Source organism: Streptomyces sp. LaBMicrA B280, from assembly GCF_049222185.1.
Taxonomy (GTDB): domain Bacteria; phylum Actinomycetota; class Actinomycetes; order Streptomycetales; family Streptomycetaceae; genus Streptomyces; species Streptomyces murinus.
This window is the reverse complement of sequence record NZ_JBMJCT010000010.1, coordinates 1-57,671: the sequence shown is the minus strand read 5'-3', so window position 1 is coordinate 57,671 and position 57,671 is coordinate 1. Positions and strand designations below refer to the sequence as shown.

40 protein-coding genes and 1 pseudogene (1 of these 41 running past the window's edge) are annotated in these 57,671 nt (G+C 72.9%); 8 read left to right on the top strand and 33 right to left on the bottom strand.

Annotated elements, in window-relative coordinates; genetic code table 11:
- Nucleotides 1-80, bottom strand: the 5' portion of a protein-coding gene (locus tag ACLF5H_RS09760; protein ID WP_421675761.1) for a hypothetical protein. It extends 289 nt beyond the left edge of the window; 80 of the gene's 369 nt are visible here — the first part of the coding sequence; the start codon lies at nucleotides 78-80; its stop codon lies beyond the left edge, outside the window.
- Between the two features lie 108 nt (nucleotides 81-188).
- Nucleotides 189-920 carry a DUF998 domain-containing protein gene (locus ACLF5H_RS09755; protein WP_421675660.1) on the bottom strand — a complete coding sequence of 244 codons (732 nt, stop codon included), beginning with the start codon at nucleotides 918-920 and terminating at the stop codon, nucleotides 189-191.
- A 53-nt stretch (nucleotides 921-973) separates the two neighbouring features.
- Between ACLF5H_RS09755 and ACLF5H_RS09750 the strand changes: the two genes are divergently transcribed.
- A complete protein-coding gene (locus ACLF5H_RS09750; protein ID WP_421675659.1) occupies nucleotides 974-1,558 on the top strand; it encodes a TetR/AcrR family transcriptional regulator in 585 nt (194 codons plus the stop codon).
- 109 nt (nucleotides 1,559-1,667) lie between these two features.
- Here ACLF5H_RS09750 and ACLF5H_RS09745 read toward each other — a convergent pair whose 3' ends face one another.
- From ACLF5H_RS09745 to ACLF5H_RS09700, 10 genes are all read right to left on the bottom strand, one after another.
- Nucleotides 1,668-2,528, bottom strand: a complete 861-nt coding sequence (locus tag ACLF5H_RS09745; RefSeq protein WP_421675658.1) for an alpha/beta fold hydrolase — start codon at nucleotides 2,526-2,528, stop codon at nucleotides 1,668-1,670.
- A gap of 126 nt (nucleotides 2,529-2,654) precedes the next feature.
- A complete protein-coding gene (locus tag ACLF5H_RS09740; RefSeq protein ID WP_421675657.1) occupies nucleotides 2,655-3,431 on the bottom strand; it encodes an SDR family NAD(P)-dependent oxidoreductase in 777 nt (258 codons plus the stop codon).
- A gap of 174 nt (nucleotides 3,432-3,605) precedes the next feature.
- A complete protein-coding gene (locus ACLF5H_RS09735; protein WP_421675656.1) occupies nucleotides 3,606-4,325 on the bottom strand; it encodes an alpha/beta fold hydrolase in 720 nt (239 codons plus the stop codon).
- An 87-nt stretch (nucleotides 4,326-4,412) separates the two neighbouring features.
- Nucleotides 4,413-7,220 carry an ATP-binding protein gene (locus ACLF5H_RS09730; RefSeq protein ID WP_421675655.1) on the bottom strand — a complete coding sequence of 936 codons (2,808 nt, stop codon included), beginning with the start codon at nucleotides 7,218-7,220 and terminating at the stop codon, nucleotides 4,413-4,415.
- Nucleotides 7,221-7,255: 35 nt separating this feature from the next.
- The gene (locus ACLF5H_RS09725; protein WP_421675654.1) at nucleotides 7,256-7,843 is read right to left on the bottom strand and encodes a sugar kinase; all 588 of its coding nucleotides are present in this window, start codon (nucleotides 7,841-7,843) and stop codon (nucleotides 7,256-7,258) included.
- Complete coding sequence (locus ACLF5H_RS09720) at nucleotides 7,840-8,985, bottom strand: ROK family glucokinase (protein WP_085567314.1); 1,146 nt, start codon at nucleotides 8,983-8,985, stop codon at nucleotides 7,840-7,842. Before ACLF5H_RS09720 ends, ACLF5H_RS09725 begins: the two co-directional genes overlap by 4 nt.
- A 107-nt stretch (nucleotides 8,986-9,092) precedes the next feature.
- Nucleotides 9,093-9,893: an ATP-binding cassette domain-containing protein gene (locus ACLF5H_RS09715; RefSeq protein ID WP_421675758.1), complete on the bottom strand. Its 801-nt coding sequence runs from the start codon at nucleotides 9,891-9,893 to the stop codon at nucleotides 9,093-9,095.
- 59 nt (nucleotides 9,894-9,952) lie between these two features.
- Complete coding sequence (locus ACLF5H_RS09710; RefSeq protein ID WP_421675653.1) at nucleotides 9,953-11,029, bottom strand: ABC transporter permease; 1,077 nt, start codon at nucleotides 11,027-11,029, stop codon at nucleotides 9,953-9,955.
- Entirely contained in the window at nucleotides 11,026-12,030 is a 1,005-nt protein-coding gene (locus ACLF5H_RS09705) for a sugar ABC transporter substrate-binding protein (RefSeq protein ID WP_421675652.1), read from the bottom strand. The genes ACLF5H_RS09710 and ACLF5H_RS09705 overlap by 4 nt, the downstream gene beginning before the upstream one ends.
- A gap of 235 nt (nucleotides 12,031-12,265) precedes the next feature.
- Complete coding sequence (locus ACLF5H_RS09700; RefSeq protein WP_421675757.1) at nucleotides 12,266-13,015, bottom strand: GntR family transcriptional regulator; 750 nt, start codon at nucleotides 13,013-13,015, stop codon at nucleotides 12,266-12,268.
- A 118-nt stretch (nucleotides 13,016-13,133) separates the two neighbouring features.
- Here ACLF5H_RS09700 and ACLF5H_RS09695 point away from each other — a divergent pair, with 118 nt between their 5' ends.
- A complete protein-coding gene (locus ACLF5H_RS09695) occupies nucleotides 13,134-14,156 on the top strand; it encodes a Gfo/Idh/MocA family protein (protein ID WP_421675651.1) in 1,023 nt (340 codons plus the stop codon).
- A gap of 12 nt (nucleotides 14,157-14,168) precedes the next feature.
- Here ACLF5H_RS09695 and ACLF5H_RS09690 read toward each other — a convergent pair whose 3' ends face one another.
- The 3 genes from ACLF5H_RS09690 to ACLF5H_RS09680 form a co-directional block, all read right to left on the bottom strand.
- On the bottom strand, nucleotides 14,169-15,368 hold the full coding sequence (locus ACLF5H_RS09690; RefSeq protein ID WP_421675650.1) for a cytochrome P450 family protein: 1,200 nt from the start codon (nucleotides 15,366-15,368) through the stop codon (nucleotides 14,169-14,171).
- Between the two features lie 245 nt (nucleotides 15,369-15,613).
- A complete protein-coding gene (locus ACLF5H_RS09685) occupies nucleotides 15,614-16,036 on the bottom strand; it encodes a ribonuclease domain-containing protein (protein WP_421675649.1) in 423 nt (140 codons plus the stop codon).
- A gap of 145 nt (nucleotides 16,037-16,181) precedes the next feature.
- A complete protein-coding gene (locus ACLF5H_RS09680) occupies nucleotides 16,182-16,760 on the bottom strand; it encodes a TetR/AcrR family transcriptional regulator (RefSeq protein ID WP_421675648.1) in 579 nt (192 codons plus the stop codon).
- Between the two features lie 50 nt (nucleotides 16,761-16,810).
- Here ACLF5H_RS09680 and ACLF5H_RS09675 point away from each other — a divergent pair, with 50 nt between their 5' ends.
- The gene (locus ACLF5H_RS09675) at nucleotides 16,811-17,308 is read left to right on the top strand and encodes a GNAT family N-acetyltransferase (protein ID WP_421675647.1); all 498 of its coding nucleotides are present in this window, start codon (nucleotides 16,811-16,813) and stop codon (nucleotides 17,306-17,308) included.
- A 63-nt stretch (nucleotides 17,309-17,371) separates the two neighbouring features.
- Here ACLF5H_RS09675 and ACLF5H_RS09670 read toward each other — a convergent pair whose 3' ends face one another.
- The 4 genes from ACLF5H_RS09670 to allB all read right to left on the bottom strand — a co-directional run bounded on the left by ACLF5H_RS09670 (nucleotide 17,372) and on the right by allB (nucleotide 22,492).
- Nucleotides 17,372-18,184 carry an AIM24 family protein gene (locus ACLF5H_RS09670; protein WP_421675646.1) on the bottom strand — a complete coding sequence of 271 codons (813 nt, stop codon included), beginning with the start codon at nucleotides 18,182-18,184 and terminating at the stop codon, nucleotides 17,372-17,374.
- A 58-nt stretch (nucleotides 18,185-18,242) separates the two neighbouring features.
- A complete protein-coding gene (locus tag ACLF5H_RS09665) occupies nucleotides 18,243-19,565 on the bottom strand; it encodes a globin domain-containing protein (protein WP_421675645.1) in 1,323 nt (440 codons plus the stop codon).
- Nucleotides 19,566-19,969: 404 nt separating this feature from the next.
- On the bottom strand, nucleotides 19,970-21,085 hold the full coding sequence (alc, locus tag ACLF5H_RS09660) for an allantoicase (RefSeq protein ID WP_421675644.1): 1,116 nt from the start codon (nucleotides 21,083-21,085) through the stop codon (nucleotides 19,970-19,972).
- 69 nt (nucleotides 21,086-21,154) lie between these two features.
- Nucleotides 21,155-22,492 (bottom strand): allantoinase AllB, encoded by a 1,338-nt coding sequence (gene allB, locus ACLF5H_RS09655; protein ID WP_421675643.1) that lies wholly within the window; start codon nucleotides 22,490-22,492, stop codon nucleotides 21,155-21,157.
- Nucleotides 22,493-22,773: 281 nt separating this feature from the next.
- Here allB and ACLF5H_RS09650 point away from each other — a divergent pair, with 281 nt between their 5' ends.
- Together ACLF5H_RS09650 and ACLF5H_RS09645 are read left to right on the top strand one after the other, a co-directional pair.
- A complete protein-coding gene (locus tag ACLF5H_RS09650) occupies nucleotides 22,774-23,568 on the top strand; it encodes an IclR family transcriptional regulator (RefSeq protein ID WP_421675642.1) in 795 nt (264 codons plus the stop codon).
- 41 nt (nucleotides 23,569-23,609) lie between these two features.
- Nucleotides 23,610-24,209, top strand: a complete 600-nt coding sequence (locus ACLF5H_RS09645; RefSeq protein WP_421675641.1) for an HD domain-containing protein — start codon at nucleotides 23,610-23,612, stop codon at nucleotides 24,207-24,209.
- Between the two features lie 29 nt (nucleotides 24,210-24,238).
- On the opposite strand, the pseudogene ACLF5H_RS09640 reads toward ACLF5H_RS09645, so the two are convergent.
- A pseudogene (locus tag ACLF5H_RS09640) lies at nucleotides 24,239-24,535 on the bottom strand (DUF5955 family protein); the annotation flags it as partial.
- Between the two features lie 166 nt (nucleotides 24,536-24,701).
- On the opposite strand from ACLF5H_RS09640, the gene ACLF5H_RS09635 reads away from it, so the two are divergent.
- A complete protein-coding gene (locus tag ACLF5H_RS09635) occupies nucleotides 24,702-25,310 on the top strand; it encodes a nucleotidyltransferase family protein (protein ID WP_421675640.1) in 609 nt (202 codons plus the stop codon).
- Between the two features lie 202 nt (nucleotides 25,311-25,512).
- Nucleotides 25,513-27,138, top strand: a complete 1,626-nt coding sequence (gene aceB / locus ACLF5H_RS09630; RefSeq protein ID WP_421675639.1) for a malate synthase A — start codon at nucleotides 25,513-25,515, stop codon at nucleotides 27,136-27,138.
- Nucleotides 27,139-27,194: 56 nt separating this feature from the next.
- On the opposite strand, the gene ACLF5H_RS09625 is transcribed toward aceB, so the two are convergent.
- The 13 genes from ACLF5H_RS09625 to ACLF5H_RS09565 all read right to left on the bottom strand — a co-directional run bounded on the left by ACLF5H_RS09625 (nucleotide 27,195) and on the right by ACLF5H_RS09565 (nucleotide 55,935).
- Nucleotides 27,195-28,109, bottom strand: coding sequence for a HipA family kinase (locus ACLF5H_RS09625; RefSeq protein ID WP_421675638.1), 915 nt, complete (start codon nucleotides 28,107-28,109; stop codon nucleotides 27,195-27,197).
- 77 nt (nucleotides 28,110-28,186) lie between these two features.
- Nucleotides 28,187-28,939: a 4'-phosphopantetheinyl transferase family protein gene (locus ACLF5H_RS09620; protein ID WP_421675637.1), complete on the bottom strand. Its 753-nt coding sequence runs from the start codon at nucleotides 28,937-28,939 to the stop codon at nucleotides 28,187-28,189.
- Between the two features lie 55 nt (nucleotides 28,940-28,994).
- Nucleotides 28,995-30,404 carry an MFS transporter gene (locus tag ACLF5H_RS09615; RefSeq protein WP_421675636.1) on the bottom strand — a complete coding sequence of 470 codons (1,410 nt, stop codon included), beginning with the start codon at nucleotides 30,402-30,404 and terminating at the stop codon, nucleotides 28,995-28,997.
- Nucleotides 30,401-31,963, bottom strand: a complete 1,563-nt coding sequence (gene argH / locus ACLF5H_RS09610; RefSeq protein ID WP_421675635.1) for an argininosuccinate lyase — start codon at nucleotides 31,961-31,963, stop codon at nucleotides 30,401-30,403. Before argH ends, ACLF5H_RS09615 begins: the two co-directional genes overlap by 4 nt.
- The gene (locus tag ACLF5H_RS09605; RefSeq protein WP_421675634.1) at nucleotides 31,960-33,315 is read right to left on the bottom strand and encodes an ATP-grasp domain-containing protein; all 1,356 of its coding nucleotides are present in this window, start codon (nucleotides 33,313-33,315) and stop codon (nucleotides 31,960-31,962) included. Before ACLF5H_RS09605 ends, argH begins: the two co-directional genes overlap by 4 nt.
- Nucleotides 33,312-34,370: a PLP-dependent cysteine synthase family protein gene (locus ACLF5H_RS09600; protein WP_421675633.1), complete on the bottom strand. Its 1,059-nt coding sequence runs from the start codon at nucleotides 34,368-34,370 to the stop codon at nucleotides 33,312-33,314. Before ACLF5H_RS09600 ends, ACLF5H_RS09605 begins: the two co-directional genes overlap by 4 nt.
- Before the next feature lies 1 nt (nucleotide 34,371).
- The gene (locus tag ACLF5H_RS09595) at nucleotides 34,372-35,289 is read right to left on the bottom strand and encodes a kinase (RefSeq protein WP_421675632.1); all 918 of its coding nucleotides are present in this window, start codon (nucleotides 35,287-35,289) and stop codon (nucleotides 34,372-34,374) included.
- A 1,079-nt stretch (nucleotides 35,290-36,368) separates the two neighbouring features.
- Entirely contained in the window at nucleotides 36,369-43,475 is a 7,107-nt protein-coding gene (locus ACLF5H_RS09590) for an amino acid adenylation domain-containing protein (RefSeq protein WP_421675631.1), read from the bottom strand.
- The gene (locus tag ACLF5H_RS09585) at nucleotides 43,472-51,736 is read right to left on the bottom strand and encodes an amino acid adenylation domain-containing protein (RefSeq protein ID WP_421675630.1); all 8,265 of its coding nucleotides are present in this window, start codon (nucleotides 51,734-51,736) and stop codon (nucleotides 43,472-43,474) included. Before ACLF5H_RS09585 ends, ACLF5H_RS09590 begins: the two co-directional genes overlap by 4 nt.
- Nucleotides 51,737-51,861: 125 nt before the next feature.
- Nucleotides 51,862-53,145, bottom strand: a complete 1,284-nt coding sequence (locus ACLF5H_RS09580) for a glutamate synthase-related protein (protein ID WP_421675629.1) — start codon at nucleotides 53,143-53,145, stop codon at nucleotides 51,862-51,864.
- Nucleotides 53,142-54,170, bottom strand: coding sequence for an asparagine synthetase A (locus ACLF5H_RS09575; RefSeq protein ID WP_421675628.1), 1,029 nt, complete (start codon nucleotides 54,168-54,170; stop codon nucleotides 53,142-53,144). Before ACLF5H_RS09575 ends, ACLF5H_RS09580 begins: the two co-directional genes overlap by 4 nt.
- A 5-nt stretch (nucleotides 54,171-54,175) precedes the next feature.
- On the bottom strand, nucleotides 54,176-55,546 hold the full coding sequence (locus tag ACLF5H_RS09570) for a methylaspartate mutase (RefSeq protein WP_421675627.1): 1,371 nt from the start codon (nucleotides 55,544-55,546) through the stop codon (nucleotides 54,176-54,178).
- Nucleotides 55,543-55,935: a cobalamin B12-binding domain-containing protein gene (locus ACLF5H_RS09565; protein ID WP_421675626.1), complete on the bottom strand. Its 393-nt coding sequence runs from the start codon at nucleotides 55,933-55,935 to the stop codon at nucleotides 55,543-55,545. Before ACLF5H_RS09565 ends, ACLF5H_RS09570 begins: the two co-directional genes overlap by 4 nt.
- Before the next feature lie 306 nt (nucleotides 55,936-56,241).
- On the opposite strand from ACLF5H_RS09565, the gene ACLF5H_RS09560 reads away from it, so the two are divergent.
- Nucleotides 56,242-57,651 (top strand): helix-turn-helix domain-containing protein, encoded by a 1,410-nt coding sequence (locus tag ACLF5H_RS09560; protein WP_421675625.1) that lies wholly within the window; start codon nucleotides 56,242-56,244, stop codon nucleotides 57,649-57,651.
- Nucleotides 57,652-57,671 lie beyond the last annotated feature (20 nt).

Here is a 57,671-nt window from a genome sequence, read left to right as displayed (position 1 = left end):
AGCCGCACCGGCACCGGTTCCTCGCCGGACGCCGTCCGGGAACCCGCCGTCCGCTCGGCCGCCATCGCCACACCGCTCATACGCTCCGCCACCTCCCGCCGCACATCGGATCCGACGCCTCCGACTCTACGGGCGGGGTCTGACAACCGGCCCCGACGGCCGCCCGGGGCCCCGCCGTGACGGCTCGCTCACCCGGTCCGCGACGCGCGTTCCTCGAAGACACCGAGGACCGGGGGGTCGAGCGGTGGCCGCGGGCGTCGAGCGAGCAGCCAGCCGCCCACCAGCACCTCGAACGCCAGGATCGTGTAGACCGCGATGCGCTCGGGGACGCCGCCGGCCGTGTCGTAGAGGGGCCGGTCGAGCTGCAACAACGCGAACGCGGCCAGGCCGAGGATCCCGAGGGCCGTCGCGGCTCTTCGGAGCGGGCGTGGTGCGCCCACGCGGGGCCCGTCGGCGCCCGCCATGAGCGCGATCACGTTCCCCGCGAGGATCGTGACGGCCGCCCCGATGCTGTGTCCCACGATCACGCCGTTGTGCAGTGCGGCGGCCGACTCGTGGAAGAGGCCGACGAGGATCACCCCGACGCCGTGCGCGATCGCCAGGCCGAACAGCCACCGCCCCCGCCGGGCGGCCGCGGTGCCGAGAAGGAGCGCGGCGGCCGTGATGAAGAGCGTTCCCTGGGTGATGAACGCCGCGTCCATCACCAGGTGCAGCGGCGAGTCGATGCGCCGCCCGGCGAATACGTCGCCCGCGACGGGGTTGCCGAGGTCGCTGATGAAGTTGACGGCGTAGCTGTAGGAGGGGCGGTGCCACGCCGAGGCGGTGAGGTACTCCAGTACGACGTACTGGACGCCCGCCAGGATCAGCAGGGCACCGGCCCAACGGGAGCGCCTGGATATTTTCTGGACTCTCGCGTCCATGACCATCCGATCTCATTTATGGACTTCAAAGTCCACATTGCTAGGATCGCTTCATGCCCACACCCAAGGGAGAAGCGACCAAGGCGCGGATCCTGGAGGCTGCCGCCGATCTCCTGGTCACCGGGAACGGCATCAACCTCGACGACGTCATGCGCGTGACCCGCACCAGCAAGGGACAGCTGTTCCACTACTTCCCGGGCGGGCGGGACGAGCTGCGCCGGGAGGCCGCCGCGCGCCACCTCGCCCGGCTCGCGGAGGCCGAGGCCCCGGCGGCACTGGCGACCTGGCAGGACTGGGAGGACTGGATCGCGCAGATCCTGCGGCTGCACGAGCGGCAGTCCCAGGACGACGCCTGCGAGGTGGCCGCGCTGGCGGGCCGCGCCCTGGACACGGACAAGCTCACCCGCGATCTCGTCGGCCGTACATACGAGTTGTGGGCCGAGACGCTCTGCGATCAGCTGCGGGCCATGCGGGACGCCGGTCTGCTGCGAGCGAACGCCCCGGTCCCCGAGCTCGCCTCCACCGTGCTCGCCGCGCTTCAGGGCGGCGCGGTCATCGACAAGGCGACCGGCTCCCACCGGCATCTCGGTTCCGCCCTGCGCCAGACGCTCGTCCTGCTGCGGGCGTACGCGGCGTAGCCGAAGCGGGATCCCCGGGCCGCCGCGCCGTCGGCCACCGGTACGCCCCCCGCGTGCACGGCAATCCGGCCTCCGGAGCGCGGCCCCTCGCGGGTGACCGGCGGGCGGATCAGCGCGCGGTCGCGGTCGCCGTCCGCTCGATGAGGGCGGTCACGGGCCTGGGGTTGGTGAACATGATCAGGTGGGGGCCGTTCACCTCGACGGTGTGCGCGTGGGCCCGGGCGGCCATGAAGCGCTCGAGGTCGGGTGCGATGGCGTGGTCCTGCTTGGCCACCATGTACCAGGACGGGACGGACGCCCAGGCCGGAGTGCCGGACCGCTCGTTGACGGAGTCGAGGCTGAGGGGCCGCTGCTCCGCCGCGAGCGCCTGTGCCTCGGACGCCGGGAGTTCGTTGTCGAGGAACACGTCGCCGTACTTGGCGGGGTCGATGGTCAGTTCCGTGCCCGTGCCGCCGTCCGGCTTCGGGTAGGTCGAGGGCTGGGCCGGGACCGGGGGGATGGGGTGGGCCACCGGCTTGCTGTTCAGCCCGGCCAGGGAGTCGCCCTCGGCGGGCGCGAACGCGGCTATGTAGACAAGTGCCTTGACGTTCGGGTTGCCGACGGCGGCGTCGGTGATGACGGCGCCGCCGTAGGAGTGGCCGACCAGGATGATCGGACCCTGGATCTGCTTGAGGTAGGCGGCGATGTACTGCGCGTCCGAGGTGAGGCCCCGCAGCGGGTTCGGGGGCGCCTTGACGGTGTAGCCGTCCTTCTGCAGTTTCTCGGCGACCGGGGTCCAGCCGGAGGCGTCGGCCCAGGCGCCGTGCACCAGGACGACGGTGGGTTTCTGCGAGACCGCGGCGCTCGCGAGCGCCACCGGATGCGGGTGAGCCGCGGGGTCGGCGCTCGCGCCGGGTCCGACGGCCAGGGCCGCCCCCGTCACGGCGGCCGCCGCACCGAGAAGGCTGACGAACCGGGTGGTGCGCTTCATGGTCGTACTCCGATCTCACGGGTGATCATGCGGGGACTCCGCCCCGCCGCTCGCGGACCGCGGGAGCCTTCGAGCGGCGGGCGGAAGAACAAGGTGCGTGTCGTATGCGTACGCGGAAGCGACAGCTCAGCGGGCCGCGAGCAGGCCGCCGTCGACGGGCAGTACGGCGCCGTGGATGTGGGCGGCCTGGTCGCCGAGCAGGAAGACCACGGCCGCGGCGACCTCCTCGCCGGTACCCGGGCGCCGGTCCGGGACGGCCGCTGTCAACTGGCGCAGGTTCTCGTGGTAGGGCGCGTTGGCGGGCGTCATCGTGGGTCCCGGGGCGACCGCGTTGACCCGGATGCCCCGCGCGGCGAGTTCGGCGGCCCAGGAGGCGGTGAGGGAGTGCAGGGCCGCCTTCGTCGCGCCGTAGAGGGCGGCCACCGGCATGCCGACCACGCCGTTGACCGAGCCCATGTTGACTATGGCACCGCCGCCGGACGCGAGCATGCCGGGGACGACGGCCCTGGTCAGCAGGGCCGGCGCTTTGACGTTCACGGCCAGCGCCCGGTCGGCGAGTGACTCGTCGACATCGAGGAGCGACTGCGCGGGGATCAGCTGGGCCGCGTTGTTGACGAGCAGGTCGATCGCTCCGCCGGCGGCATCGGTCGCACCTGCCACGAGGCTCTCGACGGCACTCGCGCCTTCGGCGAGGTCGGCGGCGACGAAGTGCGCGGCCCCGCCCTCCGCCCTGATGCCCGCGAGGACGGCCTCGCCCTGGAGGGCGTCACGGCCGGAGACAACCACGGTGGCGCCTTCGCGCGCGAGCGCCTCCGCGACGGCGCGACCGATCCCGGAGGTGGATCCGGTGACCAGGGCACGGTGCCCGGTGAGCCGCTTCGGGGTGGGGATGTTCTGGGTCATGGGCCCTCTTCGACGTAGGTGGTGGAGGCGGTGCCGCGGCCGAGCGCGAAAGAACCTTTTGGACTCGGACACCCAGAACTGTGCTCCCTATTTTTTGGACTTTCAAGTCCAGAAACTACTCCGGCGGACGGTCGGAGGACGGCACCCCGCAGCACGGCGAAAAGGGGCGGACGCTCAGAGCTGGGAGAGCGCCGTGGTGATGAGCGCAGCGGCGCGTACCGGCTGGGCGATGAACGCGGCGTGGGAGCCGTCGACCTCCTGGACCGTCGCCTTCATCCGCTGGGCCATGAACTCCTGCGCCTGCGGCGGGATCGCGTTGTCCCGGCGGGCGAGCTGGTACCAGGTGGGCAGGTCCCGCCAGCTCGCCGCGGTGGCGTTCTCGCTGAACGCGGCCGCCGCGAGGGGGCGTTGGGCGGCGCACATGGCCCGGGCCACGTCGACGGGGACATCGGCGCAGAACGTCTCGCGGAAGCGGTCACGCCGGATGTACAGGTCGGGTCCCCCGGCGGCGCCGGGGGCGTCGTAGGGGGTGGGCTCGACGGTGGCGGCCAGCAACGACGGCGGGAACGGCGCCTGGACGCCCGCGCAGCTCTCCCCGGCCGCCGGGCCGAACGCGGCCAGGTAGACCAGCCCGAGGACGTTGTCGAGACCGGCCGCGGCCTGTCCGATCACCGCACCGCCGTAGGAGTGGCCGACCAGCAGGACCGGCCCTTCGACGGCCGAGAGCACGGCACGCAGCGCGGTGGCGTCGTGGGCGAGGCCCCGCAGCGGGTTGGCGGGAGCGACCACCTGGTGGCCGAAGGCGGTGAGTTCCGCGGTGAGCCCGGCGAAGCCGGAGGCGTCGGCGAAGGCGCCGTGGACCAAGACGATCGTGGGTGAGTCGGTTCCCGTCATGAGGCGTCTCCTGATCGAGGGGGCGGCGGCGCGGACGCGCCGCCTGCTCGGCCCTTGCATGATCGGAAATCGCGGGAACGGCGCGCATCAGGGAGTCCCTGGTCCAGCTCCCCGGTCGGCGACGGGAACGACTGGGCACCGCGGACGACCGGACGGCGGACCCGGGGCAGGCTGGGGCAGCACCCGGTCGAGCTGGGTGCGGGAGGTGATGCCCAGCTTGGTGAAGACCTTGCTCAGGTGGTACTCGACCGTCCGGGCGCTGATGAACAGCCGGGTGCCGATCTCGGGGTTGGTCAGGCCGTCCCGCGCCAGCTTCGCCACCTGGGTCTCCTGGGCCGTCAGCTCGCCCGCGCGGTCGCCGCCGGGCCGCCGCGGCGTCTGCCCGGTGGCCCACAGCTCACGGCCGGCGCGCTCGGCGAACGCCGCCATGCCCATCGCGTCGAACAGCTCGTGGGCCGCCCGCAGCTGGGTGCGGGCATCGGCGCGTCGGCGTTCCCGGCGCAGCCACTCCCCGTAGAGCAGATGCGCGCGGGCGAGTTCCGCGCGGACCCGGGTCCGGCCCAGCCGGGCGATCGACTCCCGGTACAGGTCATCGGCCCGGCCACCCGAAGCGAGCAGCGCTCCGCACCGCGCCTGGACGCCCAGCGCCCAGTCGGTACCGCTTCCCCGGGTCGTCTCGGCCAGCAGGCGGCAGGCGGTCGTCGCGGCCCGGAGGTCGCCGCTGCGCACCGCGGCCTCGACCGTCTCCGCCAGTGCCCAGTTGCGCAGCCCGAGATCCTCATGCGGGTACGCGACGGCCCGCCGGCCCGCCGCCAGGGCCCGTTGGTAGTGGCCCAGTCCGTTGCCGAGCACCGCCCCGGCCCATTCCGCGACGGTGACCGCCAGCCCTTCGCCGCGCCGCTCGGCGTCCTCGACCGCCGTCTCGATCAGAGCGGACGCCGTCGCCTCGTGGCCGCGGAACGCGGCCGACGCCACGGCGCCGTAGGGCGCCAGGGTGCCGCCGGTGGCGGCGACGGCCGCCCGCAGCTCCTCCACCGCCGAGTCCGCGGCGACCAGTTCCCCCGCGACCAGGAGCTGGATCGAACGGGCGGTCAGGGCGAGGCGGAGCTCGGTCAGCGCACCGTGTCGTCGGCACAGGTCGACGTAACGGCCGATCAGCATCTCCCAGCGGTCGTAGTCCCACACGCCGGAGGCGGCGAAGGCGGTCATCGACAGCCGGCGCGCCTCGCCTTCGAGGGTCCCTCCCGGGTCCCCGAGGCCGCGCAGCGCCGTGATGAACCGCGGCACCGGCAGGCCCGCGCGGGGAAAGCCGGCGGCGAGGGCGTCCAGCAGGCGATCGGCCTCGCCGGAGCCGTCCGGCGCGAGAGCGGCCGATTCCACGGCGTCGGCCACCGACGGGAGGTCGGCACCGGGACCGGCGAAACGACCCACGTACACCGCCGCGCGTATCGCGTCCAGGTACGTCATGCGGGCCAGAGCGGCGTCGACCGGCTCAAGCCGCCGGGCGGCCCGCAGGAGCAGGGGCGGCACCTCGCTGCCCCTGCTCGTGGCGAACGCGAGCCGGGCCCGCACGAGGGCGACCCGCGCCCGCTCGCTCTCACCGAGGGGACCGGCCTCGGCGAGGGCCAGCACCTCCTGCGCCGTGTCGAAGTCGCCCGCCGAGAGCTTGGCCTGGGCAGCGGCCAGCGCCCGCCGGGTCCGGCGCCCGGGGTCGGGTGTCAGCAGCGCCGCTCGCTGGAGGAACGAGATCGGAAGAGCGTCGGACCGCTCCAGGTCCTCGGCGACGGCCTCGTCGGCGTGCTCCGCCGCCTGGGCCCGGTGCCAGGCCCGCCGGTCGGGGTCCGCGGCCGGGTCCGTCACCGCCGCCAGAGCGCCGTGTGCCAGCCGCCGCCGCGCGGCTGTCGCCGTCCGGTAGACGGCCGAACGCACCAGCGGGTGCCGGAACCGTACCCGGGCCCGCAGCTCGATCAGGCCCGCGTCGACCGCCGGCCCGGCGGCCAGGGCGGAGAGTCCGAGCCGTTCCGCGCCACGCCACAGCAGCACCGGATCACCGGTCGGCTCGGCCGCGGCCACCAGCAGCAGGGTCCGGCTGTCCACCGGCAGCGCCTCGATCCGGCGACGGAACATGTCCTCCGCGCTCTTCGGGACGGCCATGGCGGCCACGAGCCCGAATCCCCCCGCAAGGTGCGCGGCCGCCAGATCGCGGGGGATCTCCACCAGTGCCAGCGGGTTGCCGTGGGTCTCGGCGACGATCTGGTCCCGTACCCGCTGATCCACCGTGACGGTCAGTGCCGAGTCCAGCAGCGCGCACGCCTCCTCGGTGCCCAGGCCCTCGACGGTCAGCCGCGGCAGCCGCTGGAGCTCATCGCTCACGGCCCTGGTGCCGAACACCAGGCCCACCGACTCCGCGCCCAGCCTGCGGGCCACGAACCCCAGGGCCTGGGCGGAGGCGCGGTCGAGCCACTGCTCGTCATCGACCAGGCACAGCAGCGGCCGGTCGGCCGCCGCCTCCGCCAGCAGGCTCAGCACTCCGAGGCCGACCAGCAGCTGGTCCGGGACCGGACCGGCGCTCAGCCCGAACGTCGTCCGCAGCGCGGCCGCCTGCGGCGGGGGGATCGCCTCCAGCAGGTCCAGCAGCGGCGCGCACAACTGGTGCAGCCCGGCGAACGCCAGCTCCATCTCCGACTGGACGCCCGACGCCCGCAGCACCCGGCAGTCCGGCACCCGCTCGGCCAGATCCTCCAGCAGCGCCGTCTTGCCGGTGCCCGGCTCCCCGGCCACCACCAGCGCCCTGCTCCCGCCACCGCGCAGGCCGTCGGCCAGCCGTCCGAGCGCCGCACGCTCCGACCCGCGACCGACCAGACCCACCGGGCGCCCGCCCCCCGACACCGACATGCCCGCAGACTAGCCGGACACCTCCCGTACGACGGCTACGGCACCGTCCTCGACACCACGTACACCGTCGGAATGTTCGGGTCGGCCATGTTCACGACCACGTCCTGGGTGGGTGCCGGGTTCTTCTGGGTGTGGGTGAGGCCGTACCAGGAGCCGGAGCCGCCGAAGGTCCAGCCGCTGACCTTGCGGTCGCGGGCGCTGACGGCGATGTCGCCCTTCCTCAGCTCGTCGCGGCGCGCGCCCATGGACTGGAGGAAGGTGTCGAGACCGGCCGGGTTGGTGCGGAACTGCACGTACAGGCGGCTGGTCTTCCAGTTGTTGGTCTCGTACGACGCGATGCGGTCGGCGGGGCGCGGGACGTTCACCTGGTAGAGGCGGCGCTGCACCTTCGACGGCCAGCCCGAGGTGAGGCCGGTCGCGGAGTACTTGTGCTCCTTGTCCTTGCCGCTGTTGCGGCTCTGGTTCGCCGAGATCACCAGATAACCGGCCGGCACCCCGATGAGCAGCACGATGATCAGCAGGGTCAGCGCCCGGCGCCTGGCCTTGTGGCGGGGGTCCTCGCCAGGCCTCCGCGCCGGTTGCGGCGGGGCGGTCTGGCGGGGCAGGGAGGTGGAGGCGGTCATGCGGTGTCCCGTTCGCGGCGGGCCTGGGCGTACCGCTCGTAGCGCTCGTACCGCTCGACCCGGCGGCGCTTGGCGCGCCGGAACCGGCGGGCGACCAGGCGGGCCAGGTCGGCCGCGCCCACCATGCCGGCCTCGGGGCCGAGCTGGGCGCGGGTGATACGGGCCTCGGGGCGGTAGCCGCGGCCGGTGAGATGGCGCTTGAAGGCGTCCCTGGCGGGTCCGATGAGCAGATCGTCGGCGGCCGAGACGCCGCCGCCGATGACGAAGCAGGAGGGGTCGAGGGCGGCGGCCAGGTTGGCGATGCCGACGCCGAGCCACTGGCCGATGTCCTGGAGCAGCTCCACGCACATCGCGTCGCCCTCGCGGGCCAGCTCGGTGATCATCGGCCCGGTGATGTCGCCGATGTTGCCCTTGACGTGTTCGATGATCCCGTAGGCGACCGGCGAATCGGCCTGGGCCAGCTCGCGCGCCTCGCGGACCAGGGCGTTCCCGGAGCTGTACTGCTCCCAGCAGCCGCGGTTGCCGCACGGGCAGCGGTGGCCGCCGGGCACGACCTGCATATGGCCGAACTCGCCCGCGACGCCGAACTTGCCCCGCTTGACCTGGCCGTCCTCCAGGATCGCGCCGCCGATACCGGTACCCAGTGTGATCATCACCAGGTGGTCCTCGCCGCGCCCGGCGCCGAAGCGCCACTCGGCCCAGGCGGCGGTGTTGGCGTCGTTGTCCACGAGCACCGGCACGGAGAGGCGGCCGCTGAGCCGGTCGCGCAGCGGTTCGTTGCGCCAGGACAGGTGGGGGGCGAACAGGACGCGGTTGCGGTCCGCGTCGACCCAGCCCGCGGCGCCGATGCCGACCGCGTGCACGTCGTGCCGGTCGGAGAGGTCCAGGACCAGCTCGACGATGGTGTCCTCGACGACCTTGGGGCTCTTCGACTTGTCCGGGGTCTCCGTGCGGAGCTTCTCCAGGATGTTGCCGTCGGCGTCCACGACGCCCGCCATCACCTTGGTGCCACCGATGTCGATGCCGACGGTGGGGACACGGGGGGCCGTCAGGTGGGACCGGCGCTCCCGGGTGCCGACCGTCCGCAGGACGGGGGCGCGGCGGGAGCCGATGGGGGCCGTGAGGTCGCGATAGGTGCTCATCGTTGGTCGATTGTGCCTCAACGACGGTAAGGGTGCCGTACAGGGCGAGGGCGAGGGGCGGGCGATCCCGGTGGTGTCCCGGTTGACCGCGGCGCCCCTCGGGGCCCTCAGTCGCGCTGGAGTTCGTGGCGCAGGACGTCCAGGTCGGAGCCGCCGGCCATCTGCGCGGTCAGCTCGTCCAGGGTGATCTCGTCCCGTGTGTGATTGCCCACCATCGTGCCGCGGCGCAGCAGCACGAACCGGTCGCCCACCAGGTACGCGTGGTGCGGGTTGTGGGTGATCAGGACGACGCCCAGGCCCTCGTCCCGGGCCGCGGCGACGTACTTGAGGACCACGCCGGACTGCTTGACGCCGAGGGCCGCGGTCGGCTCGTCCAGGACGAGGACCTTGGCGCCGAAGTGGACGGCGCGGGCGATGGCCACGCACTGGCGTTCGCCGCCGGACAGGGTGCCGATGGGCTGGTCGACGTCGCGCAGGTCGATGCCCATGCGCAGCAGCGCCTCGCGGGTGGTGCGGCGCATCAGGGCGGTGTCCAGGCGCTTGAAGGGGCCGGTGCCCCTGCGGGGCTCGGAGCCGAGGAAGAAGTTGCGCCAGACCGGCATCAGGGGCACGACGGCCAGGTCCTGGTAGACCGTGGCGATGCCCCGGTCCAGGGCGTCGCGCGGGGAGGCGAGACGGGTCTCCTCGCCCTCGATGCCCAGGGTGCCGCCGTCGTGCTGGTGCAGTCCGGCGATGATCTTGATCAGGGTGGACTTGCCCGCCCCGTTGTCGCCGAGGACGCAGGTGATCTCGCCCGCGTGCACCTGGAGGGACACGCCGTCCAGGGCGCGTACGTTGCCGTAGTGCTTGCCGACGCCGGACAGCTCGACCAGGGCGGGCGCGGCCGTCGTCGCAGCCGCCGTCGCCATCGCCGTCGGGGTGGTCTCGTCCGTGGTCCCGGCCGTCATGTCGTCCTGCATGTCGTCCGTCATGTCGTCGCCTCCGCGCGCTTGCGGACCCAGGCGTTGAGCAGGGTCGCGAGGAGCAGCATCGCTCCGAGGAAGAACTTGAACCAGTCGGGGTTCCACTCGGCGAAGACGATGCCCTTGCTGGTCATGCCGAAGATCAGGGCGCCCACCGCGGAGCCGACCGCGCTGCCGTAGCCGCCGGTGATCAGGCAGCCGCCGATGACGGCCGCGATGATGTAGATCAGCTCATTGCCGACGCCCTCGCCGGACTGGACGGCGTCGAAGGAGAAGAGCAGGTGCTGGCCGGAGATCCAGGCGCCGAACGCGACGCCCATGTAGAGGCCGATCTTCGTCTTGGCCACCGGCACGCCGACCGCGCGGGCCGCGTCCTCGTGGCCGCCGACCGCGAAGATCCAGTTGCCGACGCGGGTGCGCAGCAGGATCCAGGAGCCGAGGGCGACCAGGGCGAGCCACCACAGGATGGTGATCTTGAAGTCGACGCCGCCGACGGTGACCGTGGAGGCGAAGACGGCGCGGGCGCTGGAGAAGCCCTGCATGTCGGCGATGGTCTTGGTGGAGACCGTGCCGTCGATCAGCTTGGTGAAGCCGAGGTTCATGCCGCACAGCATCAGGAAGGTGCCCAGCGTGATGATGAAGCTGGGCAGCTTGGTGCGGGTGAGCATGAAGCCGTTGAAGGCGCCGATGGCGAGGCTGACCAGCAGGGACACGCCGACGCCGACCCAGGTGTTCGCCGTCATCTGGTAGCTGAACATGGAGGAGATCAGCGCCGAGGACGTCACGAGGACACCGGCCGACAGATCGAACTCGCCGCCGATCATCAGCAGCGCGACCGGTACGGCCATGATCCCGATGGTCGAGGAGGCGTACAGGACGGTGCTGAGGCTGGCGGCGCGCAGGAAGCCGTCGGCGATGAGGGCGAAGAAGACGAAGACGGCGAGGGCGCCGACGACCGAGCCAAGCTCCGGGCGGCCGAGGAGCTTCTTCAGCGGGGAGGTCCGCAGGATCCGCTCGTCGGCCACCGGCGCCCCGGCCTGCTGTTCGACCGCGTTCCGCCCGGTGGTCCGCTCGGCGGTCATCGGGTGCCCCGCTCGGTGTACGCGGCCAGCGTGGCCGCCTGGTCCTTGGTGATGATCTGCGGGCCGGTCAGCACCGGCTTGCCGCCGCCGAGGACGTCGCCGTTGTACTTGTAGGCCCACAGCAGGTCGACCGCCTCGTACCCCTGGAGGTACGGCTGCTGGTCCACCGCGAAGCCCAGGGTGCCGTGCTGGAGCGAAGCCGCGACCTGCGCGTTGAGGTCGAAGGTGTCCACCTCGGCCTTGCTGCCCGCGTCGTTCTTCGCCTTCACGGCGGTGTCGGCGTAGGGCGCGCCGAGGGTGACGACGCTGTCCAGGGACTTGTCGGCCTGGAGCTTGGCCTCGATGGCGGACTGCACGTCGGGCATGTTCGTGCCGTTGACGTAGAGCTTCTGGAGCTTGCCCTTGAAGGTCTTGGCGACGCCGTCGCAGCGCTGCTCGTGGCCCACGTTGCCCTGCTCGTGCAGCACGCACAGGGCCTTCTTCCTGCCCCGCTTGTTCAGCTCGTCGCCGACCGCCTCACCGGCGATGGTCTCGTCCTGGCCGATGTGGGTGAGCGCGCCGAACGCCTTGGACTCCTCCGAGCCGGAGTTGACCGTGATCACCGGGATGCCGGCCTTCTCGGCGCGCTGCACGGCGGCCTTCATGGCGTCCGGCTTCGCCAGGGTGACGATGATGCCGTCGACCTTCTTGTCGACCGCCGCGTCCACCAGCTGCGCCTGCTGCTGGGCGTCGTCGTCGTGCGAGTACAGGAAGTTGATGTTGTCCTTGACGGCGGCCTGCTTGGCGCCGCTCTGCACGATGTCCCAGAAGGTGTCGCCGTCTCCCGAGTGCGTGATCATCGCGAAGGTCCAGCGGGGGGTGTTCACCGCCGCCCTGCCCTGGGCGACGGCGGCCTTGCGGGCGTCCTCGGCCCGCTTCCCGCCGGTGCTGCTGCAGCCCGCCAGGCACACCGAGAGTGCCCCTGCGAGCGCCATGACTGCCCAGGTCCGAAACCGTGCCACGAGGCCGTGCCCTTCTCGCTGTCTCCAGCTGACTCTCAGCTGTCCTTGCTCCGATGTGCGGATGGGGCGGGCGACCTCACCGTCGGTGTGTCCCGGCGGCGACCTCACCAGCCCCAAACACTTCAGTATCGGTCACCGGGGTGGGCGGGCGGACGGCCGGGGAGGAGATTCCGGTCACCTTGTCCGGACAATGCGACGAACGCCGACCGGACGATACGACGAACGATGGGTGCGGTCAGGGCCGTACGAGCAGCTGGAACTCGAAGGCGTAGCGGCTCGGGCGGTAGGTGTGGTCGCCGTACTCGACCGCGCGCCCTGTGTCGTCGTAGGTGGTGCGGCACATGGTGAGCAGCGGGGCGCCGTCGGCCTCGCCGAGCCGCTCGGCCTCCATGGCGGTGGCGCCGCGGGCGCCGATCGACTGGCGGGCGCTGTGCAGGGTGATCCCGGCGGCGCGCAGCAGCCGGTACAGGCCGGTCGCCTCCAGCCGGGCGGTGTCCAGGTCGAGCAGTCCGGGGGGCAGATGGTTGATCAGGTACGCCATCGGCTCGCCGTGCGCGAGCCGGATCCGTTCGACGCGGTGGACCTCGCCGCCCTCGGTGACGCCGAGCGCGGCGGCGATCTCGGCGGTGGCCGGGACGACCGTGTTGACCAGGACCTTCGTCGTGGGGCGCTGGCCCGCCGCCGCCAGGTCGTCGTAGAGGCTGCTCAGCTCCAGCGGGCGCTTGACCCTGCTGTGCACGACCTGGGTGCCGACGCCCCGGCGGCGCACCAGCAGCCCCTTGTCGACCAGGGACTGGATGGCCTGGCGGACGGTGGGCCGGGACAGGCCGAGCCGCGCGGCCAGCTCGATCTCGTTGCCCAGCAGGCTCCCGGGGGTCAGACTTCCGTGCTCGATCGCGGCCTCCAGCTGCTGGGACAGCTGGAAGTACAGCGGCACCGGGGAACCGCGGTCCACGCGGAGTTCGAGCGGGACGGTCGGGTCCACATCTGGTTTCGGCACGGGCCCGAGCGTAGCCGTGTGCGCAGTTGACGGGAAGTCGTGAAGTCCGGTTGTCCTGACATACGAATTGACAGGGGCCGGGAGGCGCCGTCACTTTGTTTCCATGCGCATCGGGGTCATCGGTACGGGCCGCATCGGCACCCTTCACGCGAACACGCTCAGCCGCCATCGCGAGGTCGGCTCGCTGATCCTGACGGACGCCGATCCGGTGCGGGCGCAGCGGCTCGCGCACCGGCTGGGCGAGACGGCGGCGCCGGGGGTGGACGAGATCTTCCGCTGGGGTGTGGACGCGGTGGTGATCACCACGGTGACCGCGGCCCACGCCGAGCTGATCGGCCGGGCGGCGCGCTCGGGCCTGCCGGTCTTCTGCGAGAAGCCGGTCGCCCTGGACCTGCCGGGCACGCTCCAGGCGCTCGCCGAGGTGGCGGCGGCCGGCACGGTGCTCCAGCTGGGCTTCCAGCGCCGCTTCGACGCGGGGTACGCCGGGGCGCGCGCGGCGGTGCGCGCCGGGCGGCTCGGCCGGCTGCACACCGTACGGGCCCTGACCTGCGACCAGTCCCCTCCCCCCGCCGACTGGCTGCGGCCGTCCGGCGGGCTGTTCCGGGACACGCTCATCCATGACTTCGACATCCTGCGCTGGGTGACGGGCCGGGAGGTGAGCGACGTCTACGCGGCCGGTTCGGACGCGGGCCCCGCGATGTTCCGCGAGGCCGGTGACGCCTGTACGGGCGCGGCGCTGCTCACCCTGGACGACGGCACCCTGGCCACCGCGACCGCGACCCGCACCAACGGCGCGGGCTACGACGTCCGCATGGAGCTGGCCGGGGAGCGCGACACGGTGGTGGTCGGCCTGGACGACCGCACCCCGCTCGCCTCCACCGAACCGACCGGACCACCGCCCGCGGACAAGCCCTGGACCGGCTTCCTGGAACGCTTCGCGCCCGCGTACGAGGCCGAGCTGTGCGCCTTCGTGGAGGTGCTGCACGGCACCCGCGCCAACCCCTGCGACGGCCAGGAGGCCCTTGAGGCCCTGCGGATCGCCGAGGCGTGCGAGATCTCGCGGCGGGAGCGGCGGGCGGTGGCGATGACGGAGATTCCGTCGGCCCCGGAGGCCGGGGCCGACTGAGCCCCGGCGGCGCTACCAGCGCACCGGCAGGGTCCGCAGCCCGCGCATCAGCAGGCCCGGCAGCCATTCGTCGCGCGGGCCGTCCAGGGCGAGGCCGGGGGCGCGTTCCAGCAGGGTGGAGACGGCGATGCGGCCCTCCAGCCGGGCCAGGGGCGCGCCCAGGCAGTAGTGGAGGCCGTGCCCGAAGGCGAGGTGGCCGCGGGTGTCGCGGCGGATGTCGAAGCGGTCGGGGGCCGGGAAGCGGGCGCCGTCGCGCTGGGCGGCGGTGAGCCCGATCATCACGTGTTCGCCCTTCTCGACGCGGGCGCCCCCGAGTTCCAGCGGCTCGGCCGCGTACCGGAACGTGGCGTTCTCCACCGGGCCCTCCCAGCGCAGCGTCTCCTCGATCATGCCGTCGATCAGGCTCATGTCGGCGCGCAGGGCCCCGAGTTGGTCGGGGTGGGTGAGCAGGGCGAGGACGCCGTTGCCGATCAGGTTGACCGTGGTCTCATGACCGGCGACGAGCAACAGGAAGGCCATGCCGCGCAGTTCCTCGGGCGAGAGGCGATCGCCGTCCTCGGCGGTGGTGCGGACCAGGTCGCCGAGGAGGTCGCCGGTGACCCCGGAGCGGCGCTTGTCCTCGATCAGTTCGCCGAGGTACTCGCCGAGCCGGGCGGTCGCCGCGCGCTCGGACTCCGGGTCGGTCGGGGCGACCACCTGGGTGGAGATCTCGTGGAACGCGGTGCGGTCCATCTCGGGGACGCCGAGCAGTTCGCAGATGACGGTGAGGGGCAGCGGGTAGGCGAGGGCGGCGATGAGGTCGGCGCGGGCGGCGCGGCCCGCCGACAGCATCTCGTCCAGCAATTCGTCGGTGATCCGCTGGATGCGCGGGCGCAGCCGCTCGATCCGGCGCGCGGTGAAGGCCCGGGTGACGAGGCCGCGCAGCCGGGTGTGCTGGGGCGGGTCGGTGACCAGCAGGTATCTGCCGATCAGATCCTGGTCGAGGTAGGTCACGCCGATCTTCGCGCCGTCCTTGGCGAGCCGGGGGTCGGCGAGGGCGGCGCGCGCCTCCTCGTACCCCACGACGAGCCAGGTCTCGTAGTCCTCGTCCGCATGCGGCACCCGGATCCGGTGCACCGGGCCCCGCTCGCGCAGCATGGCGTACACCGGATGCGGGTCGCGCCGGAACGCGTCCCCGAACTCCCCGAGATCCACTGCCTGTCGCCGGTCCATGACTCCCCTTCCCGACTCCCCCGAGGCCGACCGGGCGCATCCCGGTGCCTAAAGAACGCGCGGGGCGCCAGCCGGGTGCCCGAGCCCGCGGACATTCCGTGCGGGGAGCGGGAGATGGCCGGAAAGGGCATGCCGGGCGCCGGAACATGACTCGCCCCGCGGCCGTCGGGTGGGGGTGGGGCCGCGGGGCGAGGCTCGGTGCGGATCAGCGACTGATCAGCGGTGGTTCAGCGGTTCGGTCCGGTTCAGCAGTCGAAGTCGATCAGGTCGAACGTCTCGTAGTGGTCGGAGGTGTAGTAGTCCTCCTGGCTGCGCTCACCGGTGATGATGCGGCGGGTGCCGCGGGTGGGGGCGCCGGGGGTCACCACGGTGTACTCGTGGTAGTAGCCCGAGGACTGGCTCGGCAGGACGCCCTCGCGGTTGGAGAAGACCGTGCCGTCCTGCGAGTAGGGGTAGGGGCCGCCCTTGGCGATGAGGCCGAGGGTGTCGTCGGCCTGCGGCGGCAGGGCGCTGTGGCAGATGCTGCCGACGGAGGCCGCGGAGACGACGGACGCGGCGGAGGCGACGGACGCGTTCGCCGTGGTGGCGGAGACGGTGCCGCCGGCGAGGAGTGCGGACAGGACTGCGGCTGCGGCGCCGATACGAGCGGCGCGTGGGGGGATTCGCATGACGCCATGATGACGCGCGTAGACAAGGACATGTCAACGACACCACCGTGGAATTCCCCCTCAAGTAACCCTGTTTTTCAACCAGTTCACCTTCCTCCTCGGGACACCCACAGGACGGGCACAGCGTGGTCACCGGAGGCCCGGGTCAGTCCGTCGCGGCCAGCAGGGCGTGCACCGCCGCGCTGGTCCGTTCCAGGTCGCCGGTGGCGAGGAGGTCCAGCAGGGCGCCCCTGAGGGCGGCGAGCACGAGCGTGCGCCGGGCCAGGCCCGCCGGGGTGTCGCGCTCCTCGGGGGGCTGGGCGCCGGCGAGCAGGGCGAGCCAGTCCTCGACCGTGTCGCTCGCGAATCCGGCCCAGGGGCCGTCGGGCTCCACGAGGGAGCGGGCATAGCTCTCGACCCAGAGCGTCAGCAGACCGCGGTGGGCGTCCGCGGACAGCCACCGCCACAGCTCGCGGGCGACCGGCCCGAGCCCCCGCGCCGGATCGCGCGTGGCCGCGAGCCCGCGCAGGGCGGCCAGCTCATCGGCCCTGGCCCGCGCCAGCAGGGCCCGGACCAGGCCGTCCTTGCTGCCGAACAGGTACAGCAGCACCCGCGGGGAGGACTTGATCTCCTCCGCGAGCGGGCGCAGGGACAGATCGGCCAGGCCGCTGCGCAGCGCGTGGGCGTACGCCGCCTCCAGCAGTTCCTGCCGTCGCGGAGAAGGGGTTGCTTCGGATCGGGCCACCCGGGTTAGTGTACTGAAACAGTCGTTTCAGTGAGAGGTGGGTGGTCCTGATGGCGGCGGAACACGAGGTGGTCGTTCGTCCGCTCGGCCGGCCCGGGGACCTGGGCTGGGTGGTGCTGGCGCACGGCGAGCTCTACGAGCGGGAGTTCGGCTGGGACGCGGACTTCGAGGCGCTGGTCGCCCGGATCGTCGCCGACCACACCCGGGTGGCGGGCCCGGGGCCGCGGGCGGCCTGGATCGCCGAGGTCGACGGGGTGCGGGCCGGCTGCGTCTTCTGCGCACCCGGGGACGAGGAGGGCACCGCGAAGCTGCGCCTGCTGCTGGTGGACCCCGCGGCGCGCGGGCTCGGCCTCGGCACCCGCCTGGTCGAGGAATGCCTGCGCTTCGCGCGCGAGGCCGGGTGCGGGGCGATCACGCTGTGGACGAACGACGTACTGAAGACGGCCCGCCGCATCTACGAGGCGCACGGCTTCGAGCTGGTCGCGGCGCAGGCCCATCACAGCTTCGGCCACGACCTCGTCGGCCAGACCTGGCGACGCGCTCTGTGACGCCTCCGCGCACGAGGACGCCCCCGCGCACAAGGACGCCCCCGCGCACGCGGGACCCCGGGCTCACCCCGCGTGCGTGGAGAACAGGCCGCCCGTCGGACCCTGTTTGTCGCCGCCCTGGGCCTTCTTCAGGGCGTTGGCCAGGCTCTCGATGGTCAGGGACTGGAGGATGACACGGCCGTTGCCCTCCAGGGTGGCGAGCGAGAGGCCCTCGCCGCCGAAGACGGCGTTCATGACGCCCTGCCGATTGAGGCCGCCCACGCGCTGGACGCCGTACTGGATGCCCTCCTCGAAGGCGACCACACAGCCGGTGTCCACCTCGATACGGCCGCCGAAGTCGGCCGGGTTCAGGTCGATGAAGTTGCCCGCGCCCGCGATGATCACGGTGCCGTGACCGGTGAACTTCTCCAGGACGAAGCCCTCGCCGCCGCTCATGCCCGTACGGCCGCCCGCGAAGGCGATGCCGAACTGGACCGAGGACTCGGCGGCCACGAAGGCGTCCTTCTCGGCGAACCAGGCGCGGTGGCCGTCGAGTTCCAGCGCGCGCATCTCACCGGGGAGCACCCCCGCGAAGCCGACCGTGCCCTGGCCGCCCTGCGCGGTGAAGTACTGGAAGGCCAGGGACTCACCGGCGAGCATCCGCTGGCCCACCTGCATGGCGGTGCCCATGGCCTGGCGCAGCATGCCGCCCATGCCGCCGCTGCCGCCGCCCTGCTGCCCGCCGCTCCCGGAGGGGCCGGACAGCCGGGTCTCCATGGTCACGTTCGTGGTCTTGAACAGGAACTTCCCGGCCTCGCAGTACACGGTCTGGCCGGGGTCCAGGTTGACGACCGCCATCTGCATGGCGTTGCCGACGATCTCTTGCTGAAGGGTCACGACCACAAGAACGCGCCAGGAGGGGGGAAGAGTTCCTGCACCGCGCGCGTGGCGCGGCTCACCCCCCGGTGATCGCCACCGGCGCCCCGGCCCTGGAGGGGCGCGCGGCCGGGGGCAGGGTGCCGTCGACCGGGTCGTGGTGGACCCGGTCCGGCGGCAGGGACAGCGCGGTCAGTCCGTACACCGTGGCGGTGACCATCATGGGCGGGCCGCTGACGTAGGCGGTGTGGCCGGACCAGTCGCCGCGCCGGGCCACCGCGTCGGCCACCGAGCCGCTCTCGGCGGCGCCGGACTCCTCGCCGATCACCGGGACGACGCGCAGCCAGGGGCAGTTCTTCTCCAGGCGGGCGAGGGCCGCGGTGTCGTACAGCTCGTCCAGGGTGCGCGCGCCGACGAACAGATGGGTGGTGCGGCGCAGGGGGCGCCGGGACAGCTCTTCGAGCAGGGCGCGGGCGGTGGCCCAGCCGGTGCCGCCGGCCACGATCAGGACGTCCCGGGCGGGGTCGTCGTCCAGGACCATGGAGCCCTGGGCGGGGCCGAGGCGGAGCGGGTCACCGGCGCGGGTCCGGGTGACCAGCGCGTCGCTGACGCCGCCGGGCGCGGTGCGGCGGACGTGGAACTCCAGTTCGCCGTCCGGGCGGGGCGCGCAGGCGATCGAGTACGGCCGCCAGGTCAGCGGCAGCAGCGGGGTCTGGATCCGGGTGTACTGCCCGGCCTGGTAGGGGAACGGTTCCGCGGGGCGCACCCGGAGCACCGCGAGGTCGGGGCCGCGCAGCTCGTGGGCGGTCACCGTGCCGTTCCAGTACGGCGGTTCGGCGAGCGCCCCGGCCGCGCCGTCCACCATGGCCGCGACCGCGAAGCGCACCATGCGCAGCCACGCCTGCTCCATCTCCTCGCTCCAGCGCGCGCCCGCGCTGCGCCGCAGGGCCTCGGCGAGCGCCTGCTCGAACACCTCGAAGTGCACGGGCCGGACGCCGAGTTTGCGGTGGTCGCGGCCGAGCCGGGCGCAGAAGTCGGCCACCTCCCCCGGCTGGTCGAGGTGTTCGATCAGATACCAGAAGGCCCGTTCCAGATGGACCCGCTGGAAGTCCATGGAGTCGGGGAAGAGCGAGCGCAGATAGGGGTGGCGCTCGAACATGGCGTCGTAGAGGTGCCCGATGAGCTTGCCGAAGGGGGTGACCAGCGGCAGCTGGCGGGTGATGATCCGCTGGTCGGCCGCGCCGTCGTACGGCTGCCCGTGGGCCCTTCGGGCGGCGGTCCGCCAGGGGCCCGGGTCCGGGCGGGCGGACGGGGACAGGAGCTGCTGGCGCAGGCGCATCGCGTCCCGCCGGGCGAGGAGTGCGTGGTAATCGTCGTGGCCGTCGCTGCTGGTGGTGTTCACGGACTGGCTCTCTCCCTGCGGTTCCTCGCGCGCCGCCCGCCCGTGCCCGGCCCCGTACCCGGCGGTCGTCGGCGCGCCCTCTCGGCGCCGTCTTCGCGTGCACCGCGCGGTGCGCCGGGTCAGGGGCGCCGCGCGACTCCCCCGCGCCGTGGGCGGGTTCACCGCCGGAAGAAGACGAACGGCGGTGGACCCGTGCCCCGCGGCGCCGGAGGTCCGGCCGGAAGACGAGCCAGTATTGCACCGCGGACCCGATGCCGTCCGGCCCCCCGCGATGGGGCCGTTCGGCCCTGTACACCCCCTGCCACCTGCTGATTCGCTGTACGGGCGGCACGCACCGCGGACAGCACGAGGGGCGGGCGCCCGCCTCCCCGCGGAGCCCGCCCCTCGATCCGTGTGACGGTGCCTCAGCCGCCCAGTTCCTGGTGCCGCGCGGCCAGTTGGGCCGCCCCGGTCTTGGTCGGGGCGCCGTACAGGCGCAGCCGGGAGATGCCGCCGTCGGGGTAGATGTCGATGCGCGCGTGGGTGCCGACGGCCGCCTCCGGCAGGACGAACCGGTGGTTGGTGTCGGGCTGCAGGCGGGTGCGGGGCAGGATCTCGCGCCAGTCGCCGTCCTCGCCGTCGCGCACCGAGACCGAGGCCCAGCCCGCGCTGTTGCCCTTGAGGTACGCGGTGTCGATCTCGACGGCGCCGATCCGGGACCGGGTGACGAGCCGGTAGCGGATCCAGTCGTGGCCCCGGTCGCGGCGGCGCCGAGTCTCCCAGCCGTCGTCCATCTTGCGGGAACGGCCGGGCTGGATGGTGTTGGTGGCCGGGGAGTAGAAGCGGTCGGAGGCGTCCTCGACGCTGCCGCCGTTCTCCAGGGCGACCACGTCGAAGGTGCCGAGCGCCGCCAACCACGCGGGATCCGGGGCGACTTCGCCGTAGACGCGCAGCCGGGCGATGCCGCCGTCGGGGTGCTGGTTGACGCGCAGGTGGGTGAAGCGCTGTTCCAGGGAGACTTCGAAGCCGTTCGCGGCGTGGCCGCCGACGGGGGTGCGCGGGACGAGGGTCGTCCACTTCACGTCGTCGCCGAGCAGCTGCGCGGGCGAGGGCGAGCCGGGGACCGAGGCGGCCTCGACGGAGACGGCCTGCGGGTAGTTGCCGCGGAAGTGGGCGGTGTCCACGACGATGCCGCGGATCACCCCGGGGGCGCCGAGGCGGACCAGCGCCCAGTCGTGGTCCTCGGCGGTGGGCCAGGGGTCCTCGGTGGCGGCGCCGCGGCGGCGGCGGGTCTCCCAGCCGTCCATGATCTTGCCCTTGTGCCCGAAGTGCTCGGGGTCGAACTCGGCGCGCTCGGGCACCAGCAGGTTCTCGCGCTGCGCGAAGAACTCGTCGTTGGCGGCGACGACACCGGCGCCGAGGCGGCGGTCGGCGAGGTTGGCGTACTGGGTGAAGGGGAAGTCGGCGGTGCGGTAGTCCGCGTACGGGTCACCGCCTCCGTAGGGGTTCGCGTCGCCGGTAAAACCTGGTGTCGCCGTCACGGTGATCAGTGGTTCCTCTCGGGAGTCGGCCGGATGGGCCCCCGGGATGCCCCGGGGGCGGGGCGTGGCTCAGGGGCGGTCGAGCAGCGTGCCCTTCGGCGGGGTGAACTCGCCGTCGGCGACGATGCGTTCGCCGCGCAGCCAGGTGGACCTGACGACGCCGTGCAGGGTGCGGCCCGCGTACGCGGTGACCCGGTTGCGGTGCTGGAGTCCCGCCGGGTCGACGGTGAAGGTCTCCTCGGGGGCGAGGACCGCGAAGTCGGCGTCGCGGCCGGGGGCGATGGCGCCCTTGCGTGCGTCGAGTCCGACGAGGGCGGCGGTGCGCGCGGACATCCAGCGCACCACGTCCTCCAGGGTGTGGCCGCGCCTGCGGGCCTCGGTCCACACGGCGGAGAGGCTGAGCTGGAGGCCCGAGATGCCGCCCCAGGCGGTGGCGAAGTCGCCGGTCTTGAGGTCGGCCGTGGAGGGCGAGTGGTCGGTGACGACGCAGTCGATGGTGCCGTCGGCGAGCGCCGCCCACAGCAGGTCCTGGTTGGCGGCCTCGCGGATCGGCGGGCAGCACTTGAACTCGCTGGCGCCGTCCGGGACTTCCTCGGCGGTGAGGGTGAGGTAGTGCGGGCAGGTCTCCACGGTGATCCGGACGCCGTCGGCGCGGGCGGCGCGGATCAGCGGCAGCGCGTCGCTGGAGGACAGGTGCAGTATGTGCACCCGGGCGTCCAGGCGGCGGGCGTGGGCGATCAGCGCGGCGATGGCGGTGTCCTCGGCGTCGCGGGGGCGCGAGGCGAGGAAGTCGGCGTAGCGGGGGCCGCCGTGCTGGGGGGCGGCGGCCAGGTGGTGCGGGTCCTCGGCGTGCACGATCAGCAGGCCGCCGAAACCGGCGATCTCCGCGAGGGAGCGGGCGAGTTGCTCCTGGTCGAGGTGCGGGAACTCGTCCACGCCGGACGGGGACAGGAACGCCTTGAAGCCGAACACCCCGGCGTCGTGCAGCGGGCGCAGGTCCGTGACGTTGCCGGGCAGCGCGCCGCCCCAGAAGCCGACGTCGGTGTGCGCCTTGTCCCGGGCGACGTCCCGCTTGATCCGTAGATGCTCGACGGTGGTGGTCGGCGGCAGGGAGTTCAGCGGCATGTCGACGAGGGTGGTGATGCCGCCGGCGGCCGCGGCGCGGGTGGCGGTCCAGAAGCCCTCCCACTCGGTGCGGCCCGGGTCGTTGACGTGCACATGGGTGTCGACCAGACCGGGCAGCAACACGTCGTCGCCGGTGTCCACCAGGCGGGCGCCGGCCGGGACCTCGGTGTCGTACGGCAGTACGGCCGTGATCGTTCCGGCGGACACGGTGACCGCGGCGGCCCGTGTCCCCTCGGGGGTGATGACGCGCCTCGAGCGCAGCACCAGTTCAGCGTCGGACACCCGGACCCCTTTCTGCACCGCGAATCTGTACCGCGAATCTGTACCGCGAACGGGCATATGGCCACGAAACGGATTTCAACGTTCTGTTGAAGGAGTCTTCACTCCCGGTTCGGCGCCGTCAAGGGGCGTCCGCCCGGCGGCGGGCGGAGGGATGGCACCCTGGACGTTTCCACAAAGCGGAATTAGAATTCCAGCAAGCAGAACGTAGCTCCGTACAAGCGGGGAGTCAACCGTCCGCCGGGTAGGCTGCTGCCCTCCGTTCGTCCCGAAAGGAACGTGCCGTGCCGACGTCGAGCGCCAGCACCCCCGACTCCGCCAAGGCCCCCGGCGGTGGCGGGGTCCAGTCCCTTGAGCGCGCCTTCGACCTGCTGGAACGGATGGCGGACGCGGGCGGCGAGGTCGGCCTCAGCGAACTGTCCGCGACCAGCGGGCTGCCGCTGCCCACCATCCACCGGCTGATGCGCACCCTGGTCGCCTGCGGCTATGTGCGCCAGCAGCCCAACCGGCGCTACGCGCTCGGCCCCCGGCTGATCCGGCTCGGCGAGTCGGCGTCCCGGCTGCTCGGCACCTGGGCGCGGCCGTATCTCGCGCGGCTCGTGGAGGAGACCGGCGAGACCGCGAACATGGCGCTGCTGGACGGCGACGAGATCGTGTACGTGGCGCAGGTGCCCTCCAAGCACTCGATGCGGATGTTCACCGAGGTCGGCCGGCGGGTGCTGCCGCACTCCACGGGCGTCGGCAAGGCGCTGCTTTCGGCGGTGCCGGACGGCGAGGTGCGGGCGCTGCTGGGCCGTACCGGGATGCCCGCGGCGACGGACCGGACCATCACCACGCCGGAGGGGTTCCTCAAGGCGCTGGCGGAGGTGCGGGCGCAGGGGTACGCGGTGGACGACAACGAGCAGGAGATCGGGGTGCGCTGCCTCGCCGTCTGCGTGCCGGACTCCCCGACGGCCGCGGCGATCTCCATCTCGGGTCCGGCGGGCCGGGTGACCGAGGAGGCGACGGAGAAGATCGTGCCGGTGCTCCAGCAGGTCGCGGTCGAGCTGTCCCGGTCGCTGGCGAGCTCCGGCCTGTAGGCCCCGCAGGTCCGGCCGCCCGGAAGAGGGAGTCACCGACGATGGAACCCGGGCTGCCGGAGCTGTTCGACGCCATCGCGCACACCGCCCGGCTCCGCGAGGTCGAGCGGCACAACAACGCCACCCCGGGCCGCCGGGAGAGCGTCGCCGAGCACTCCTGGCACCTGGCGCTGGTCTGCTGGCTGCTGCACGGCGAGTTCGAGCGGGAGACCGGCCGGTCGCTGGACCTGGCGCGGATGATGAAGATGTGCCTGATGCACGACCTGGTGGAGATCGACACCGGGGACCCCTCGGCCTGGGCCCCCGGCGACCGGGAGGAGAAGGCGCGGCGGGAAGAGGCCGTCGCGCTGCGGCGGTTCGGCGCGCTGCCCGCTCCGCTGGCCGAGGAGTTCCTGGAGCTGTGGCACGAGTACGAGCGGGGCGGCACCGCCGAGGCGCGTCTGGTGCGCGGGGTGGACCGGCTCAACCCGGCCCTGATGCGCCTGCTCACCGGTCAGGGCTGGCAGGACGTGCCGGCCGACGCCGAGGCACTGGACCGGCTCCAGCTGCCCCGGGTGACGGTGAGCGAGACGCTGACCGCGCTGTACCGCCGCATCCGCGAAGAGGCTCAGGAGCGGGGGCTGTTCGCGTCGGAGGGCTGATCCGGGCGGGGCAGTGACTCCTGGCCCCGGCGCGCGGGTTCCCCGAACAGGTCCACCGCCGCCCTGACGGCCCGCAGCGCCCCCGAAAGGGCGCTCATCGAGCCGATGGCGCCCGCGAGGTGCAGCAGGGAGCCGCGCAGCCGGGGTATCTCCGGGACGCCCTCGGAGGTCATGGCGGCGAGCGCGGCCAGTTCGTCCTCCGCCGTGGCGCGGTCCGGGAAGTCCGTGCGCAGGGTGGCCAGTTCGCGGCGTAAGCGGGACACCGCCAGGCGCAGCTCCGTCACCCTCGGGTCCTCTTCACCGCCGGTCACCGGCCCCTGCCCCAAGCTCCGCAAAGCAGCCCTCCCCAGGCAGCCACGCCGTCGTGCGCGGGTCAGTAAACGCCACCCGGCCCGGCGAGCGCCATGGGGCATGCCGAAAATCAGCCCGAAGATTCCCGGAAGTCGGCCCGGGACTCCTGAAAGCCGGGCCGCCGTCGGGTATGCAGGAGCCATGACGGACATCGAGGACCCCACCGCGGCGGTCGCCGGTCTCGTGCTGGCCGCCGGGGGCGGCAGACGGCTCGGCGGACGGCCCAAGGCGCTGCTGGAACACCGGGGGCGGCCGCTGGTCGAGCACGCGGTGGGGGTGCTGCGGGCGGCCGGGGTCGGACGGATCCATGTCGTGCTGGGCGCGCGGGCCGAGGAGGTGCGCGAGCGGGCGGACCTGGGCGACTGCGTCCTGATCGACAACCCGCGCTGGGCCGAGGGCATGGGCTCCTCACTGCGCGCGGGACTCGCCGCGCTCGCCCTGACGGACGCACGGGCGGCCCTGGTCTTCCTGGTCGACCAGCCGGGCATCGGGCCCGAGGCGGTGGCGCGGGTCCTTCGGGCGTACGACGGCGAGAACGCGCTGGTCTCGGCCGCCTACGACGGGACGCGCGGGCATCCCGTGCTGTTCGGGGCGGCCCACTGGGCGGGGATCGCGGCGGCCGCCACCGGGGACCGGGGCGCCCGCGCCTATCTGAAGGCCCACCAGGGAGCCGTCCGCCTGGTGGAGTGCGCGGATGTGGCGCGGCCGTACGACATCGACACCGAGGCCGACCTGAGCCACCTCGAGTGAACGGGGTGTCGTCGGCCGGGCTCGTGGCACCCGGCGTCAGCTTGCCTCGACCCGGAGAATCTCGACATCAACACACCATTGAAGTTCCACAATGAGGAAACTAGTATCCACTGATCAGAAGCGTCCGGCCGCACAGCGGGCGCGATTCATCCCTTTCGTGCCACTTGGCACGTGGTGCCACCGCTGAAGGAAGTGACAGCTCATGTCCGCACCAGCGCCGTCCCCGCTGGCCATCGTCGACGCCGAGCCCCTGCCCCGGCAGGAGGAGGTTCTGAACGACGCGGCGCTCGCCTTCGTGGCGGAGCTGCACCGGCGGTTCACCCCGCGCCGTGATGAACTCCTGGCCCGCCGGGCCGAGCGCCGCGCCGAGATCGCCCGCACCTCCACGCTCGACTTCCTGCCCGGGACCGCCGCGATCCGCGCGGACGACTCCTGGCGGGTCGCCCCGGCCCCGGCCGCGCTGAACGACCGGCGCGTCGAGATCACCGGACCCACCGACCGCAAGATGACCATCAACGCGCTCAACTCGGGCGCCCGGGTCTGGCTCGCCGACTTCGAGGACGCCTCCGCGCCCACCTGGGAGAACGTCGTCCTCGGCCAGCTCAATCTGATCGCCGCCTACCGCCGCGACATCGACTTCACCGACCCGGTGTCCGGGAAGTCGTACGCGCTGCGGCCGGACGCGGAGCTGGCGACCGTCGTCATGCGCCCGCGCGGCTGGCACCTGGACGAGCGCCACCTCGTGGCCGAGGACGGCAGTCAAGTGCCGGGCGCGCTCGTGGACTTCGGCCTGTACTTCTTCCACAACGCGCAGCGGCTGCTGGACCTCGGCAAGGGCCCGTACTTCTATCTGCCGAAGACCGAGTCGCACCTCGAAGCCCGCCTGTGGAACGACGTGTTCGTGTTCGCGCAGGACTACGTGGGCGTCCCGCAGGGCACCATCCGCGCCACCGTGCTGATCGAGACCATCACGGCGGCGTACGAGATGGAGGAGATCCTCTACGAACTGCGCGACCACGCCTCGGGGTTGAACGCGGGACGCTGGGACTACCTGTTCTCCATCGTGAAGAACTTCCGTGACGGCGGCCCGAAGTTCGTGCTGCCGGACCGCAACGCGGTGACGATGACCGCCCCGTTCATGCGCGCCTACACCGAACTCCTCGTGCGCACCTGCCACAAGCGCGGCGCGCACGCGATCGGCGGCATGGCGGCCTTCATCCCCTCCCGCCGGGACGCGGAGGTCAACAAGGTGGCCTTCGAGAAGGTCCGCGCGGACAAGGACCGTGAGGCGAACGACGGTTTCGACGGCTCCTGGGTCGCCCACCCCGACCTGGTGCCGATCGCCATGGAGTCCTTCGACCGGGTGCTCGGCGACAAGCCGAACCAGAAGGACCGGCTGCGCGAGGATGTGCGGGTGTCGGCCGCCGACCTGATCGCCGTGGACTCGCTGGAGGCGAAGCCGACGTACGCCGGTCTGGTCAACGCCGTGCAGGTGGGCATCCGTTACATCGAGGCATGGCTGCGCGGCCTCGGCGCGGTCGCCATCTTCAATCTGATGGAGGACGCGGCCACCGCCGAGATCTCCCGCTCCCAGATCTGGCAGTGGATCAACGCGGGCGTCGAGTTCGAGAACGGCGTGAAGGCGACGCCCGAGCTGGCCCGCGAGGTCGCCGCCGAGGAACTCGACGCCATCCGCAAGGAGATCGGCGAGGAGGCGTTCGCCGCCGGGCACTGGCAGGAGGCGCACGATCTGCTGCTGCGGGTGTCCCTGGACGAGGACTACGCCGACTTCCTGACGCTGCCGGCGTACCAGCAGCTCAGGGGCTGAGCCCCGGCGGGTCTCCGGGTGGCTCGGGGCTCCCGCCCCGGGCCGCCCCGGGCCCGTCAGCGCAGGTGGATCGCCCCGTCGTGTGCCACGGCCGGTTTGCCGTGCAGATCGGGGACCTGCTTCAGCCAGTCCGGGCGGCCCGCCTGGGTGCGGGCGGCGCGGGCGGCGTCCTCGGCGGCGACCTGTTCGCGGCTCGGGAAGTCGGTGGGCAGCCACTCGGCCGACCGCCGCACCCGGGCCAGCAGATAGCCGACGTAGGCGTCCCGGACGTCGTCGGGCGTGGCGAACCCGGCGTCCTCGGCCAGCCAGGCGTCCGGCACCTCGGCGACGATCGCGCGCAGCAGCTCCTCCGTGACGCGCGGGGCGAGTTCGGCGTCGGCGGCACGGACGTCGGGGCCGTACGGGCCGAGGGCGTGGTGGCGGAAGTCGTACCGCTTGCCCGGACTCGTGGTGTCCCAGCGGTGGTGGAAGACGAGGGCGGCGCCGTGGTCGATGAGCCACAGCCGCGGCGGCACGGTGCCGAGGGTGGGCCACACCATCAGGTTGGAGCTGTGCACGGTGCGGTCGACGTTGACGGTCAGCGCGTCCAGCCACACCACGCGGCCGGCCTCCAGCGGATCCACCGGGAAGACGCGGGCCAGCTCCGGGGTGAGGTCGCGGGCGCCCGGCAGATAGTCCATGCCGAGGTTCACCCCCGCGCTGGCGCTGTGCAGGTCGCGCACCTCCTGGTGCGGCTCCGCCGCGGCGACGGCCGGGTCGAAGTGCACGAGGACCAGCTCGGGGAAGCGCAGCCCGAGCGCGCGGGCCAGCTCCCCGACGATCACCTCCGCGACCAGCGCCTTGTGCCCCTGTGCCGAACCGGTGAACTTCACGACGTACGTGCCCAGGTCGTCGGCCTCGACGATGCCGGGGACCGAGCCGCCGGAGCGCAGGGGCTCGACATAGCGGGTCGCGGTGACCTCTCTCAGCATGTCCTCACGTCACCAGCCTCTGCCGCCCTGCATTCGCCGCCCTGCGTTCCACGAGGTGAGCATAGACCGAGCGCGCCTCACCGCTGCCGGGGGAAGCGGCCGGTGACGCGGGTCGGGTGGGGAGCGCTGGTGGTCAGCGGTCCCCGGGTGGCCACCGAGGCGACGTAGCCGCGGTCCACCGGGACGTCCCGGAAGTGCCAGTCGACCCGGGGGCGCGGGCCGTCCGGGGTGCCCAGGCCGATGTAGTCCATGGCGGGGTCGCGGCCGAGACCGGTGCCGAGGCCCTTCAGGTACGCCTCCTTCCGCGTCCACAGCCGGGCGACGGCCCCCGGGCGCCTGACCGGGTCGAGGGCTTGGGCCTCCCGCTGCTCGTCGGGGTGCAGCATCAGGGCCAGCTCGCCGCTCCCCTCGATGTCGGGCACCAGCTCCACGTCCACCCCGATCGGCTCGCCCGCGACGCCGATCAGCACCAGGTCGCCGCGGTGCGAGAGCGAGAAGTGGAGATCGCCGGGGAAGCCGAGGAGGGCGGGGCGGCCATGGGGTCCGCCGCAGCAGGGGCAGGTCTCGCGGGCGTAGCGGATCTCCGCCGCCGGCACCCCGAGGTAGGACCCCAGTACCGCGCGCAGCGTGCGGTGCGCCGCCGTGAAGCGGACGCGGTCCGCGGGCCTGGCGAAGGACGCGGACCGCTCGCGTTCGGACGCGTCCAGCGTGGCGGCGTCCGGGGCGGCGTCCGGGGCGGCGTCCGGGGTGTCGGACAGCCGCAGCAGCCACAGGTCGGGGGAACCCGGAGGCGGAAGACGGCGCCGTACTGGCTGCGGGGTGGATGCCACTGGACTGCTCCCGGCCGTGGAGAGGGTGTCGGACGCGTTCATACGAGAGGGCCCGTCACATCGCGCGGGCCGTGGCCGTGCGCACCGGCGGCGCCGTCGCCTCCGGCGTGCCCCGGCGTCCGGCCACCGGCTCGGTGGGCAGGTCGCGGCGCCCGGCCAGCGGTCGCACCAGCAACAGCAGGCTGCTGACGGCGAGTCCGGCGGTCAGCAGCCACAGTGTCGGCCGCAGCCCGAAGGACGTACCGAGCGCGCCGCCGAGCAGCGCGCCGACCGGCACCGATCCGTAGTTGGCGACGGAGTAGCTCGCCGTGATCCGGCCGAGGAGCCCGGGCGGGCAGTACGTCTGCCGGAACGCGCCCTGGATGACGCTGCCGCAGACGACGCCCACCGACAGGCCCGCCAGGCCCAGGGCCACCAGCACGGACCGCGCGCCCGCGCCCGCCAGCGGGATCAGCAGCCCCAGCGGGGCGGTGACGAGTTTGCACAGCAGCATGCCGCGCGCCGTGCCGAAGCGCCGGGCCATCGGGCCCGCGGCGAGGGCGCCGAGGAGTCCGCCCACGCCGCCCGCCGCGAGCAGCCAGCCCACCGCGCCCTCGCCGACGCCCAGTTCACGCACCAGGAAGACGGTGAGGATGGCCTGGCAGCCGGTCAGCAGCAGATTGGTGACCGATCCGTAGAGCGTGAGCACCCGAAGGTAGGGATCGCGCAGGGTGTAGCGCAGGCCCTCGCGGATCTCCGCGCGCAGCCCGGGCCGCGCCCGGGGCGTCTCGACGCGCGGTTCGCGGCCCCGGACGGCGAGCAGGCACAGGGTGGAGACCAGGAAGGTCGCCGCGTCGGCCAGCAGCCCGGTCACCGCGCCGAGGGCCCCCGCCAGCAGACCACCGGCGCCCAGACCGCCCAGCTGCGCCACCGACTCGCTGCCCTGGAGCCTGGCGTTGGCCGCGGACAGCTCGTCCTTGGCCACGACGGTCGGCAGATAGACGCGGTACGCCACGGAGAAGAGGACGCTCGCGCAGCCGGTCAGCAGGGACACGGCGAGCAGCTGCGCCATGGTGAGAACGCCGTACCAGGCGGCGACGGGGACGGCGGCCAGCAGCGCCAGCGAGGCCAGGTTGCAGGCGATCATCAGCGGGCGCCTGCGTACCCGGTCCACCCAGGCGCCCGCCGACAGCCCGAAGAGCAGCCAGGGCAGCCAGGCGGCGGCGGCCAGCATGCTCACCCACAGGGTGCCTGCGTGCAGGGTCACCACGGCCACCAGCGGCATGGCGACGCCGGAGATGCTGCTGCCGAATTTGCTGACGGTCTCGCCGCCCCACAGCAGCCGGAAGTCATGCCGGTGCCCCACGCCCGGCCCCGCCCCGCCTTCGTTCTCGTCGTCCATGACCGCGTTCTCGTCGCTCATGACGGGGTTCTCTTCGCTCATGAGCGCGTTCTCTTCGCCCATGAGCGCGTTCTCTTCGCTCATGACGACTCGACCAGCGCCCGTACCGTCGTGGCGAGCCGGTCGGCCGCGCTCGTCCAGCGGGTCCGGCGCGCCGTCACCTCGTCCTGCAGCCGTTCGAGTTCGGTGGTGAGCCTTCCGAGGGCCGCCTCGGCCGCGGGGGCGCCGGGCCCGCCGCCGTAGGCGTAGGCGGCGGCGACGTCCGCGGGGTCCAGCCAGGACGAGCCGTCCCCCGGCGCGAGCGCGGCGACCTCGGGCCGGTCGCGGCCCGCCTCGGTCAGCGAGACCCCCCGGTCCAGGGCCGACAGCACGGTCTCCCCCACCAGATGGTGGGCCCTGCGGAACGGCATGCCGTCCATCACCAGGGACTCCGCCAGATACGTCGCCGTGGTGAAGCCCCCGACGGCCCGCTCCTCCATCCGCTCGCGCTCCGGCTCCGCGCCCGCCACCACCAGCCGCAGCAGGGTGACCGCGTCCAGGGTGTCGGCGAGGCCCGGCCACAGCTGGCGTACCGACTCCGTGCCCACCGCGATGGCGTTGGTGAAACCGGCCGTGGTCATCGCCGAGGAGGCGGCGACGAAGTGGCCGAGGGCGGCGCTCGACCGGCCCTGGATGTGCTCCAGCAGGAACGGGTTGCGCTTCTGCGGCATCATCGAGCTGGAGCCGACCAGGTCGTCGGCCATCCGCAGCAGCCCGAACTCCTCCGAGGTCCAGGTGCTCAGATCCCGGGCGACCCGGGCCATGGTCACGCCGAGGGTGGAGCACGCGGCGAGCAGGCGCAGCACGAAGTCCCGTGAGGCGACCGCGTCGACCGAGTTCGGTGCCGCGCCGGTGAAGCCCAGCAGCTCGGCCGTGCGGTGCGGGTCGATGCGGACGGAGGTGCCGCCGACGGCACCGGCCCCGAGCGGGTTGACGTCGATCTCCCGGCCCGCCTCCAGCAGCGCCTGAAGGCTCCGCAGCACCGAACCGGCGACACCGGCGAGGTAGTGCCCGTAGGTGATCGGCACGGCGGGCTGGCCGTGGGTGTACGCGGGCATGGTGACATCGCGGTAGACATCGGCGGCGGCCAGCAGGATGTCGGCCAACTCGGCGACCTCGGTGAGGAGTTCGCCGTACGGCCCGCGCGTCTTCAGCCGTACGGTCGTCGCGTTGAGATCGTTGCGGGAGCGTCCGGTGTGCAGCACACCGCCGATCCGCTCGCCGAGCCGCTCCACCAGTCTGCCCTCGTAGGCCAGGTAGACGCCGCGGGGCATGGGCATGCCGCGCAGCTCGGCGAAGTCGTCGGCGCGCAGGGCCGTGATGGTGTCCAGCAGGACCGCGACCCGGCCGGTGTCCACGATGCCGCGCTCGGACAGCATGACCAGATGGGCCAGGTCCACCTCGCTGATCAGGCGCAGCTCCTGCACCAGGCCGTCCCGGCCGGAGCGGGAGCCGGAGCCCGGCAGGTACTGGTCGTAGACGATCCGGTGCGCCTCGTCGTTGAGCGTGGTCCGCAGCCGGCCGGTGTCGGCACCGTCGCGGACGGCCGTCTCCGCCCGGCAGGCGATGGCGTCGAGGGCGTGGAGGGCGTCGATGGCGCTCATACGGTCTCCTTGCTGTCCTCGCGGTCCTTGCGGTTCTCGTGGTCTTCGTGGTCCTCGTGGTCCTCGCGGTCCTGGGCGGGGTGGCTCTGCGCGGGCGCAGGCACCGCCGACGGCACGGCCGGGGGGCGCAGCGCGGTGGCCAGCCCGGTCACCGCCTCCTCCGCCGCCCGTGCCGCGGCGGCCGTCGAGGAACCGGCCGTGATCACATGGCCCAGTCGGCCCCGGAAGTCCTCGGCGGGTCCCACGGGCGTCCCCGGCGCGCGGTACAGCGCGGCGTCCACCACCTCCGGCACCTCCCGGGCCCGGGACAGCGCCTCCTCGACGGCGTCCGCGGGACCGAGGGTGCCCGCCGCCTCGGCGGTCAGGAAGCGGATCGACGCCCCGGCGTCCCGGTCGCGCTCCAGCGTCACCGGCAGCCCGACGGCCGCCCGGACCTGCGCGGTGATCAGGTCGATCCCGCAGGCGCGGCGCACCAGTTCGGGGATCATGCCGCCCGCCAGCCGGGGGTTGACCTCGATCACCCGGGGGGTGTCGCCGTCCAGCCGCAGTTCCACGTGCGCCGCGCCCCAGCCGAGGCCGAGGGCGCGTACGGCCGCGACCGCGCAGGCGGTCAGGGCGTCCCGTCGCCGGGGCGGCAGGTCGGCGGGCAGGTCGTGGCCGGTCTCGACGAACACCGGCGGCGGACCGATGTGCTTGGCGACGGTCACCACGGCCTCGTGCCCGACCACCTCGACCGAGAACTCTCGGCCCGTCAGGTACGACTCGACCAGGATCCAGGTGGGCGCGGCCAGCCCCCGCTCGTTGACGGTGGCCGAGAGCAGGGCACCGGCGTGGTCGGCGACCTCCCCGAGGCTCGCGCACAGCCGTACGCCCACGCTGCCGGAGCCCTGGACCGGTTTGACCACGACGGGCAGGCCCAGCCGGGCGGCCGCGTCGACGGCCTCCGCGACCTCGCCGACCTCCGTGAACGCGGGCACCGGCACCCCGGCCCCGGCGAGCAGGCGGCGCTGGGTGGTCTTGTCACGGCAGGCCTGTACGGCGTCGGCGGCCGGGCCGGGGAGCCCGAGCCGGGCCGCCACCTCGGCGGCGGTGACGACGAAGTACTCGGAGCTGGACAGCACGCCCGCGATCTGCGCGGTCGCGGCCAGTTCCCGCACCGCGGACCAGAGGGCCGCCGGGTCGGCGGTGTCGACGACGACCGTGCGCAGGCCGTCCTCGGCGGCGTACGGATAGCGTCCGGGATCGGCGCTGAGCAGCACCGGTTCGATGCCCTCAGCCAGGGCCCGCTGGGCGAACCGGCGCCCTGTGCCGGTGGTGTTGGACTCGATCAGGAGGAGCAGCCGGTCGTTCATGCGTTCGCTCCGGGGACCATCACATCGTCGAACCGGCGCCGCGCCCACAGCAGCCGGGACCAGGTCGAGGGCGCGTCCAGCGGGTGGTCGACCAGGGCCGGGCCCGCCGGGTTGGCGGCCGGGGTGATGCCCTGCTCGCGCAGCCAGGTCTCGTTGTAGACGGTCGACTGGTAGCGGTAGCCCTCGTCGGGCAGTACGGCCACCACCGTGCTGTCGGGGTTCTGCCCCGCCCACCAGGCGGCGACCTGGAAGGAGGCGCCGCTCGTCGGGCCCATGAACAGGCCGTGGGTGCGGAACAGTTCATGGGTGGCGTGGAACGCCTCGGGCGCGGTGACCCAGTGCACCTCGTCGTAGGCCGAGTGCCGCACATTGCCCGGGTGGATGCTGCTGCCCAGGCCGCGCAGCATCCGGGGGCGGTCCGGGGTGCCGAAGATGATCGAGCCGTGGGTGTCGACGCCGACCAGGTGCAGGGTCGGGTCGGCCAGCCGCAGGGCCGCCGCGAGGCCGCCCGTGGAGCCGCCGGAACCGACCGGGCCGACCAGGCAGTCGACCGAGCCGAGGGTGCCGCCGATCAGTTCGGCGACCGCGCCGTATGCGGCCGGGTTGTCGGGGTTGTCGTACTGGCCCGGTACGAAGCTGTCCGGGCGCAGCCGGCGCAGTTCCTCCACCCGGGCGAGCCGGGCGCCCTGGATGCCGCCGGGCTGTCCGGTGTCCTCGACGATCTCCACCGTCGCGCCGAGCATCGTCAGCCGGGTGTACAGCTCCCGGTCGATCGCCGCGTCCCCGACGATGGTGAGGGGGTAGCCGCGCAGCCGGCACACCATGGCGAGGCCCAGGGCGAAGGTGCCGGAGGAGGTCTCGATGATCGGGGTGCCCGGCAGCAGGGTCCCGGCGGCCTCGGCCTGGTCGATGATGTAGCGGGCGGGCAGCAGCTTCATCAGGCTGAAGGCGGCCCCGTAGAGGTTGTCGGTGAGTTGGATGATGCGCGGGAGCTCGGTGGCTTCCACTACGGACGAGTGCACTTTGGCGGCACTCGCGACCACGGTCGTCGTCATGTCAGTCACCCGTCGTGAAGATCCACTGCTCGTGGATGCCCGTGCTGTGCAGAAGGTCTTTCGCGTGTTCGGTGCGGGCCTCGACGTCGCGGTCGTCGCGGTCGAAGAGGATGCCGGCGATGTCCCCGCTGTGGGCGGCCTGCACCCCGAGGGCGCCGACCTCCCGGACGATCCAGCGGATCCGGTCGAGGTCCGGTATCGGCAGATGCCGCTGGTTGATCTCGGTGCTGGCCGTGGCCACCGCGCCCAGGAGGGCCGCGTCCTTGGTCTGGATGGCGTCGCGGAGCATGGCCTGGAGCTCGGCGAAGCTCCGGGTCTCGGCGGTGCCGTAGCTGGCGGGCGGGAAGGCGAGGGTGTCCACGCCCTGCCCGTTGTTCTGCGGCCGTGAGCCGAAGCCGAGGACGCGCACCGGTGGCATGCGGTAGCCGAAGTCCTCGATGACCTCGCCGTCGCGCTGGGCGAACAGTACCGACGTCTCCTCGAACATCAGGGAGTCGGAGGCCAGTTCGGCCTGTACGGCGAGCCGGGCCACGTCCTCGGGGGCCAGCGCGCTGACGAACGCGTCCTTGACCGCCCAGATGGTGGCGAGGACATCGCTGGTCGAGGAGCCGAAGCCGCGGCACAGCGGGACGTCGCCGGAGAGGTCGAGGTGACCGCCCACGGGGTGTTCGCCGTCCGGGCTGATCGCGGCGATGGTGAGGTCGGCCGCGCGCAGGGCCTTGGTCTTCCAGGCCGGGGAGACGGTCACTTCGGCTCCGGGTGCCGGCATGAAGGTCGCGTGTGTCTTGTAGATGGTGCAGGGGAGCGTCACCAGGCCCCTGGTGAGTCCGCCCTCGTGGGGGAAGACGCCCTGCAGGATCTCGCCGTGATGGATGGGAGCCGAAGCGATACCGAGGCGCCAGCCGGAATGATCAGCCATATCCCTTGCTTCCTCTGAGGCCGGGCCGCTCCTTTGCGTACCGGGTCGGCCGTTCGGACACATTCACATTAGGAAAAAGAACCGGCCGAACCCGGTGGCTGAAGCGGCAGTTCCCGGGCAGTCGCTGTGGGGCGGGGGACGGGGCCGAGGGCGGGGGTGCGCTCTCGGGGCCGATCGGGGTCCGCTCGGGGTCCGCTCGGGGGTCGTCCGGGGATCCGCTCGGGGGTCGTCCGGGGGGCTGCTCGGGGCCGGTTCGGGATCCGCTCGGTTTCCGCCCGGGGGGCCGGGGGGCCGGGAGGTTGGCCGGGGGCCACTCGGTGGCCTGACCATGGGGCCGTCCGGGGGGGCAACTCCCGGCCCCGCCGAGGACCCCGCCCAAGGGCCCGCCCAGGAAACCGAGTTGGCCGGGGTCGGACCGGAGACCCCTCGGGAACCGGCCGGGGAGCGCTCGTGGCCGCTCGGTGATCCGCCCCTGAGGCCGCCCGGAGGCAGACACGGTTCCGCCAGGGGCGAGCCGGTAGCCATCCGGGGACCATCAGGCGACCGGCCGGGGGGAGAGCCCCTCGGGGAGAGACCGGCCGAAGTCATTGGCCCGGCGAGCGCTCCAAGACCGACCAGGGGCCGGCCGAAGGCCACCCACGGCCCAGCCGAAGACCGGCCGAGGACGACACGGCGGCCCGGCCGAAGGCGACTTGGGGACCACCGGGAACCAGGAACCACCAGACGAGCAACCGGGAGGGCAGTGAGCGTCGGACCGGCCGAAGACCACCCGCGAACCCGACCGGAGACGTGGCTCTGAGAACACTCCGGGACCGGCCAGGGGCCGGGCCGGAGGCCGACCCAAGACCACCGCGCGGCCCGGCCGAAAGCGACCCGGGGGGCGCCGGGGGTCAGGGGCCGCCCGGCCACCGCCCGAGAGGCAGAGACCGGCCAGCGTTACGGCTGAAAGACCGCTCCAGGACCACCCGGGGGCAGACCCGGGCCGACCGAAAACCACCCGGCGCCCCGGCCCAAGGCGACCCGGGGGCCGCCGGGCGACCGGTCGGGGGTGGAGACCGGCCGGAGGCCCGGGAGTGGGGTCAGCGTCTGGCGGGGCGGAGGCGGCCGGCCAGGATTTCGCCGATCGCGCGCAGCGGCTCGGGCTCGGTCATCTCGGCGTGGCGGCAGTCGATGTCGACCTCCTCGATCCGGCCATCCACGTACGGCGCCCAGGCCTCAGCGGCCGTCAACGGAGCGGGCGTTCCCGTGGCGTTGAAGAAGAGCAGGTCGCCGCCGAAGGACAGGTCCGGCACATGGCGCAGCCGGATGTCCAGGTTGGCGATCGTCGCCTCGACGACGGCGGCCGCGCCCGGTCCGTCGAGTTCGCCGAGCCCGGGTGCCCGGTCCCGTACCAGCCGTGCGAGTTCGCGTACGTCCGGTGCCCCGTCGGCACAGTGCACGGACGCGTCCGCAGGCAACTCGCCGAGCAGGCCGTGCAGTACGTCCCCGCCGGTGATCGGCCGCGCCTCGAAGCCCTCCGGCAGCGGATACGCGTCCAGCAGCCCCAGCAGCCGTACCTCCTCGCCCAGCCGCTCCAGCCGGGCCGCGACGGCGTGCGCGACCATGCCGCCGAAGGACCAGCCGATCAGGTGGTACGGGCCGTGCGGCTGGACCGCGCGGATCGAGGCCAGGTAGTCGTCCGCCATCTCCGCGATGGACGCGGGGCGGCGCTGCGGCTCGGTGAAGTGCCGGGCCTGCAAGCCGATCACCGGGTGGTCCTCGCCGATGTGCCGCAGCAGACCGGCGTACCCCCAGCTGATCCCGGAGACGGGGTGGACGCAGAACAGCGGCGGCGCGGACGCCTCCGCCGCGCCCCGGATCCGCAGGACCGCCTCCAGCGGGTTCGCCCTGGCGCCGCCCGCACCGGCCGCGATGTGCTCGGCGAGCTGCTCGGGCGTCGGGTAGCGGAACAGGTCGCTGATCGTGGTGTGCGTGCTCCAGATGGTGCGGATGCGGCTGATCAGCCGGGTGGCGAGCAGGGAGTGCCCGCCGCGGTGGAAGAAGTCGTCGTCCACGGCGGCCGAGGGCAGCCCCAGGACCTCGGCGAACAGGGTGCAGAGGACCTCTTCGGCGGGGGTGCGGGGGCCCCGGCCCGTGCGGGGCTGGTCGTCCGGGTCGGGCTGGGGCAGGGCACGGCGGTCGAGCTTGCCGTTGGTGGTGCGCGGGAGGGCGTCCAGGGGGACGTAGGCCGCCGGGATCATATGGTCGGGAAGCGACGCGGAGGCGTGGGCGCGGAGCCCGGCGATGTCGATGCGGGCACCGTCGAGGGGGGTGACATAGGCGATCAGGCCCTTGTTGCCCGGCCGGATCTCGTCGATGACCACGGCCGCCTGGGCCACGGAACCGTGTCGGCACAGGACGTTCTCGATCTCGCCGGGTTCGATGCGGAACCCCCGGAGCTTCAACTGCTGGTCGGCGCGGCCGAGATACTCCAACTCGCCGCGATGGTTCCAGCGGGCGAGGTCGCCCGTGCGGTACATGCGGCTGCCGGGCGGGCCGTACGGGTTCGCGGTGAACCGGTCGGCCGTGAGCGCGGGTTGGCCGATGTAGCCGTGGGCCAGACCGTGTCCGGCGACGTACAACTCACCGGGAGAGTTGGGCGGGAGGAGTTCGAGGTTCGGGCCGAGGACGTACGCGTTCTTGCCCGAGACCGGGCCGCCGATGGGGATGGTCGGGGCGTCGGTGGTGATCGGGTGGGTGGTGGTGAAGCCCATGCTCTCCGCGGGGCCGTAGCCGTTGATCAGGTGCAGATGGGGGTGGTCGGCGAGGGCTCGCGCGGTGTGGGCGGGCGAGGCCGCCTCGCCCGCCGTCATGGCCTCGCGTACGACGGCGAAAACGGCAGGGTGCTCGTCCAGCATGTGGTTGAACAGGCTCGCCGACATCTGGAGCGTGGTGATCCGATGCCGCTCGACGAGTTCCACGATCTGATGCGGATCGGTGTGCTGACCGGGCTGGAGGACACAGGTACCGCCGTGCAGGAGCGGACCGAACACCTCAAGCGCGAAGGCGTCCCAGGAGACCGGCGAGCACTGCAAGTAGCTCTGCTCCGGCCCGAAACGGAGATAGTCCGGGCCCAAGAACGTCGCCGCCAGGGCACGATGGGACGCCGCCACACCCTTCGGGGCGCCGGTCGAACCGGACGTGAACATCACGCAGGCCACGGCCTCCGGGTGCCCGGACGTCTCCACCCCCGCACCCGAAGTCGCCGCGATCACCGTCGCCTCGGAAGTCAGGTCGATCAACGGCGCGGTGTGCTCCAGCGCCGGGAGGTACGCCTGGCTGATCACAGCGGCCGGACCGGTCTGCGCGAGAACGCCGTTGAGTCGCTCCAGCGGGAACTGCGGGTCCAGCAGGGTGTATCCGGCACCGGCCTTCAGCACCGCGAGCAGCGAGGCGATCAGCAGCGGCGAGCGTTCGAGATGGATGGCGACCAGGCCGCCCGGCGTCACACCCCTCGAAGTGAGGTGACGGGCCAGGCGGTTGGACCAGATGTCCAGCTCCGCGTACGTGATCCGCTGCTCCTCGTGGACCAGGGCCACGGCGTCGGGGGTCGCGGCCGCCTGCCCGCTGAACAGCTGGTCCAGCGAGAGCTGGGGGGCGGAGGTGGCCGGACCGGACCAGGCCGTGAGCTGTCCGCGCTCCTCCTCGCCGAGGATCTCCAGGCGGCCGAACGGCAGATCGGGGGCCTCGGCCGCCGCGCCGAGCAGCCGGACCAAGCGCGCCACGGCGGCCCGTACGGTACCGGCGTCGTACAGGTCGGTGGCGTACTCCACGCAGATGTCGAAGCCGGCCGAACCGCCGTCCTCGGTCCGGTGCTCCTCGAAGCCGAAGGTCAGGTCGAACTTCGCGATCCGCAGCTCGGGGACGACGAACTCGGTTTTCAGGGCGCCCAGTTCCGGTCCGGTGCCGAGCGACTGGCCGACGGTGAGCATGACTTGGAACAGCGGATGCCGGGAGGCCGAGCGCTCCGGGTTGAGGGCCTCGACCAGCCGGTCGAAGGGAACGTCCTGGTGGGCCCAGGCGGCGAGGTCCGTGTCCCGGGCGCGGCGCAGGAGTTCACGGAAGGAGGGGGCGCCACTGGTGTCGGTGCGCAGCACCAGGGTGTTGACGAAGAAGCCGACCAGATCGTCGAGCGCCTGGTCGGCGCGGCCGGTCACGGGCGAGCCGATGACGATGTCGGTACCGGCGCCCGAGCGGGTCAGCAGTGCCGCCACCGCCGCCTGCGCCACCATGAGGAACGTGGTGCCGGTCTCCCGGGCCAGCGCGGTGAGCGCCCGGTGCGTCCCGGCCGGGCAGGACACGGTGTGCGTGGCGCCCCGGTAGGAGGCCACCACCGGGCGCGGCCGGTCGGCGGGGAGGGTCACCTCGTCCGGTACGGCTTCAAGCGCGGTGCGCCAGTGGCCGAGCTGGGCGGCGATCAGGCTGTCCGGGTCGTCGGCGTCCCCCAGGAGCGCCTGCTGCCACAGGGTGTAGTCGGCGTACTGGGCCGGCAGCGGCTCCCAGTCGGGCGCCTCGGCCTCGGTGCGCCCCCGGTAGGCGGTGCCGAGGTCGCGCATCAGCGGGGTGTTCGACCAGCCGTCCGAGACGATGTGGTGCACCACCAGGAGCAGGACGTGGTGGTCCGGAGCGAGTTCGAACAGGACGCTGCGGAGCGGGAGTTCGGAGTCGAGGGCGAAGGGGCGCCCGGCCTGCTCGCTGATCCGGGCCGCCAGGGTGTCCTCATCGGCGCCGAGGACGACGAAGGGTACCTCCGCGCGGTCGGCCGGGGTGATCTGCTGGCGGGGTTCGCCGTGCTCGGCGGGGAAGAGGGTGCGCAAGGCCTCGTGCCGGGCGACGACGTCCGCCAGGGCGCCCCGCAGCGCCGCACGGTCGAGGCCCCCGGTCAGCCGGACGGCCATCGGGATGTTGTACGTCGCCGAGGGGCCCTCCATCTGGTCCAGGAACCAGAGGCGGCGCTGCGCCGGGGAGAGCGGCAGCCGCGCCGGGCGCTCCCCGGCCACCAGGGCGGGACGGGACGCTTCCGCCCGGTCGCCCGCGATGCGCGCGGCCAGCGCGGCGACCGTGGGGTACCGGAACAAGTCCCGTACCAGCAGCCGCACTCCGAAGATCTCGCGCACCCTGGAGACCAGCCGGGTGGCGAGCAGGGAGTGGCCGCCGCGGCGGAAGAAGTCGTCGTCCACGGAGGCCGAGGGCAGCCCCAGGACCTCGGCGAAGACGGTGCACAGGACCTCTTCGGCGGGGGTGCGGGGGGCTCGTCCGTCGGCGCCGTGGCCCTGGAGGCTGGGCTGGGGCAGGGCCCGCTGGTCGAGCTTGCCGTTGACGGTCAGGGGGAGGGCATCCAGCGCCATGAAGACGGCCGGGACCATGTAGTCGGCCAGCGCGCCCTCGGTGTGCCGGCGCAGCGCCTCCGGCTCGATCCGGTTCCCGGCGACCGGGACGACGTACGCGACGAGCCGCTTGTCCCCCGGGCGGACCTCGCGCACGGCGACCGCCGCCTGGGCCACGGAGGGGTGCTTGCACAGGACGTTCTCGATCTCGCCGGGTTCGATACGGAACCCCCGGAGCTTCAACTGCTGGTCGGCGCGGCCGAGATACTCCAACTCGCCGCGATGGTTCCAGCGGGCGAGGTCACCCGTGCGGTACATGCGGCTGCCGGGCGGGCCGTACGGGTCGGCGGTGAACCGCTCGGCGGTCAGCGCGGGTTGGCCGATATAGCCGTGGGCGAGACCGTGCCCGGCGACGTACAGCTCACCGGGCGTGTTGGGCGGGAGGAGTTCCAGTCGGGGGCCGAGGACGTAGGCGTTCTTTCCGGTGACCGGGCCGCCGATGGGGATGGTGGTGGCGTCGGTGGTGATGGGGTGGGTGGTGGTGAAGCCCATGCTCTCCGCGGGGCCGTAGCCGTTGATCAGGTGCAGATGGGGGTGGTCGGCGAGGGCTCGTGCGGTGTGGGCGGGCGAGGCGGCCTCACCGGCGGTCATGGCCTCGCGGAGCACGCCGAAGACCTGGGGGTGTTCGTCCAGCATGTGGTTGAACAGGCTCGCCGACATCTGGAGCGTGGTGATCCGATGCCGCTCGACGAGTTCCACGATCTGATGCGGATCGGTGTGCTGACCGGGCTGGAGGACACAGGTACCGCCGTGCAGGAGCGGACCGAACACCTCAAGCGCGAAGGCGTCCCAGGAGACCGGCGAGCACTGCAAGTAGCTCTGCTCCGGACCGAAATGAAGATAGTCCGGGCCCAAGAACGTCGCCGCCAGGGCACGATGGGACGCCGCCACACCCTTCGGGAGGCCGGTCGAACCGGACGTGAACATCACGCAGGCCACGGCCTCCGGGTGCCCGGACGTCTCCACCGCCGCACCCGAAGTCGCCGCGATCACCGTCGCCTCGGCGGTGAGGTCGATCAGGGGGGCGGTGTGCTCCAGTCCCGGGAGGTACGCCTGGCTGATCACCACCGAGGGATCGGTCTGTCCCAGGGCCCTGTTGAGGCGCTCCAACGGGAACTGCGGGTCCAGCAGCGTGTATCCGGCACCGGCCTTCAGCACCGCGAGCAGCGAGGCGATCAGCAGCGGCGAGCGTTCGAGGTGGATGGCGACCAGGCCGCCCGGCCTCACACCCCTCGAAGTGAGGTGACGGGCCAGGCGGTTGGACCAGATGTCCAGCTCCGCGTACGTGATCCGCTGCTCCTCGTGGACCAGGGCCACGGCGTCCGGAGTCGCCGCAGCCTTCCCGCTGAACAACTGGTCCAGGGAGAGCCGCGGGGCGCGGGTGCGGGGACCTGCCCAGGTGTCCAGTCGGCGGCGTTCGTCGGCCGCCAGCACGTCCAGCGCGCCGACCGGGGTGTCCGGGGTCTCGGCCACCGCGGTGAGCAGACGCGTCAGCCGGTCGAGGACCGCCCGGACCGTCCGCGCGTCGTACAGGTCGGTGGCGTACTCGGCGACGATGTCGAATCCGGCCGGACCGCCGTCGCCGTAGGGGCGCTCCTGGAAGCCGAAGGTCAGGTCGAACTTCGCTATCCGCAGTTCCGGGATCACCAACGACGTGTCCAGGCGGCCGAGTTCGGGGGCCGCCGCGTCGAGCGACTGGGCGACCGTGAGCATCACCTGGAAGAGCGGGTGGCGGGAGGCCGAGCGCTCCGGGTTGAGGACCTCGACCAGCCGGTCGAACGGCATGTCCTGGTGCGCCCAGGCCGCCAGATCGGTCTGCTGGGCCCGGCGGAGCAGTTCGCGGAAGGACGGGTCCCCGCCGGTGTCGGTGCGCAGCACGAGGGTGTTCACGAAGAAGCCGACCAGGCCGTCGAGGGCTTCGTCCCCGCGTCCGGTGACCGGGGAGCCGATGACGATGTCGGTACCGGCGCCCGAGCGGGTCAGCAGTGCCGCCACCGCCGCCTGCGCCACCATGAGGAACGTGGTGCCGGTCTCCCGGGCCAGCGCGGTGAGCGCCCGGTGCGTCCCGGCCGGGCAGGACACGGTGTGCGTGGCGCCCCGGTAGGAGGCCACCACCGGGCGCGGCCGGTCGGCGGGGAGGGTCACCTCGTCCGGCAGGTCCGCCAACGCTTCGCTCCAGAAGGCGAGTTGGGAGGACAGCTCACTGTCCGGGTCGTCCGCGTCACCCAGTACCTCCCGCTGCCACAGCGTGTAGTCGGCGTACTGGACCGGCAGCGGCTCCCAGTGAGGCGCGCCGCCCTCGATCCGGGCGCCGTAGGCGATTCCCAGGTCCCGCATCAGCGGGGCGTTGGACCAGCCGTCCGAGGCGATGTGATGCACGACGATCAGCAGGACGTGGTCCTCGGGGGCCAGCTCCAGCAGGGTCGCGCGCAGGGGCAGGTCATGGGCGAGGTCGAAGGTCTCCGCCGCCAGTTCGCCGAGGGTGTCGGCGAGCGCGTCCTCGGTCACCGACCGTACCAGCAGGGGGAGTTCGACGTCCTCCTCCGCGAGGATCGACTGGTACGGCGTCCCCTCCTGGGCGGGGAACAGGGTCCGCAGCACCTCGTGCCGGGCCACCACGTCCGCCAGTGCGCCCCGCAGGGCCGGGCGGTCGAGGGCGCCGCGCATCCGGACGGCCAGCGGAATGTGGTAGGTCGCGGAGGGGCCTTCCATCTGGTCCAGGAACCACAGCCGCTGCTGGGCGAAGGACAAGGGGATCATTTGGACGCTCCCATCCGGCGCATGGGCCGAAGCTTGGGCCGAAGCTTGGGCCGGGCGCTGCCGATACGGTCGAGCTGCTCGACCAGCGTGGCCACCATCGGGTTGTTGAAGAGGGCGCCGATCGGCAGGTCGACCCCCATGACGCTGTTGATCCGGCGCACGAGCCGGGTGGCGAGCAGCGAATGCCCGCCCAGGTGGAAGAAGTTGTCGTCGATGGAGACCGACGGGCGGCCGAGCAGCTCGGCGAACAGGCCGCAGAGCATCTCCTCGTTGGGGGTCCGCGGGACCCGGCCCTCGGACGCCGCTGCGGTGTCGGCCGGCTCGGGCGCGGGCAGAGCACGCCGGTCGAGTTTGCCGTTGACGGTGAGCGGCAGGGCGTCCAGCTGGACGAAGGCGGACGGCACCATGTAGTCGGGCAGGGTCGCGGCCACCCGTGCGCGCAGCTCGGCGACGTCGACCCGGCCGCCCTCGAAGGGGGTGACGTAGGCGATGAGGCACTTGTCGCCCGTCCTGATCTCCCCGAGCACGACGGCCGCCTGCGCCACCGAAGGGTGCCGGCACAGGACCGTCTCGATCTCACCGGGTTCGATCCGGAAGCCACGGAGTTTGACCTGCTGGTCGGCGCGGCCCAGGAACTCGATCTCGCCCAGGTGGTTCCAGCGGGCCAGGTCGCCCGTGCGGTACATGCGGCTGCCGGGCGGGCCGTACGGGTCGGCGGTGAACCGCTCGGCGGTCAGCGCGGGCCGGTTCGGGTAACCGGCGGCCAGTCCGGAGCCCGCCAGGTACAACTCACCCGGTGTCATGGGCGGGACCAGGCGCATGCGGCTGTCCAGGACGTACATCCGGGTGTTGTCCAGCGGGGTGCCGATCGGTACCGCGCCCGGCTGGTCGTGGGGCCCCCGTACGGTGTGCGCGGCGACCAGGACGGTCGTCTCGGTCGGGCCGTAGCCGTTGAGCACGGTGGTCTCGGGGCAGTGCCGGTGGATACGGCGGACCGCCTCGACGGACATGACATCGCCGCCGGTCAGCACGGTCCGTACGCCCGCCAGTGCCGCCGGGTCGTCCTCGGCCAGCATCTGGAACAGCCCGGACGACAGGACCAGCCCGGTGATCCGGCCCTCGGCCAGCGCGCGGCTCAGCGCGGTGGTGTCCAGCAGTCCGGGCGGTGCGACGACGAGCGTGCCGCCGGTCAGCAGGGGCATCCAGAATTCGAAGGTCGAGGCGTCGAAGGCCATCGGGGAGTGCAGCAGCACCCGGGCCCGGGAGGCGAGGGGGAACCGTTCGTCGGCGGCCAGATCGGTGATGTTGCGGTGGGTGACCGCGACCCCCTTGGGGACGCCGGTCGAGCCGGAGGTGAACATGGCGTAGGCCGACTGGTCGGGGTGGATCCGGGGCAACGGGTCCGCCCCGCCGGTCGTGGCCCGCGGGCCCGCCGGGGCGTCCGCCACGCCGGTGACCGGGATCGTGCGGGCGTGCTCTGGATGGCCGAAGCCGGTCAGGTCCCGGTCGGTGAGGAAGACGGCGGCCTTGGAATCCCGGATGATGAGGGCGATGCGGTCGGCGGGGTAGCGGACGTCCAGCGGGACGTAGACCGCTCCGGCCTTCACGACCGCGAGCAGGGCGACCACCGCCTCCAGCGAGCGCTCCAGGAAGAGGACCACGGGGTCCCCGGCGCGGATGCCCGCGCCGACCAGCCGACGGGCCAGCCGGTCGGTACGCTCGTCCAACTCGGCGTAGCTGAGGGTGCGTTCGCCCATCACCACGGCCGGTGCGTCCGGTTCGCGGGCGACCTGCGCGGCGAACGCCTCCGGCAGCGAGGTCCCGGCACGGGGGATCACCTCGCCGTTCCAGGTGACGAGCAGCCGCCGGCGTTCCTCGGCGCCGAGCATGTCCAGCTCGCCGACGGGCAGATCGGGGGTGTCGGCCGCCGCGCCCAGCAGCCGGGTCAGGCGTGCCGCGGCGGCCCGGGCGGTGTCGGCGTCGTACAGGTCGGTGGCGTACTCCACGCTCAGGTCGAACCCGGCCGGTTCGCCGTCCGGGGTGCGGTGCTCCCGGAAGGTGAAGGTGAGGTCGAACTTGGCGATCTCCAGCGGGGTGAACTCCGACTCGGCGGCCAGGCCCGGCAGTTCGGGCACCGGTACGACCGCGTCGGTGACCGAGAGCATGACCTGGGCGAGGGGGTGGCGGCAGGTGGAGCGCTCGGGGTTGAGGGCTTCGACGAGCCGGTCGAACGGCACGTCCTGATGGGCCCAGGCCGCGAGATCGGTCTCCCGGGTACGGCGCAGGAGTTCGCGGAAGGTCGGGTCTCCGCCGGTGTCGGTGCGCAGCACGAGGGTGTTGACGAAGAAGCCGACCAGATCGTCGAGCGCCTGGTCGGCGCGCCCGGCCACCGGGGCTCCGAGGGCGATGTCGGTACCGGCGCCCGAGCGGGCCAGCAGCGCCGCCACCGCAGCCTGCGCCACCATGAAGAACGTGGTGCCGGTCCCCCGGGCCAGCGCGGTGAGCGCCCGGTGCGTCCCGGCCGGGCAGGACACGGTGTGCGTGGCGCCCCGGTAGGAGGCCGTCGCGGGGCGCGGCCGGTCCGCGGGCAACGACACCTCGTCCGGCAGACCCGCCAAGGCGTCCTTCCAGAAGTCGAGTTGGGAGGAGAGCACACTGCCCTGCTCGTCCAGGTCTCCCAGCACGTCCCGCTGCCACAGCGTGTAGTCGGCGTACTGGACCGGCAGCGGCTCCCAGTGAGGCGCGCCGCCCTCGACCCGGGCGCCGTACGCGATCCCCAGGTCCCGCATCAGCGGGGTGTTCGACCAGCCGTCCGAGGCGATGTGATGCATCACGAGCAGCAGCACGTGCTCGTCCGGTGCCAGCTCGAACAGGACGCCGCGTACGGGGAGTTCGGAGTCGAGGGCGAATGGGCGCCCCGCCTCCTCGCCGATTCTCGCCGCGAGTGTGTCCTCGTCGGCGTCGAGGACGGCGAAGGGGACCTGCGACCGTTCGGCCGGGACGATCCGCTGGTACGGCTCGCCGTTCTCGGCGGGGAACAGGGTGCGCAGGGCCTCGTGCCGGGTCACGACGTCCGACACGGCGCCGCGCAGCGCGTCCCGGTCGAGGCCGCCCGTGAGGCGGATGGCGAGCGGGATGTTGTACGTCGCCGAGGGGCCCTCCATCTGGTCGAGGAACCAGAGCCGTCGCTGGGAGGGGGAGAGCGGCAGTCGCGCCGGACGGGGTCCGGCGGCCAGGGCGGGGCGGGCGGTGTCACCCAGGTCGCCCAGCTCACCCGCGATGTGATCGGCCAGCGCGGTCGCCGTGGGATGCCGGAACAGGTCCCGCACCAGTACCTGCGCGCCGAAGATCTCCCGCACCCTCGCGACCAGCCGGGTGGCGAGCAGCGAGTGGCCGCCGAGCCGGAAGAAGTCGTCGTCCACCGAGACCGACGGCAGCCCCAGGGCCTCCGCGAACAGGGTGCACAGGACTTCTTCGGCGGGCGTGCGCGCGGCCTGCCCGCCCGTGCTCCCCCGCTGGAGCGGCTTGGGCAGGGCACGGCGGTCGAGCTTGCCGTTGGCGGTGAGCGGCAGGGCGTCCAGGGTGACGAGGGCCGACGGCACCATGTACTCGGGCAGCACTCCCCCGGCGTACCGCCGCAACGCCTCCGGATCGATCTCGCACCCGGCACCCGGGACGACGTACCCGACGAGCCGCTTGTCACCCGGACGGTCCTCCCGCACCACGACCGCCGCCTGAGCCACCTCCGGCACCCGGCTCAACACCGTCTCGATCTCGCCGAGTTCGATCCGGAAGCCACGGAGTTTGACCTGCTGGTCGGCACGGCCGAGGAACTCGATCTCACCGTGCTGATTCCAGCGGGCCAGGTCGCCCGTGCGGTACATGCGGCTGCCGGGCGGACCGTACGGGTTCGCGGTGAACCGCTCCGCCGTCAGCGCCGGACGGCCGAAGTAGCCGGCGGCGAGATGGGATCCGGCGACGTACAGCTCGCCCGTGACACCCGGCGGTGCGAGGCGGAACCGGTCGTCCAGGATGTACATGGCGGTGTTGGCCATCGGGCCGCCGAGGTGGAGCCGCTCCACGGCCCGGGTGTCCGGCGTGAAGGTCTGGTAGCTGCAGAACACGGTCGCCTCAGTCGGGCCGTAGGCGTGTACGACGGTGGTGTCCGGGCAGCGGTCCAGGACCGTCCGCAGGGCCTCGGCCGACAGGACGTCGCCGCCGGTCCAGATCTCCTCCAGCCGCCCCAGGCTGTCGACGGCCTCATGGGCCATCGCGTCGAAGAGGGCCGTGGTGAAGTAGGCGGCCGTGACACCGTGCCGGACGATGGCCTCCCCGACCTCGCCGAGGTCGATCTTGGCCGCGGGGAGGATCACCGCCAGTCCGCCGCTCAGCAGCGGCACCCACAGCTCGTACGTCGAGGAGTCGAAGGCCAGGGGTGAGTAGGCGAGCACGCGCCGGTGCCGACCGCTCGCCCACCAGGGGTCCAGGGCCAGTTCCACCACATTGCGGTGCGTGTTCACCACACCCTTCGGGGTGCCGCTCGACCCCGAGGTGTACATCACATACGCCGCCTGATCCGGGGAGACCGAGAGTCCCGACGGCGACAACTCGCCTTCGGCCGAGGCGATTTCGGCGCCGACCCGCACCACCGGCAGCTCACCGGCGAACTCCGTCCCACCCGCACGCCGGTCGGTCACCAGCAGGACCGCACCCGTGTCCCGCAGCATCCACCCCAACCGCTCCACCGGCTGACGCGCGTCCAACGGCACATACGCACCACCCGCCTTCAACACCCCCAACATCGCCACGACATACGCCACCGACCGGTCCAGAAACAGCCCCACCCGATCCCCGGAACGCACCCCGGCCACCACCAGCCGACGGGCGAACGCATCCGAGGAGGCATCCAACTCCCGGTAGCTCAGCTCGACTTCCCCGCACACCAGGGCCACCGCGTCCGGTGTACGTGCCGCCTGGGCCGTGAACAGTTCCGGCAGGGAGGCGGTGGGCAGCGCGGTCTCCGTGTCGTTGTAGGCGACGAGGAGCTCGGCGCGCTCTGCCTCGCCGAGCAGATCGATCCGGCCGATCGGGGTCTCGGGTTCGCTGACGGCCGCGCCGAGCAGCCGCACCAGACGGTCCGCCGCGGCTCGCATGGTGACGGCGTCGTAGAGGTCGGTGGCGTACTCGATGGTGATGTCGAGGCCGGCCGGGTCGCCGTCGTGGGTGTGGTGCTCGTGGAAGTTCACCGTGAAGTCGAACTTGGCGGCGCCCAGCGGGAGTTGGCTGGCGCTCGTGTCCGCACCGGGCAGGAGCGGCGCCGGGTCGACGGCGTCGGCCACGGTGAGCATGACCTGGAAGAGCGGGTGCCGGGAGGCGGACCGCTCGGGGTTGAGGGCCTCGACAAGACGGTCGAACGGCACGTCCTGGTGCGCCCAGGCCGCGAGGTCGGTCTCCCGGGCGCGCCGGAGGAGTTCACGGAACGAGGGGTCCCCGCCGGTGTCGGTGCGCAGGACCAGGGTGTTGACGAAGAAGCCGACCAGGCCGTCGAGCGCGTCGTCGCCGCGCCCCGCGACCAGGGACCCGATGGCGATGTCGGTACCGGCGCCCGAGCGGGTCAGCAGCGCCGCCACCGCAGCCTGCGCCACCATGAGGAACGTGGTGCCGGTCTCCCGGGCCAGCGCGGTGAGCGCCCGGTGCGTCCCGGCCGGGCAGGACACGGTGTGGGTGGCGCCCCGGTAGGAGGCCACGACCGGGCGCGGCCGGTCCGGGGGCAGCGACACCGTGTCGGGCAGCCCCGCCAACGCGCCCTTCCAGTAGTCGAGTTGGCTGGCGATCACGCTGTCCGGGTCGGCCGCGTCACCCAGCACCTCCCGCTGCCACAGCGTGTAGTCGGCGTACTGGACCGGCAGCGGCTCCCAGCCCGGCGCCACTCCGTCGACCCGGGCGCCGTACGCGATCCCCAGGTCCCGCATCAGCGGGGTGTTCGACCAGCCGTCCGAGGCGATGTGATGCACCACCAGCAGCAGCACATGGTCGTCCGGCGCCAGCTCCAGCAAGGTCCCGCGGACGGGCAGGTCGCGGGCGAGATCGAAGGCCAGGTTTCCGGCCAGCTCGCCGAGGGTGTCCCGCAGCGCGTCCTCGGTCACCGGGACCACCGGCAGCGTGAGATCGATCGACTCCACGCCTAGGACGGACTGGTACGGCGTGCCGTCCTGGGCGGGGTACAGCGTTCGCAGCACCTCGTGCCGGGCGACGACGTCCGACAGGGCGGCGCGCAGCGCCTCCCGGTCGAGGGCGCCCCGCACCCGGATGGCCAGCGGGATGTTGTACGTCGCCGACGGGCCCTCCAACTGGTCCAGGAACCAGAGCCGTTGCTGGGCCGGGGAGAGCGGGACCGTGTCACCGCGCTCGGCCGCCACCAGCGCGGGACGGTCCTCCGCGACCGCCCCGGCGAGATGACCGGCGAGCAGCGCGGCCGTCGGGTGGCGGAAGAAGTCGGTCAGCGACAGCTGGGTGCCGAGCAGGGCGCGGATGCGGCAGACGAGGCGGGTGGCGAGCAGCGAGTGGCCGCCGAGCCGGAAGAAGTCGTCGTCCACCGAGACCGACGGCAGCCCCAGCGCCCCCGCGAACAGGGTGCACAGGACCTCCTCCACGGGCGTGCGCGCGGCACGACCGCCCGGGCCGCCGTCCCGCGTCGGCTCGGGCAGGGCAAGGCGGTCGAGCTTGCCGTTGGCGGTGAGCGGCAGGGCGTCCAGGGTGACGAGGGCCGACGGCACCATGTACTCGGGCAGCGCCCCCTCCACGTGGCGCCGCAACGCCTCCAAATCGATCTCGCACCCGGCACCCGGGACGACGTACCCGACGAGCCGCTTGTCACCCGGACGGTCCTCCCGCACCACGACCGCCGCCTGAGCCACCTCCACCACCCGGCTCAACACCGTCTCGATCTCGCCGAGTTCGATCCGGAAGCCACGGAGTTTGACCTGCTGGTCGGCACGGCCGAGGAACTCGATCTCACCGTGCTGGTTCCAGCGGGCCAGGTCACCCGTGCGGTACATACGGCTGCCGGGCGGACCGTACGGGTTCGCGGTGAACCGCTCCGCCGTCAGCGCCGGACGGCCGAAGTAGCCGGCGGCGAGATGGGATCCGGCGACGTACAGCTCGCCCGTGACACCCGGCGGTGCGAGGCGGAACCGGTCGTCCAGGACGTACATGGCGGTGTTGGCCATCGGGACGCCCAGGTGCAGCCGGTCCACCGCGCGGGTGTCCGGGGTGAAGACCTGGTAGCTGCAGAAGACCGTCGACTCGGTCGGGCCGTAGGCGTGCACGACGGTGGTCCCGGGGCAGTGCGCGAGCACCCTCTCCAGCGCGGTCCTGGACAGCACGTCACCGCCGGTCCAGATCTCCTCCAGGCGCCCCAGGCTGTCGACGGCCTCATGGGCCATCGCGTCGAAGAGGGCCGTGGTGAAGTAGGCGGCCGTGACCTCGAATCGGGCGACGGCTTCCGCGATCTCGCCGAGGTCGATCTTGGCGGCCGGGAGGATCACCGCCAGTCCGCCGCTCAGCAGCGGCACCCACAGCTCGTACGTCGAGGAGTCGAAGGCCAGCGGCGAGTAGGCGAGAACTCGGCGGTGCCGCTCGCCGGAGCCGGACCACCAGGGGTCCAGGGCCAGTTCCACCACATTGCGGTGCGTGTTCACCACACCCTTCGGGGTGCCGCTCGACCCCGAGGTGTACATCACATACGCCGCCTGATCCGGGGAGAGCGAGAGTCCCAACGGCGACAACTCGCCTTCGATCGACGCGATTTCATCGCCGACCCGCACCACCGGCAGCTCACCGGCGCACTCCGTCCCACCCGCACGCCGGTCGGTCACCAGCAGGACCGCACCCGTGTCCCGCAGCATCCACCCCAACCGCTCGCCCGGCTGACGTGCGTCCAACGGCACATACGCACCACCCGCCTTCAACACCCCCAACATCGCCACGACATACGCCACCGACCGGTCCAGAAACAGCCCCACCCGATCCCCGGAACGCACCCCGGCCACCACCAGCCGATGGGCGAGCGCATCCGAGGAGGCATCCAACTCCCGGTAGCTCAGCTCGACTTCCCCGCACACCAGGGCGACGGCATCGGGCGTGCGCCCCGCCTGGGCGGTGAACAGTTCGTGCAGCGGCAGCTCGGGAAGGGCCACCGCGGTGCTGTTGTACTCGTCGATGTCGACCGAGTGGGCCTGACCGGCCTGCTGCTGGGGCATCTGGACACACCAATCTCGAAGATTCGGGGCTGCGCTCGCGCGCGGAAGGGGGGGTGGACCGCCGCGACCGCGATCGGCGCCGACGGGAGGAGCGGGAGGCGGGGCCGGGGACTGTACGAGGGGCCCTAGTGCAGGACGTGGGCGAGCGGGGGGCGCACGTCGGCGGGGAGCAGGAGGTCCTCCGCGGACAGGGCGTCGACCCGGTACTTCCCGACGGCGCTGATCAGCATCCGCAGTTCCAGGGCCATGCTCTCGGCCAGCCGCAGCAGTCCCGCGTCGCCGTCCTCGTCCACGGCCAGCAGGGCCGCCCGGCCGAGCCCGACCGCCCTGGCGCCGAGGGCCAGGGCCTTGACCGCCCGGGTGCCCTCCCAGACGCGTCCACTGGCCAGCAGGCAGCGGCCGGTGCGGCCGATCCGGGTCAGGCACTCGCCGAGCGGCAGTCCGACCTGGGCCAGGAACCCGCTCGGCGCCCACGCGGTACCGGCCTCGGCGCCGTCGACGGTCACCGCGTCCGCGCCGGAGGCCCACGCGGTGGCCGCGGCGTGGGCCACGTCCCGCCCGGGGTGGAGCTTCACCCAGACCCGTACCCGCGGGAAGTTGTTGCGCATCAGCCGGATCTGCTGGCGCAGGATCTCCTCGGTGAAGGTGCCGGGGCTGCTCAGCCGCAGCACCCGGTCGCCGGCGCCGAACACCTCCTGGGTGGCGTACTGTTCGGCGACCCGCCCGGCCGCCTCGCGGTCCAGTACCGTCAGCCCGCCGAGGCCCGGCTTGGCGCCCTGGCCGACCTTCAGCTCGAAGGCCAGCTTCCCGGCGTCCAGCAGCGGCTGGGACACGGGGTCGCTGTACAGGAGGTTCCACACCTCGGCGTCCGCGTCCTCGGTGGACTGCTGGACGACCACACCGCCGTACTCCTCGTTGCCGGACGCGGCGGCCGCCTCGGTGTAGGCGGTGATACGGCCCGCCATCGAGGAGACCTCGGCCTCGCTGGCACCCCGGTAGCCGTTGACGGGGACCACGTTCTCGCCGATCACCATCGGGATGCCCAGCCGTCCGGCCTGCGCCCCGGCGGCCTCGCCGAGGTCGCGGCTGGCGACCTGGGTGGAGCCGAACGCCGAGACGTACAGCGGCAGCCGGGCGGCGAACCCGCCGATGACGGTGTCCAGTTCGACATCCGTGTACAGCGGCTCGCGGGCCAGCTCGATCAGCTTCTCCAGCCGCTCCGGCATGAACACCGGCGGCACGATCCGGGTCCGCTCCAGCGGGTCGCCCAGGTCCTGCCCGGCGGGTACGGCGCCGACCAGGCCGGTGCCATAGACCGAGAGGTCGGGGAAGGCGGCCGCGGCCCCCAGCCGGGCGCGGCGGCGCACCTCCGCCTCGGGGAAACCGGCGGCGCTCAGTACGGCGCTCACGCGGACACCACTCCCGGGAGCTTCGGGTAGGCGCTGGCCTGCCAGACGGCGGTGCGGCCGGTGACGTACCGGGTGAAGCGCTCCAGGCCGATACCGAAGCCCGAGCTGGCGGGGATGCCCCGGCGGGCCAGGTCCAGGTACCAGCCGTACTTGGCGGGGTTCTCGCCGGTCTCCCGCATCCGGGTCACCAGCGTCGCGTAGTCGTGCTCGCGCTCGCTGCCGCTGGCCAGCTCGCCGTAGCCCTCGGGCGCGATCAGGTCGAAGTTGCGCAGCACTCCCGGGCGTTCGGCGTCCTCGCGGTCGTAGAAGCCGCGTGAGCCCTTGGGGTAGTCGACGACGAAGAACGGGCGGCCGGATCCGGCGGACAGGATCTCCTCGCCCCGCCAGTCGATCTCCGCGCCCGGGTCCTGCGGGTGCCCGAGCGCGACCAGGGCGGCGGTGGCCTGCTCGTGGCCGGTACAGCCGAAGGCGCCCGTGACGGCCTCGCGCAGCGCGTCCTCGTCGCGGCCGAGCAGCTCCAGCTCGGCGGGCATGTCCCGCAGGACCTCCGCCACGGTGTGCGCGACCAGGGCCTCGGCGAGCGCCATCGCGTCCTCGCGGCGGGCGTCCCGTATCTCCACGTCGATCTGGTGGAACTCGGCGAGGTGGCGGTGGGTGACCGCCGTCTCCAGCGGTTCCAGCCGCACATTGGGCGCGATGTAGAAGATCTTGTCGAAGGCGGCGAGCGTGGCCTGCTTGTAGAGGATCGCGCTCGTCATCAGCTTGTACTTGTGGCCGTAGAAGTCCACGTCCACCTGCTTGGAGCCGCGGATGCCGGGGTCGGTCACCGGGCCGATGAGCGGCGGCAGCAGCTCCTGGAAACCCTGGCCCGCGAGGAAGGCGCGGACGGCGGTGAGCATCCGGTTCTGGACCCGCAGGGTGGCGCGGGTCCCGGCGGCGGTCAGGTGCGCGTCGAGGGAGGCGGGCAGCGGGGGCGGGGCCTGGAGGGTGGCCGGTCCGGTGGGCTCGGCGGTCAGCACGGTCATGGGTACTACCTCCTGGAGGTGCCGCCGGACATTCCGGCGAGAGGACGCGGGCGCCGGGGCGGCGCGGCGGTCGGGGCGAGGAAGTGGTTGTCGTGGCGGCTCTGCACGAAGGACAGGGCGTCGAACAGGCCGCGGGCGGTCAGCCGGCCGCTGCCCCTGGTGACGGGGCCGATCGGCATCGATCCGATCTCGGACCAGGTCAGCCGGCCGGACTCGTCGATGTAGCTGCGGGTGCGGCCCGCGTTGTCGGGGTGCAGGCAGTAGGGGACGTCGAGGTAGCCGCGCGCGAACGCCGTCAGCAGGGCCCGGCCGAGGTCGGCGTCGAGGCCGAGTACCGCGTCGACCAGGGCGCGGGCCTCGGCGTACACCGGGTTGTCGGACACGTCGGGCGCGCCGGCGGCGGCGGGCCGGTCGGCGTCGCGGGCGGCCGCCGAGGCGACGCGCAGCGCCTCCACGTTCTCCGCGACGGTGGGGATGCGGTGCGCCTCCGCGACCGTCTTGACGATCAGCCGGGCCGCACCGGCCTGAACGGCGAGCCGCGCCGACCGCTCCAGCAGCTCCAGCGCGCCCTCGCGGGAGCGCGGGTACAGGCCCATGTAGGTGTAGAGGACGATGTGCCACTCGGTGTCCGGCAGCAGCTCGGCGGCCAGCCTGCGCAGCGCGTGGATCGCGTGCACGTCCTGCTCGGAGTTGGTCTGCTGGGCGTAGCTGAGCGAGATGGAGCGCAGGCCCGCCCGGTGGAAGAAGACCGCCTCCAGCGCGCTGAGCGCCACCAGCAGGCCCGGGGGGCACAGCTGGCCCAGCATGCAGCCGCCGAACGTCTCCAGATGGGGTTCCGCACCGGTCGCGCGGAGCGAGGCGAGGAACTCGCAGGCCTGCCGCCAGTTGCGGACGGAGTCGGCCAGCGGGGTGCGGCCGTAGGGCAGGCAGTACGAGACGGGGCCGCCCTCGGTCGCGTCCAGGCCGAGCGCGGCCAGGGCGGCGACGATGCGCTGGGGGCGGGCCGAACCGTGCCGGACCTGTACGGGGAACGACGCGTCGCGCACGCCGTCCAGGACCCAGCGGGAGGTGTGCGGGCTGAGCGAGCTGATGGGGTAGCCGTTGAGGGAGTGGTCCTCGTTGAGGGCGCGGACCGCGGACAGTTCGTCGCCCACCCGGGTGTAGCTGTCGATGGTGATGGTGCCGACGACGGCCTCGGCGGCGTCCCTGGTCGCCCGCAGCCCGGCCCGCATCAGGGCGGGGTCGGAGAACCCCATCCGCGGTTGCACCACGAGCGCTCCCCTGGCGCGGGCGTCCGCGACGTACCGCGCGAAGGAGGCGCGCGATCCGTGCACGGCCACCGGGTCCCGGGGGCGGCCCGCGGCGGCCCGGGTCACCGGGTCACCTCCTTGGGCAGGGCGCCGACGAACGTCTCGAAGGAGGCGAGGTCCACGCCGTCCTGGAAGACGGCGTCGAAGCCGGCCGCCACGAGTTCGAGGGCTTGTTCCTCCTGCCGGTCCTGCGAGATCCCGAGCTTGCCGCCGATGACGACCGGCAATCCGTCCAGGTCCGGACGGGCGCGCAGGGCGCCGATCAACGGCTTGGCGTCATGGAAGCCATGGCCGTTGACGCTGCTGATCACCAGCAGATCGGGCTGGTGCTTCGCGCAGGACTCGACGATTTCCTCCTCGGGGACGCAGGGGCCGAGATTGACGACCCTGTGCCCCAGGTCCTCGAGCAGCAGCTGAATGAATACGAGATTCCAGGTGTGTGCGTCGGACGCCAATCCGGTGACGATTACTTCGAGTGACGCCGTGCGGTCGCAAGTCGCCAATTCGGCAGGCTTCATTCGTTCTTCGTCCACATCATTGATGACATCGGGAGAAGGAGGCTGGCGGGTTCTGAACTCCCCGCACGATCGAGACTAGGAGTCCCCCCCGGAGCGGCACCGGCGCCCGCGACGGCAGCGCGGCGGCAGTTGCCGCCGCCCCCGCGACCGGTGTTCCCGGCGGCAGTAACGCCGCAGGAACGGAACGGTAAGGCGGCCCCGGAAGCTTGTTGAGCAAGCAACCGGAACACCAGGGAGACAGCGATGACGAACCGTCAGGCTCGGTCGGCTGAATTCGGCGCCGTGCTGCGCGGCGCTCGGGAGAAGGCCGGACTCACCCAGGAACAGCTGGCCGGGCTCTCGACTGTCAGCATCCGGGCGATCCGGGATCTGGAGCGCGGACGGGTGGTACGGCCCCGCAAGGACACGGTACGACTGCTCGCCGACGCCATGCGGCTCGGCGACACGGGCCGGGCCGCGCTCGAACTCGCCGCCGACAGCGCGTCGGTGGGCAAGGCGCTGCACGATGTGTACAGCCCCGAACTGGCCTGCCCGCCCATGCCGGTGCACACCCTGTTCGGCCGGGAGTCGGAGCTGCGCGCGCTCTCCGACCTGCTCGGCAGCGAGCGGGAGCGACTGGTGACGGTCGTGGGTCTGCCCGGTGTCGGCAAGTCCCGGCTCGCCCAGGAGGCCGCGCTCCAGGTGCACCGGCGGGGCGACATACCCGTGCTGTGGCTGCCCATGGACGGCGGCGGGCGCGCCCCCGACCAGGCCGCGCACCGGCCGCGCACGGCGCTGGCCAACTGGGTACGGCCCCTGGTGTCCGAGGGCGGGCACTACGACGAACTGGCGTCGTTCATCGCGGACCGGCCCACCCTGCTGGTCCTGGACGGCCATGAGCTGACGCCCGCCACCAGCCCGGCCCTGATGTACCTGCTGCACAGCTGCCGGCGGCTCAGGATCCTGCTGACCTCCCGGCGCCCGCACCATGTCTCCGGCGGCCGGCTGCTGCCCCTCGCCCCGCTGCCGACGGCCCTCGCGCCGGGCCCGCCCCCGATACCCGGGCCGGCCGCGATGTCGCCGCTGCCCGGTGACTCGCTGTCGGCGCGCCGCCCCGCCGTCGAGCTGATGCTGTCGTACGTCAGCCATCTGCGTCCCGACCTGCTGCTCACCGACTCCGTGACCGCGGTCGTGGCGGAGATCTGCGAGGCGCTGGACGGCATCCCGCGGGCCCTGGAGGCGGCCACCTCCTGGCTGTTGCTGTACTCGCTGGAGCAACTGCGGGAGATGGCACGGGAGTCACCCCTCGCGCTGGTCGACGGCGCTCCCCCGCTGGCCCTCGGCGGCTCCGCCCCGCTGGGTGAGCTGCTGGCCTCGGTGCGGGCCGGACTCCCCGACCGGCAGGCCGCTCTGCTGGCGGCGCTGGCCCCACTGGCCTCCTCCTGGACCGTCGACGACGCGGCCGAGGTGCTCGGCGTCCCGTCGGCGCGGGCGGCCCAGGACGTGCACGCCCTGCTTCTGCACGGCCTGATCCGGCAGTTCCCCGCGGCGCCGGGCGGCGCGGACCGGCCGGGCGAGTTCTCGGTGCTCCATCTCGTACGCGACCTCGAAACCGGCGGCCGGCCGGCCGAGGAGGACGCGGCGCCCCGGCTGCTGGCCACCGGCGCGGCGTGACCGGCGCCCGCCGCCGCTCA

Coding starts and splice junctions, on each gene's coding strand:
- ACLF5H_RS09645 (WP_421675641.1), top strand. CDS start 23,610: ATGGAACCCGGGCTGCCGGAGCTGTTCGACGCCATCGCGCACACCGCC.
- ACLF5H_RS09710 (WP_421675653.1), bottom strand. CDS start 11,029: ATGACCGCCGAGCGGACCACCGGGCGGAACGCGGTCGAACAGCAGGCC.
- ACLF5H_RS09560 (WP_421675625.1), top strand. CDS start 56,242: ATGACGAACCGTCAGGCTCGGTCGGCTGAATTCGGCGCCGTGCTGCGC.
- ACLF5H_RS09590 (WP_421675631.1), bottom strand. CDS start 43,475: ATGATCCCCTTGTCCTTCGCCCAGCAGCGGCTGTGGTTCCTGGACCAG.
- ACLF5H_RS09600 (WP_421675633.1), bottom strand. CDS start 34,370: ATGACGACGACCGTGGTCGCGAGTGCCGCCAAAGTGCACTCGTCCGTA.
- aceB (WP_421675639.1), top strand. CDS start 25,513: ATGTCCGCACCAGCGCCGTCCCCGCTGGCCATCGTCGACGCCGAGCCC.
- ACLF5H_RS09690 (WP_421675650.1), bottom strand. CDS start 15,368: ATGGACCGGCGACAGGCAGTGGATCTCGGGGAGTTCGGGGACGCGTTC.
- ACLF5H_RS09585 (WP_421675630.1), bottom strand. CDS start 51,736: ATGCCCCAGCAGCAGGCCGGTCAGGCCCACTCGGTCGACATCGACGAG.
- ACLF5H_RS09625 (WP_421675638.1), bottom strand. CDS start 28,109: ATGCTGAGAGAGGTCACCGCGACCCGCTATGTCGAGCCCCTGCGCTCC.
- ACLF5H_RS09745 (WP_421675658.1), bottom strand. CDS start 2,528: ATGAAGCGCACCACCCGGTTCGTCAGCCTTCTCGGTGCGGCGGCCGCC.
- ACLF5H_RS09685 (WP_421675649.1), bottom strand. CDS start 16,036: ATGCGAATCCCCCCACGCGCCGCTCGTATCGGCGCCGCAGCCGCAGTC.
- ACLF5H_RS09615 (WP_421675636.1), bottom strand. CDS start 30,404: ATGAGCGAAGAGAACGCGCTCATGGGCGAAGAGAACGCGCTCATGAGC.
- ACLF5H_RS09695 (WP_421675651.1), top strand. CDS start 13,134: ATGCGCATCGGGGTCATCGGTACGGGCCGCATCGGCACCCTTCACGCG.
- ACLF5H_RS09635 (WP_421675640.1), top strand. CDS start 24,702: ATGACGGACATCGAGGACCCCACCGCGGCGGTCGCCGGTCTCGTGCTG.
- ACLF5H_RS09730 (WP_421675655.1), bottom strand. CDS start 7,220: ATGTCGGTGTCGGGGGGCGGGCGCCCGGTGGGTCTGGTCGGTCGCGGG.
- ACLF5H_RS09725 (WP_421675654.1), bottom strand. CDS start 7,843: ATGACCGCCTCCACCTCCCTGCCCCGCCAGACCGCCCCGCCGCAACCG.
- ACLF5H_RS09605 (WP_421675634.1), bottom strand. CDS start 33,315: ATGAACGACCGGCTGCTCCTCCTGATCGAGTCCAACACCACCGGCACA.
- ACLF5H_RS09595 (WP_421675632.1), bottom strand. CDS start 35,289: ATGGCTGATCATTCCGGCTGGCGCCTCGGTATCGCTTCGGCTCCCATC.
- argH (WP_421675635.1), bottom strand. CDS start 31,963: ATGAGCGCCATCGACGCCCTCCACGCCCTCGACGCCATCGCCTGCCGG.
- ACLF5H_RS09740 (WP_421675657.1), bottom strand. CDS start 3,431: ATGACCCAGAACATCCCCACCCCGAAGCGGCTCACCGGGCACCGTGCC.
- ACLF5H_RS09575 (WP_421675628.1), bottom strand. CDS start 54,170: ATGACCGTGCTGACCGCCGAGCCCACCGGACCGGCCACCCTCCAGGCC.
- ACLF5H_RS09750 (WP_421675659.1), top strand. CDS start 974: ATGCCCACACCCAAGGGAGAAGCGACCAAGGCGCGGATCCTGGAGGCT.
- ACLF5H_RS09735 (WP_421675656.1), bottom strand. CDS start 4,325: ATGACGGGAACCGACTCACCCACGATCGTCTTGGTCCACGGCGCCTTC.
- ACLF5H_RS09720 (WP_085567314.1), bottom strand. CDS start 8,985: ATGAGCACCTATCGCGACCTCACGGCCCCCATCGGCTCCCGCCGCGCC.
- ACLF5H_RS09675 (WP_421675647.1), top strand. CDS start 16,811: ATGGCGGCGGAACACGAGGTGGTCGTTCGTCCGCTCGGCCGGCCCGGG.
- ACLF5H_RS09715 (WP_421675758.1), bottom strand. CDS start 9,893: ATGGCGACGGCGGCTGCGACGACGGCCGCGCCCGCCCTGGTCGAGCTG.
- ACLF5H_RS09755 (WP_421675660.1), bottom strand. CDS start 920: ATGGACGCGAGAGTCCAGAAAATATCCAGGCGCTCCCGTTGGGCCGGT.